Origin of the sequence: Methylobacterium sp. 1973, assembly GCF_040545035.1 — a bacterium.
Classification (GTDB): Bacteria; Pseudomonadota; Alphaproteobacteria; order Rhizobiales; family Beijerinckiaceae; genus Methylobacterium; species Methylobacterium fujisawaense.
Genome location: NZ_JBEPLA010000018.1, coordinates 1 through 56,591, shown reverse-complemented (window position 1 = coordinate 56,591; position 56,591 = coordinate 1). Strand labels below are relative to the sequence as shown.

Below are 56,591 nucleotides of genomic sequence, written 5' to 3'. Positions count from 1 at the left end.
CGGGACAGATCGGCCGCATCCAGGGCGTGACCGATCAGGCGGTCGCGGTGATCGCCGCGATCACCGCACGGATCCGCGAGATCGACGGGGTCGCCGCCAGCGTCGCGGCCTCGGTGACGCAGCAGGAGGCGGCCACCCGGGCGATCGCCCGCAACGTCGTGCAGGCCTCCACCGGCACCCGCGCGGTGACCACCACCATGGCGGCCGTTGCCGCGGCTGCCGGAGAGACCGGGACGGCCGCCGATCGGGTGCAGGCCTGCGCCGCCGCGCTGGCCCGCCAATCCGAGGACCTCGACGGTGAGGTTCGGCGCTTCCTCGCCACGATCCGCGCGGCGTGAAGCCCCGACCGCGACCGCCGGATGGCTGCCCTGCGCGGCCCCCCCTGACAGGGACTGGCCCGGCACGCTAAAGCCCGCCGACCCGGCCGCCCATCCGGGTCGACCGGGAGGACGCCGTGGGCCTCGTCTACGCGCTCGCCGCCTATCTGAGCTGGGGCCTCCTGGTTCCGGTGCATTTCCGGATGCTCGGGGCCTACACCCCGTATCATATCCTGGCGGAGCGCATCGTCTGGTCGAGCCTGTTCGCCGGCGCGTTGGCGCTGGTCCTCGCGGCGCGCCACCGCCTGAACCTGCCGTTCCCGCTGCGCAAGCGGCACGCGCTCCTGCTGCTCTCGGCGGCCATGATCGGCGTGAACTGGCTGCTCTACCTCTACGCGGTCAGCAGCGGGCACCTGCTCGACGCGAGCCTCGGCTACTACATCAATCCCCTGGTCAGCGTGGCGTTCGGGCGGGTGGTGCTGGGCGAACGGCTGCGGCCGGCGCAGGCGCTCGCCATCGGCATCGCCGCGACGGGCGTCGCCGTCGCGGTGGTCTGGGCCGGTGAGCTGCCCCTCATGTCGCTGTCGCTGGCGGTGAGCTTCGCGCTCTACGGGCTCGCCCGGAAGATCGTCGCCGTCGACGCGCTGGTCGGATTCCTGGCCGAGACCCTCCTGCTCCTGCCGGCCGCCATCGTCTGGCTCGTCCTCTCGCCCGAGCCGTTCCTGCCGTCCGCGCCGGGCGACCGCGCGCTCCTGATGCTCACGGGCCTGACCACCGCGCTGCCGCTGATCTGGTTCGCCGCCGCGGCGGTGCGCCTGCGGCTCACCACCCTCGGCCTGCTGCAATACGTGGCGCCCACCTGCCTGCTTCTCCTCAGCGTCCTCGTCTACGGCGAGCACGTCGAGCCGCACCGGGCGCTGATGCTGGCGCTGATCTGGGTGGCACTCGCGCTCTACACGGTGGACGCCCTGCGGTTTCGCCGCCTGCCGGCCGCGGCGTCGCCGCGGTCGGATCCGGACGCGATGCGTGTATAAGGAATACTGGTATAGGCCGCCGCTGGGGCGGATGACGGGACAGCGTCGGGTCGATGAGCGAGACTGAGAGCGGCCCAGGATCCGTCACGGATGCCGATTACCGCAACCTCGCCGAGACGCTGCCGCAGCTCGCCTGGATCGCCGAGGCCGACGGCACGATCATCTGGTACAATCAGCGCTGGTACGATTTCACCGGCACGTCCCTCGAGGACATGCGGGGATGGGGCTGGCGCACGGTCCATCACCCGGATCACGTCGAGGCGGTGACCGAGCGCTACCGGGCCGCGATCACCCTGGGCCGGTCCTGGGAGGACACGTTCCCCCTGCGCGGGCGGGACGGGACCTATCGCTGGTTCCTGTCGAAGGCGCTGCCGCACCGGGACGAATCCGGGCGGATCCTGCGCTGGTACGGGACCAACACCGACATCACCGGCCGCCGCGCCATCGAGGAGCGCCTGCGCCATTCCGAGCAGCGGTTCCGGGCGCTGGTCGACGCCTCGGCGGCGGTGATCTGGAACACCAACGCGGCGGGCGAGCTGATGCCGCCGCAGGTCCGCTGGAGCATCTATACCGGCCAGACCGAGGAGGCCTACCAGGGCTGGGGCTGGCTGGATGCCGTCCATCCCGAGGACCGGGGTCACGCGGCCGATGCCTGGGCCGCCTCCGTGGAGGCGCGGGCGCTCTACGAGGTCGAGTACCGGCTGCGCCGCCACGACGGGGCCTGGCGCACCATGGAGGTGCGCGGCGTGCCGGTCCTCGCCGAGGACGGTTCCCTCCGGGAATGGGTCGGCACCTGCGTCGACGTCACCGACCGGAAGGAGGCCGAGGAGGCGGTGGAGCGCGCCCGCCAGGCCGCCGAGGCGGCCAACCGGGCGAAAAGCCAGTTCATCGCCAACATGAGCCACGAGCTGCGCACGCCGCTCTCGGCGGTGATCGGCTATTCCGAGATGCTCGGCGAGGAGCTGGAGGATATCGGCCAGGCCGCCCTCCTGCCCGACCTGCGCAAGATCGAGGCGGCCGCGCGCCACCTGCTGTCGCTGATCAACGACGTCCTCGACATCTCGAAGATCGAGGCCGGCCGCATGACCGCCTCGGCCGAGACCTTCGCGGTGGCGGACCTGCTCCGCGATGTCGGCGATTCCACCGGTTCGCTGATGGAGAAGAAGGGCAACCGCTTCGTCCTCGATGCCGGCGAAGGGGCGGGCGCCGATCTCGGGTCCATGCACCAGGATCAGACCAAGATCCGCCAGTGCCTCGTGAACCTGCTCGGCAACGCCGCCAAGTTCACCGAGAAGGGGACGATCACCCTGACGGTGCGGCGGCACCGGGAAGAGGGGGCGGACTGGCTGTCCTTCGCGGTCGCCGATACCGGGATCGGCATGACCGAGACCCAGATCGGGCGGCTGTTCGAGCGCTTCGTCCAGGCCGACGACTCGACCACCCGCCAGTTCGGCGGCACGGGTCTCGGGCTCGCCATCACCCGCGCCTTCTGCGAGGCGATGGGCGGCGACATCGGCGTCACCAGCGTTCCGGGGGCGGGGGCGACCTTCACGGTCCGCCTGCCCGCGATCCTGAGCCCCGAAGATGCGCCGACGGCCGAGGCCGAGGCTCTCACGCCGGTGGAGCCGCACGAGGAGCACGAGACGGTGCTGCTGGTCGACGACGATCCGGCCGCCCGGGAGCTGCTCCAGCGCTTCCTGGAGCGCGAGGGCTTCCACGTCCGCAGCGCCAATGACGGCCGCGCCGGCCTGACGCTCGCCCGGGCGCTCCGGCCGCGGGCGATCCTGCTCGACGTCGAGATGCCCCGCATGGACGGCTGGGCGGTGCTTCACGCCGTGCGCAACGATCCCGAACTGGCCGGGACCCCGGTGATCATGACCTCGGTGGTGGCCGAGCAGGGGCTCGGCCAGGCGCTCGGCGCCACCGACTATTTCGTCAAGCCGATCGACTGGGACCGGCTCAAGGGCCTGATGGAGCGCTACCGGCCCGAGGCGCCGAACGAGGCACGGGTCCTCGTGGTGGATGACGATGCGGATGCCCGGGAGCGCCTGCGCCGCTCCCTCGGCCGGGAGGGCTGGACCGTCGACGAGGCGGAGAACGGCCGGATCGCCCTGGAACGCTTCAGCCAGGCCCGGCCGAGCCTGATCCTGCTCGACCTGATGATGCCCGAGATGGACGGGTTCGGCTTCCTGCGGGCGCTCCGCTCGCGGCCCGATGGCGACGTGCCCGTGGTGGTGCTGACCGCCAAGGAGATCACCACCGCCGAGAAGGAGAGCCTGAACCGGCAGGCCGACCGGGTGATCGCCAAGGGCTCCATGAGCCTCGCGGAGATCGGCCGGCAACTGCGCGTCCTCTACGCGCGTTCGGCGAACGAGCCGGTTCCGGGACAGCTTCAGGGCCTGCTCGCGCAGCTCGCGGAGCAGGAGGGCGGAGAGAGACCATGAGCGATTCCGGGATCGATGCGGACAAGGCGGTGGCCATCCGCCTGCGGGCACGGCTGGCGGTGGTGGAGCGGGCGGCGTGGTTCGGCCTCGTCCACGCCATGAAGACGCGGCCGGCCGAGACCGAAGCCTATTTCGCCTCCGAGCGGGCGCGCTGCACGGAGGGTTTCGGCAGCGGGGCCTGGGCCAAGGATCTCACCGACGCCGAGCGCCGGATGCTGGCCGCGGAGGTGGATGCCGGGCTGGCGCAGTTGCTGGAGGAGGCCCGCGCCGAGGTGTGAGACGCCGCCGCCCCCTCGCGGGCGCGGCGAAGTCCTCCGATTGCGCGACACCGGGAGGCCGCATTCGGTCGTGGTTCGCTTGGCCGCGCGCGAGGACGGCGCGGGCAGCATCGACCGGGATGCCGTGACACTGCCCGTGCGGGACGACCCGCAGGCGGAAGCAGCATCACGCCTGCGCCGGTCAGGCCCTTAGCAGGGTGGGGACGGCGATCTTTTGCAGATCCGGGCCAATCACACGCCATCGCGCACCGGCGCGACCGGCGTCCCGGCAAGGATCCGGCCCGCGTATCAACGACGCCGTTCCAGCCGCATGCGCGGCGATCACATCCATACGACGAATGCTTGACATTCAATACAACAACGAGGCTTGAATACTATAAGTTCGGCCAAGAAATGCGTTAGATAGCGACAGGCAAAAGAGCCAGGCCGTCGCGAGACTCCATGGTCCGGCCAAACCTGCCGGATCCGGCGCGGCATTCGCTATGTCACAGGCGGCGCGATAGGCCTTCTCACGAAAATTGAGACCGATCATTTCTTCGAGAACAACTCGAGACATCGCGAAGCGCGAAAACATTCTTCCGGCCTATTACCGACGGTATGGGCGGCTGGCTGTAGTCCTCAGTATTCCGGAACAGCGAATCGGCCGCGTTCGCGCCCGGAGCTTCGACGTCGTGGAGACTCGGAGCTCCGGCGGTCGAAACCGGCAGATTTTGACGCCGTTCGGCAAGACATCCGAGCTTGCCCGACACCTTCAATTTTTGGTTGTTACACCCGGCCGTCTATGGGGGCACGCCCAGAGAATTTTTCACGATGATGATTTAGTTTGCGCACATCTTTGTGGTGCATGATGATCCTATGGATCTCTTCGTCGCAGCCCTTCTGGACAGTCAGGCGGCCGGTTTCGCCCTGGCGGCGATGATCATCTGCTTTTTCAGTGCGTGGCTGCTCGTCCACTTCATCCGGCAAGCGGAGAGCGCTTCGGCGCGTATCAGGAGGCGCTGGCAACTCGGAACGGCCGTGGTTGCCGGGACCGGCGTTTGGACCACCCACTTCGTCGCGATGCTCGGGTACCGGACCGACCTCCTTCTGAATTACGAGGCAGCGACGACCCTGGGCTCCGCGGCCGTGGCCATTGTCGCGGTCGGCGGGCCGCTGGCCCTGTCGACGCAATGCGCGCGGACATGGACGCGCGCAGCAGCCGGCGCGGCGGCGGGCTTGGGGATCGGCGGCATGCACCTCATCGGCATGGCCGCGTTGAGGGGCTGCAGCCAAACGCAATCGCCCGACCTCGACATCCTGGCGAGCCTCATCGGCGGCATCTGTATGGCGTTGGCTCGGACCGTGGCGCGACATGCCCGTCCACCGCTTATCACCCTGTTTCTCATCGTGTCCGCGGTCTGCGGCACGCACTTCATCTCCATCGCCGGCACCACCCTGGTCGGAGCGCGGTCCGATCAGCTCCTGCCGATCATGCAGGTCCAACTCGCTGCCCTCGCCGCGGCGGGCGCCGCCATCCTCCTGCTCGGCACATTGCTCGCCCTGCTGGTTGCCAAGCGCTTCGAGGGGCAGGAGGCCACGCACGCGCGAATCCTGGCGACGACATTGCAGAACATGTCGAACGGGATCCTGAAGGTTTCCGGCGCCGAAGTCGTCGAGTTGTACAACGAGAAACTGTGCACGATGCTCAACCTGCCGCCGGGAAGCATGGCCCGAGGCATGAGCTTATCGACGTTTCTGGATGTGACCGGCCGCGCCAATGCCTGGGACGAAACCCGCATCGCGCGGGTGCTGGCGAATCATCGGACCTGGATGGCCCGGAGCGAGGAGACGCTCGTCGAGCATACGTTCGACGACGGCCGGATCCTGTCCATCGCCTGCCAGCCCATCGACGATGGCGCGGTGCTGACCTTCGACGATGTTTCGCGGGAGAAGCAGGCGCAGCGAGAGATCCTGCACCTCGCCTACCGTGATCCCCTCACGGGTCTGGCAAATCGCCGCTCGCTCATCGAACACATGGCGCTCGTTCATGAGACCGGACAGGCCTTCACGCTCCTGCTGATCGATCTCGATCGGTTCAAGGCGGTCAACGACACGTTCGGTCACGGCGTCGGCGATCGCCTGCTCGTCACCGTTGCCACGCGCCTGCGCGCCCTAGCGGGCGCGTCAGGGTTCGTGGCGCGCCTGGGCGGCGACGAGATGGCCGTGGTCACACAGGCGGATGCCGATGCAGCGAGCCGCCTGGCCGAAGACATCATCGTGGACGTCGAGAAGCCGTACGCCTTCAACGACCTCACCGTCATGGTCGGTTGCAGCATCGGCTTGAGCGACAACGCGGATCGGTCGAGTCCGGAAGAGCTGCTGCAGCGCGCCGACATCGCTCTGTACGAGGCGAAGCGTCACGGACGAGGACGCGCGGCGCATTACGCGTCGGGCATGATGGAGGCCGTCGCCGAGCGCCACACCCTGGAGAACGACATCCGGATCGCCTTGACGGAGGGGCAGTTTCATCTCGCCTACCAGCCCATCATGGCGCTCGCCGATGACGCTGTCGTCGGCTTCGAGGCGCTGATCCGGTGGCAGCATCCGACGCGGGGTCTCGTCGCGCCGGCAAGCTTCATCCCGGTGGCGGAGGAGACGGGGCTGATTGTGCCGATCGGGACCTGGGTGCTGGGCGAGGCGTGCCGCCAAGCCACCCGCTGGCAGCCGCATCAGCATGTCGCCGTGAACGTGTCGGCCGTCCAGTTCCGCTCGCCGATGCTTCTCGCCCACATCACCGCAGCTCTGGCCGAGAGCGGGTTGCCGCCGCACCGATTGGAGATCGAGTTGACGGAGACGGCGCTGGTCGAGGACGGGCGTCAGATCGCCCACACCCTCTCCGCCCTGCGCCAGCTCGGTCTCAAGATCGCGATGGATGATTTCGGGACCGGCTACTCGTCCCTCGCACACCTGCGCGATCTGCCTCTGGACCGGATCAAGATCGATCGCAGCTTCGTAGCGGCCGCGCTGACGGACAACCACTCGATGGCGGTGATCAAGGCGATCACCCAGATGGGCCGCGACATGAACATCCTCACCCTTGCCGAAGGGGTCGAGGATGCGGATCAGCTGGCGCTTCTCAGGCAACTGGGCTGTGATGCCGTCCAGGGTTACCTGATCGGGCGCCCGGAACGACCATCGTCATCGCCGCCGCCCGCAATGGCAAGCGGCGCTCGCTAAGGTCGGTGGGACCGTCGGTCACGCTCGGCTCCTCCGAAGGCGGGCCACCGATCCGCAGAAGACGCCCGAGCCGGCCTCCACGCAGACGCGCCGCCTCGAGACCGAAACGACCGGCTTGAGCGCGGGGACCGGCACCGCCGCGGACATGGCACGCGGGCCGCAAGACACCGGTCCCGCAGAAGCCCGGGGCTCGGGGCCGCGTCCGAGCCGCCACGCGGGTCCGAGCCTCCCGGCGTCTCGCCAGCGTGCGGTTCCGTTCCGCTCGCCCCGGGCGCACTCCAGTCGGACCCGACGCCGTCGTGCGTCGGCACCGCCCCGGCGGGCGGCACCGACGCCATCGCTCAGCGGTGGCAGAAGCCCCGCGGGCCGCGGTAGAGGCCGGGCGGGCAACCGCGGGGCGCGCCGGTCATGGCGCGGCGCATCGCACCACGCGGACCGCGGTTCAGGCGGCAGCCGCCATACGGCCCGCGATGCGCGCCGAACCCGCACCCGCCGCGCACGAGGGTGACCGAGGCGTCGCCGCCGGACAGCGGCGCCACGGGCATCGCCTGGGCGCCGCCGGCGAACAGTGCGACGGACGCGGCGATGATCAGGCCGGTCATTTTCATGAGGAATCCTCCCGTTTGGCACAGGTCGCGGCCCGGCGCGATCCGAGCCACGACACGGCCTTCGGCCGCGCCCTGTAACCCCGGTCCTGCCGCTTCGTTCCGGAGCGGGCGTGGCGGATCAGGCGCCGTAGAGGTCGCGCCAGGCCGGCGGAAGCCCCGCACCCGCCAGGGGCGGCGACGGCGCGAGCCCCGGCAGGCTCGTCGCGGCGAACACCCCGCGCGCCACGGTCCGGGCCAGGACCCGCGCGGCGACATCTCCGAGGCGAGCGAGGTCCACCACCGGGTCGGCGAGGGGCACGGCGCCGGTCGCCACGGCGAAGACCAGATCGCCATCGAGCGGCGTATGGGCCGGCACGAGGGCGCGGGCGAGGCCGTCCTGCGCCGCCACCGCGAGGCGCCGGCACTGCGCCTTGGTCAGCGCCGCGTCGGTCGCCACCACGGCGAGCGTCGTGGCGGCGCCGGGCAGCGCGCGCATCGGGAAGGCGTGGGCTTCGGCGGGAACATGGGCCGGCGCGCCCAGGCCGCCGAACTCGTCACCATCCTCGAAGGGCGCGGCCCAGAAATGCGGGCCGTCGCCGACGGTCGCGTTGCCGAAGGCGTTAACGGCGGCGAGGGCCCCGACCCGGAAGTCCGTGCCCGGTACCCGCGCCGAGGCGGATCCGATCCCGCCCTTGAGCCGACCCGTGCGCGCGCCGGTCCCGGCCCCGACGGAGCCGAGGGCGAAGTCCGCGGCCGCAGCCGCGGCGGCCGCGAAGCCCAGCTCGCGGTAGGGCGGGTAGCGCCCCCAGGCCTTGTCGCCGCCGTTGGGGAGATCGAACAGGATCGCGCCGGGAACGATCGGCACCCGCATGCCGCCGACCGGGAAGCCGCGCCCGGCCTCGGCGAGCCACGCCGTCACCCCGGCCGCCGCGTCGAGACCGAAGGCTGAGCCCCCGGACAGGACGAGGGCGTCGATCCGTTCCACGGTACGTTCGGGATCGAGCAGGTCGGTCTCGCGGGTGCCCGGCCCGCCGCCGCGCACGTCGACGGAAGCGACCACCGGATCGTCGAACAGGATCGCCGTGACGCCGCTCGCAAGCCGCAGATCGGTGGCGTGACCGACCCGCAGGCCGGGGATGTCGGTGATGCGATTCTGCAGCATGGGTCGAGCTTGCCACGGCCGGCGATCGGCGCAAATCCGGCCGGGCGCCGTTGACCGCCGCGCGGGGGCACCCAGGTTGGCAGGCGGCAGAGCGCGTCGAGGAGCAAGGCATGGACGTTGGATTCATCGGACTGGGGCGGATGGGTCGCGCCATGGCCGCCAACCTCGCGCGGGCGGGTCACACGGTCCGCGCCTGGAACCGCTCGCCCGAGGCCGCGCGCGGCATCGACGGCGTCACCCCGGTGGCGAGCGCCGCCGAGGCCTTCGCCGGCGACGCGGTCATCACCATGCTGGCCGACGACGCGGCGCTCGAAGCCGTGATCATGGCCGGCGGCCTGCTCGACCGGCCGGAGCGCCCGGGCCTGCACATCGGCATGAGCACGATCTCGGTGGCGCTCGCCCGGCAGCTCGCCGCCGTGCACGAGCGGGCGGGCGTCCCCTACATCGCGGCGCCGGTCTTCGGGCGGCCGGACGTGGCGGAGGCCGGCAAGCTCAACATCGTGACGGCGGGGGCGGCGGCCCTGATCGACCGCGCGGGCCCGCTCCTCGACGCCATGGGTGCCAGGACCTGGCGTTTCGGCGACGACCCGGCGCGGGCGAACGCCGTCAAGCTCGCCGGCAACTTCATGCTGATCTCGGCGATCGAGGCCATGGCGGAGGCCTGTGCCCTCACGGAGGGCCACGGCGTCCCGGGCGCCGACTTCCTCGACCTGATGACCAACACGCTGTTCGCCGCGCCGGTCTACAAGGGCTACGGCGCCTCGATCGCGCAGAACCGCTACGAGCCGCCGGGCTTCCTCCTCAAGCTCGGGGCCAAGGACATGCGGCTCGCCCTCCAGGCCGCCGAGGGCGCGGGGGTGCCGATGCCCTTCGCGAGCGTGCTGCGCGACGGCCTCATCGAGGCGATCAGCCACGGCGACGGCGAGAAGGATCTCGCGGCGCTCGCCCGCGTCTCCGCCCGGCGTGCCGGGCGGTAGCGGATCTCCGAAGGGCACCGAAGCGCGAAGCCCTCCGGCCCCGTCTCAGAGCCCGTAACGGGCGAAGGCTGCGCGCTCCGCGACGGCGGCCATCGCCCCCTCGGCGAGTTCGATCCCGCCCGGCGCGCCGCCCCGGCGCAGCAGGCGGGAGACGAGGCCGCCCCGGGCCTCGGCCACGAGGCGCAGGTCGACCGTCTCGCCGAAGCGGGCGCGCATCGCGGTGCGCAGGTCGCCGAGCGCATCGACGAGACCGAGGGGCAGCGCCTGCCGCCCGGTCCAGACCGCGCCGGTGAACAGGTTCTCGGTGCGGGCCAGGGTCGGGCGCCGGGCGGTGACGAGGCCGGTGAACAGGTCCTGCACGTCGGCCTGGATGCGCTTCAGGCGCTCCACGTCGGCGGGATCCTCCGGGCGGAACGGGTCGAGCATCGACTTCGCCTCGCCCTGCGTATGAACGCGACGCTCGACACCGAGCTTCTCCAGCAGGCCATGGAAGCCGAACCCCGACGAGACGACGCCGATGGAGCCGACGATCGAGGTCGGATCGGCGACGATCTCGTCGGCCGCGCAGGCGATCATGTAGCCGCCGGAGGCCGCGACATCCTCCACGAAGGCGATCACCGGCAGACGCTTCTCCTCGGCGAGGGCCCGGATGCGGCGGTGGATCAGGTGCGACTGCGCCGGTGAACCGCCCGGCGAGTTGATCAGCAGCGCCACCGCCTTGACCCCCGGCATCCCGAAGGCCCGCTCGAGGCTGCCCGCCACGCCGCCGATCGAGAGGCCCGGACGGATCGGAGACACCGCCCCGATGGTGCCGGAGAGCCGGACCACGGCGACCCGCGGACGGCGATCCCTGAAGCGGCGCGGCAGGAGGGCGCGGACGGAGTCGGGGAACGCGAACGCCATGGGAGTCTTACGCGGCTCGTCGAAGGACCGGGCGGGGGACGGCCCGGATGCGCCTGTCCGGAAACTGGGCGCTTTGCCGCCGCACGCAAGGGCGGCGCATCTGCGCAGTCAGAACGGATCGAACCGTTTGCCGACCTTGGCCGTTTCCGGCGACGGCGCGAGCCTCGTGCCGGCCCGGATCCGCTGGACTCGGACGGGTGCTCACACGGGAGAGAAACGATGCGACCCTGGCCAATCCTGGTCCTCCTCGCCGCCCTGCTCGGCGGGCTGGCGAGTGCGCCTGCGCGCGCGGCGCCCCTGCCGGTCCCGGCGAGCGCCGAGGCCGCAGCGCCCGCCCCCGCCGTGCAGCAGGCCCGCTGGCACTACCGGCGCCACTGGCACCGGCACCATCATTGGCGCCGCCACTGGCATCATCGCCGCCACCATTGGCACCGCCGTCACCATTGGCACCGGCACCACCATTTCCGCCGTCACTGGCACCGCCACCACGTCTGGCACGGCCGCCGTTTCGGTCCCCGGCACGTGACGTTCTACTGAGCGAAGCCCCCCGCGTCCCGGCCCGATCCGGCCGGGACGCGGCCTCGCGGGCGACCTTGCGGGCGGCCTCGGAAAACCTTATTTAACCGTCTGATATCACTGCTCTTCCGTAAGGCCGTTGCGGCGCATCGCGCGCCGCCTGGCCGCCGCGAGCACCGCCCGTCCGGGCCTCAGAACGGAAATCGACTTGGCCGAGAACGATCCGACTGGCGCCGCCCCGCCCGCCAGCGACATCCGCCCCGTCTCCATCACCGACGAGATGCGCCGCTCCTACCTCGATTACGCGATGAGCGTGATCGTGAGCCGGGCGCTTCCCGACGCCCGGGACGGTCTCAAGCCGGTCCACCGGCGCATCCTCTACTCCGCCTTCGAATCCGGGCACCTGCCCGAGCGGAAATACGTCAAGTCGGCGCGCATCGTCGGCGACGTGATCGGTCTCTACCACCCGCACGGCGACCAATCGATCTACGACGCCCTCGTGCGGATGGCGCAGGACTTCTCCATGCGCCTCATGCTCATCGACGGGCAGGGCAATTTCGGCTCGGTGGACGGCGATCCGCCGGCCGCCATGCGCTACACCGAATCGCGGCTGGCCAAGCCCGCCACCGCGCTGCTCACCGACATCGACAAGAACACCGTCGATTTCGGACCGAACTACGACGAGTCGCGCGAGGAGCCGACCGTCCTCCCGGCCCGCTTCCCGAATCTCCTCGTCAACGGCGCCGGCGGCATCGCGGTCGGCATGGCCACCAACATCCCGCCGCACAATCTCGGCGAGCTGATCGACGCCTGCGTGGCCCTGATCGACGATCCGGGCCTGACCATCGAGCAGCTCACCGAGATCGTGCCCGGCCCGGACTTCCCCACCGGCGGCATGATCCTCGGCCGCGCCGGCACGCGCCAGGCCTACGCGACGGGGCGCGGCTCGGTGATCATGCGCGCCAAGTCGCATGTCGAGGAGCTGCGCAAGGAGCGCGAGGCGCTGATCTTCACCGAGATCCCTTATCAGGTGAACAAGGCGACCCTCGTCGAGAAGATCGCCGAGCTGGTGAAGGAAAAGCGCGTCGAGGGCATCTCGGACCTGCGCGACGAATCCGACCGGACGGGCATGCGCATCGTCGTCGAGATCAAGCGCGACGCCATGGCCGACGTGGTGCTGAACCAGCTCTACCGGTTCACGCCGCTGCAATCCTCCTTCGGCTGCAACATGGTGGCGCTGAATGGCGGCCGCCCCGAGCTGATGAACCTGAAGGACCTGCTCGAGGCCTTCGTGGATTTCCGCGAGGAGGTCGTCTCCCGCCGGACCAAGTTCCTCCTCGGCAAGGCCCGCGAGCGGGCGCACGTCTTGTGCGGCCTCGCCATCGCGGTGGCCAACATCGACGAGGTGATCCGCCTGATCCGGACCTCGCCGGACCCGAACACGGCCCGCGAGTCCCTGATGGGCCGCGACTGGCCGGCCCACGACATCGCGCCGCTGATCGCCCTGGTGGACGATCCGCGCCACCGGGTCGCCGAGGACGGCACCTACCGCCTGTCCGAGACCCAGGCCCGCGCCATCCTCGACCTGCGCCTGCAGCGCCTCACGGCTCTGGGCCGCGACGAGGTGGGCGACGAGCTGAAGACGCTCGCCGACGAGATCGCCGACTATCTCGACATCCTGCGCTCGCGGGTGCGCATCCAGACCATCGTGAAGCAGGAGCTGATCGAGGTCCGCGAGCAGTTCGCCACCCCGCGCCGGACCGAGATCGTCGACTTCGACGGCAGCGTCGAGGACGAGGACCTGATCGCCCGCGAGGACATGGTGGTGACCGTGTCGCATGCCGGCTACGTGAAGCGCGTGCCGCTCTCGACCTACCGGGCCCAGCGCCGCGGCGGCAAGGGCCGCTCCGGCATGGCGACCCGCGACGAGGATTTCGTCACCCGCCTGTTCGTGGCCAACACCCACACGCCGGTGCTGTTCTTCTCCAGCCAGGGCCAGGCCTACAAGGAGAAGGTCTGGCGCCTGCCGATGGCCGCCCCGAACGCCCGCGGCAAGGCGCTGGTGAACATCCTGCAGCTGCAGGACACCTCCGAGCGCATCACGACGATCATGCCGCTGCCCGAGGACGAGGCGTCCTGGGAGACGCTGGACGTGATGTTCGCGACCGCGAGCGGAAACGTCCGGCGCAACAAGCTGTCGGACTTCACCACGGTGAACCGCAACGGCAAGATCGCCATGAAGCTCGATCCAGGCGACCACATCGTCCATGTCGAGATCTGCCGTCCGGACCAGAACGTGCTGCTGACCACGGCGCTCGGCCAGTGCATCCGCTTCCCCGTTGAGGACGTGCGCGTCTTCAAGGGCCGCGATTCGACCGGCGTGCGCGGCATCCAGCTCGCCAAGGACGACCGGGTCATCTCGATGACGATCCTGAACGCCTTCGACGCCACCGCGGAGGAGCGGGCCGGCTACCTGAAGATGCGTCGCGCCGTGACCGGCGAGGCGGAGGAGAACGGCGACGCGGAGGCCGAGGACGGCGCCGAGGCCGCGGCGATCTCGCTGGACCGCTACAACGAGATGGGGGCGGCCGAGCAATACGTGCTCACCCTGTCGGAGCGGGGCTACGGCAAGCGCTCCTCGTCGTTCGAGTACCGGACCTCGGGACGCGGCGGAAAGGGCATCACGGCGATGCGGGTCAACGCCCGCAACGGCAGCCTCGTGGCGTCCTTCCCCGTGGAGGCCTCGGACCAGATCATGCTGGTCACCGATGGCGGCCAGCTGATCCGCGTGCCGGTGGACGACATCCGCATCGTCGGCCGCGCCTCGCAGGGCGTGACGGTGTTCAACACCGCCAAGGACGAGAAGGTCGTCTCGGTGGAGCACATCGAGGGCGAGGACGAAACCAACGGCGAAGCCGGGCAGGAGCCCGGCATCGAGGGCAGCATCGAGGGCGGTCCCGAGGAGGCATGAGGCTCCGGCCGTCCCGCCCCGAGGTTCCGTCCCGCGCAAAAATGCTCTAGGTCGGGTCGCGATGACCCGCACTGCCCTCTATGCCGGCTCGTTCGACCCGGTCACGAACGGCCATCTCGACGTGGTCCGCCAAGCCTGCCGGCTGGTGGACCGCCTCGTGATCGCCATCGGCGTGCATCCCGGCAAGGCGCCGCTGTTCTCCGCCGAGGAGCGGGCGGCGCTCCTGACCGAGACCTGCGGGCCGGTGGCGCAGGAGGAGGGCGCGACGCTGGAGATCGTGACCTTCAACGATCTCGCCGTCTCGGCCGCCCGGCGCTGCGGTGCCGCGCTGTTCATCCGCGGCCTGCGCGACGGCACCGACCTCGACTACGAGATGCAGCTCGCCGGCATGAATGGCGCCATGGCGCCGGAGGTGCAGACCGTGTTCCTGCCGGCCTCGATCCAGGTGCGCCCGATCACCGCGACGCTGGTGCGCCAGATCGCCGGCATGGGGGGCGACGTCTCGCCCTTCGTGCCCGCCGCCGTGGCCGCGCGCCTCCGGCAGCGCTTCGCCGCCCATTCCTGAGACTGGAAGGACTTCGATGAACCGACGCCACGCCCTCCTCGCGCTCGCCCTCACGCTCGGCACGGCCCCGGCGGCCTGGGCTGCCGACGCCAACACCGTCTACCTCCAGACCAAGGACGGGCGGATCACCATCGAGCTGCGGCCGGACCTGGCGCCCAAGCACGTCAAGCAGATCAAGACGCTGGTCTCGCAGGGCTTCTACAACGGCCTCAAGTTCCACCGGGTGATCGACGGCTTCATGGCCCAGACCGGCGATCCGAAGGGCAACGGCACCGGCGGCTCCAGCCTGCCGAACATCCCGGCGGAATTCACGCAATCGGCCCAGTTCCGCCGCGGCACCGTGGGCATGGCCCGCTCGCAGGATCCGAACTCGGCGAACTCGCAGTTCTTCATCTGCCTCGGCGACGCGCCGTTCCTGAACGGCCAGTACACGATCGTCGGCAACGTCACGGACGGGCTCGACGTGCTCGACAAGATCAAGAAGGCCGCCCCCGGCGCGCCCGGCGGCGCCGTGCAGGACCCCGACAAGATCGTCAGCATGACCCTCGCCGAGAAGGCCAAGTAGCGGCCGCATGCCGGGTCGGCGCGCCGCCTCGCTCCTCCTGCTGAGCTTGATCCCGGCGGCCGCCGCGGCCTATGACGGCGCCCCCTTCTACGGCTACGCCGACGAGCCGGGGGGCGGCTATCCGCTGAGCCTGCCCCAGACCCTGCGCGCGACGATCGCGGTGCCGGTGTCGCGGATGGCGACGCGGCCCGCCGACACCCTGGCCGAGCTCTATCCGGCGCTCGCCGCCTGCTGGCAGGCGCCGGGCGGCCTCGCCCGCCCGGGCGACGGGGCCGGCGATATCGAGATCACCGTGCGGCTCGCGCTGCGGCGCGACGGGAGCCTGATCGGCCCGCCGCGCGTCACATACGCGGCGGGCACCGCGGGCGATCAGCGGACCGCTCTGGTGCGCGGCACCCTCGACGCCCTGGCGCGCTGCACCCCGGTCCACATCACGGCGGGCCTGGGCCGGGCCATCGCGGGCCGGCCGGTGGCGCTCCGCTTCGTCTACCGCCCGCCGGCCTGAGGGCCGGCGCACCCGTTACGGGCGCTGGCCGGATCCGGCGCGCGCCGATACAGTTCCCCCAACCGGAAGGAAAGACTATGGCCGACAACGAGACCATCGTACTGGAGACCACCAAGGGCCGCGTCGTCATCGCGCTGCGTCCCGACCTCGCCCCGGGCCATGTCGAGCGGATCAAGACGCTCGCCGCCCAGGGCTTCTACGACGGCGTGCCGTTCCACCGGGTGATCGACGGGTTCATGGCCCAGACGGGCGACCCGACGGGCACCGGCTCGGGCGGTTCGGACCTGCCGGACCTGAAGGCCGAGTTCAACGCCGAGCCGCACGTGCGCGGCACCTGCTCCATGGCGCGGACCAACTTCCCGCACTCGGCGAACTCGCAGTTCTTCATCTGCTTCGACGACGCCCGCTTCCTCGACAAGCAGTACACGGTGTGGGGCAAGGTCGTGGAAGGCATGGACGTCGTCGACACGATCAACAAGGGCGAGCCGCCGCGCTCGCCGGACAAGATCGTGAAGGCGACCGTCGGCGCCGCCTGATCGTCCCTCACCCGCGCGCCCCGCAAGGCGCGCGGGTGAGCCCCGCGCAAGACCCGGATGCCAGCCTCGCGCGGTGTCCGAGTCCGATACCGGAATGCGCACCTTCAAGCCGGCCTGGTTTGCCAAGGCGGCACGAAAGGCCGGCATTGCCGACCGGGAATTGTGCGCGGCAATCAGAGACGTCGCGAAGGGCCAAGCCGACGACCTGGGCGGCGGTGTCTTCAAGAAGCGCCTGAACCGGAACCGACACCGGAGCATCATCCTGACCAAGGTCGGCTCCTATTGGCTGTCTCAGTACATCTTCGCCAAGAAAGATCGTGCCAATATCGATGACGATGAGCTGAGAGCCTTCCGTCAGCTAGCCAAGGCACTTGAGAAGACTTCGGAGGTGGATATCGCCCGCCTCGTCTCGACCGGGCACATCACGGAGATCTGCGATGGTGGGGAAGCGGACATTTAAAGGTGACGCCTTCGAGTCGATTCATGCGACCGCCGCAGCCCTCCATGAGGCTGGTGTGACCGACATGGCGACGATGCGCTGGTTCGACGAAGCATGCCTCACCGCGCCGCCCGCGATCGAGCCAGCTCAGATCAAGCGGCTTCGCGAAAGCCTCAACGTGAGTCAGCCGGTCTTCGCCCGCTATCTCAACACGAGCGAGAGCACGGTCGAGAAGTGGGAGACGGCCGCCAAGAAGCCCAGCGGCATGGCGCTCAAGCTCCTGACGATCGTCCAGAAACATGGCCTTCAGATCCTGACCTGAGTCCGAGCGCTTCCGCCGCGGCCAGATCCTCTGGCGTGTTGATGTTGAGGAACGGGTCCACCGGCTCGACCGGCCAGGACGCCACCGCTGCGCCATGGCGGTCGATGAAGGCGCCGACGCGGCGCTCGCCGCGCCCCAGATAGTCCCGCAGGTCGTCGCGCAGAATCGTCGGCCAGAGGGCGATCGTGAAGTGCCGCCGCGCGCCCGAGGCAGCCAGGGCAATGCCCGATTCAGGGCCGGCCGCGCATAGCCGCGCCACCAGATCCTCCGGCAGGAAGGGCGCGTCGCCCGACACGCTCACCACCCGCGCCATCCCATGTCCTGCGGCGTGTTCCAGCCCGGCGAGGATGCCGGCGAGCGGGCCCGGCTGATCCGGCAGCGGATCCGGCAGGACCGGCCCGGGAAACCCGGAAAACCGGGCCGGGTCGCCGTTGGCGCTGAGGGCGAGCCCCGCCCCGCATTGCGGCCCGAGCCGTTCGACCACCCGCTCCAGCAGGGTCCGCCCGTCGAGGCGCAGCAGCGGCTTGTCGCCCCCGCCCATCCGCCGCGCCTGCCCGCCGGCCAGGATCAGGCCCAGGACCGGAGGGGCGGGCACGGTCTCACTCGAAGACGATCTTCGGCGCCGTCCGCCCGGCCGGCGCACCGGACAGGTTCGCCCAGAGCTGGGCGGCGATCTCCCGATAGACCTTCGCGTGCGGCCCGTCCGGGTCGGTTGCCACCACGGGCCGACCGGAATCCGAGGTCTCCCGGATGGTCATGTCGAGGGGCACCTCGCCGAGGAACGGCACGCCGAGACGCTGCGCCTCGATGCGCGCGCCGCCATGTCCGAAGATGTGCGAGGCGTGGCCGCAATTCGGGCAGACGAAGGTCGCCATGTTCTCGATCACGCCGAGGATCGGCACCGCGACCTTCTTGAACATGGTGACGCCGCGCCGGGCATCGATCAGAGCGAGGTCCTGGGGTGTGGAGACGATCACGGCGCCCGAGAGCGGCGTCGCCTGCGCCATGGTGAGCTGCGCGTCACCGGTACCGGGTGGCATGTCGACGAGGAGCACGTCGAGCTCGCCCCAGAGCACGTCCCGCAGCATCTGGGTGATGGCCGACTGGACCATCGGGCCGCGCCAGATCATGGCCGTCTCGGGCTCGATCAGGAAGCCGATCGACATGACCTTGAGCCCGTAGCCGACCATCGGCTCCATGGCCTTGTTGTCCACGACGGTGGGCTTGCCCGAGAGGCCGAACAGCTTGGGCACCGACGGGCCGTAGATGTCGGCGTCGAGGAGGCCGACCTTCAGCCCCTGGGCCTGGAGCGCCAGGGCGAGGTTGCAGGCGGTGGTGGACTTGCCGACGCCGCCCTTGCCGGAGGCCACCGCCACGATGTGGCGCACGCCCGCGATCTGCGGACCCTGGTTCGGCGGCGCGCCGGGCCGCGGCGGTGCGACCGGCGGCGGCGTCACGGGACGCGGGGCGGCGCTGCTCTGCGCCGGATGGCTCTGGCTCCGCTCGGAGGTGAGGCTCGCGAACACGCCCGAGACGCCCGGCATCTGCAGGACGCGCCCTTCCGCCTGCCGCCGCACCGGCTCGAACCGCTCGGCCTCGCTGGGATCGACCAGGATCGAGAACATCACCCGGTTGTTCGGATCGACCACGACCTGGGAGAGCCGGCCGGAGCCCGGCAGGGTGGTGCCGGCGGCATCGACGGTGACGCTGGCGAGCGCCTTCAGCACGTCGTCGCGGGTAATCGCCAAGATGTCCTCCAGCGGGCAAACAAGTATGCCCGTGCATGTAACCGAGCGGGCCGAGAACACCAGACCCCGCGTCCTCAATCGACGACCGGCCCGAACGCCTGCGTCCCGACGCCCGTCCCGGCCGGATCGGCCTCACGCCGCTCCGCGGTCGTCTTCGGTCATCGCGGTCGAGCGATGAGGTTACAGTCTTCCATGGGTCCGCGCACCACGGTCCCGTCGCCGCGCCGGTAGACGCCGTGACGCAGGCGGCGGCAGCCGAGGGGGCCACGCAGGCGCTTCACGCGCTCGATATGGACGCTGCCATAGCGCCGGTGCGAGAAGTCATGCCCGCCGATGCGCACGCCCGGGCCGAAGCGCACCTCGGCCGCGGCCGGCCGCAGGCTGAGGCCGAGCGTGACCAGCACCAGCGGCACCGCCGCACGGACGATCATCCGAACGCGTTTCATCCGAACCTCCGTCACCGCACGGGCAAGCTGAACCAACGGGAGATTGATCCGTTGTCGGGGCAGCCTTCGGCGGCCCCCCTCTCGGAGAGGCCCGCCGGGACCGACACGACGCGTAGGAGACCATTTTCATGCATCAGGGCAACCACCGCGACCACGAAGGCGCGAAGAAGCTGTTCGAGCTCATCAAGGACGTGAAGATCGCCATGATGACCACCGTCGATTCCGACGGCACGCTCAACAGCCGCCCGATGTGGAACAACGATGCCGACGAGAACGGCGACCTGTGGTTCTTCACCAAGCTGCACTCGCCCAAGACGACGGAGATCAGCCGCGACAACCAGATCAACCTCGCCTATTCCGACCCGTCGAGCCAGAACTACGTCTCGGTGGCCGGCAAGGCCGAGATCGTCCGCGATCAGGCGATCATCGACGCCAAGTGGAATGAGAGCCTGAAGACGTGGTTCCCCAACGGCAAGAATGATCCCGAGGTGGCGCTGATCCGCGTCCATCCGGAGAAGGGCGAGTATTGGGACAGCCCCAACAGCACGATGCTGCACCTCTACGGCTACGTGAAGGCCTCCCTCACCGGCGAGAGCCCCAAGACCGAGACCAAGAAGGTCGACCTCGCCTGAGGATCGGTCTTCAGGACAGGCGTTCGCACGGGCGGTTTCCGGGAGGAGGCCGCCCGTCTTCTTGACGGGCGCGGGCTCGGCATGCGCTCTGCGCCATCGAAGCGCGGCAGAGTGCGAAAAGAATGCTCGATCTGGCGAAGCGGGTCTACGATCACAGTTTCCGCATCGACCCGATCGTGCGGTCGCTGCTCGACACCGATTTCTACAAGCTGCTGATGGCGCAGACGATCCTGCGCCGGCACCCCGCGATCGAGACCACCTTCGGCATCACCAACCGCACGCGGCGCATCCGCATCGCCGACGAGGTCGATGCCGGCCTGCTGCGCGAACAGCTCGATCACGCCCGGACGTTGCGGCTGAGCAAGAGCGAGATCACCTGGCTGCGCGGCAACGTGTTCCGCGGCCAGGGGCGCATCCTCGGGCCGGAATTCGTGGCGTGGTTCGAGACCTTCCGGCTCCCCGACTACGAGCTCGCCGTCCATGACGGCCAGTACGAGCTGACCTTCCACGGTCCCTGGATCGAGACCACGATGTGGGAGGTCCCGGCGCTCGCGATCCTCAACGAGCTGCGGGCGCGCGCCGTGCTGCGGGGCCTCGGCAAGCTCGACCTTCAGGTGCTCTACGCCCGGGCCATGACCCGGGTCTGGGAGAAGATCGAGCGGCTTCAGAAGCTGCCGGACCTGTCGGTGGCGGATTTCGGCACGCGCCGCCGCCACGGCTTCCTCTGGCAGGACTGGTGCGTGCAGGCCATGGCCGAGGGCTTGGGCGGCGCGTTCCTCGGCACCTCGAACTGCCTGATCGCCGCGCGGCAGGAGGTCGAGCCGGTGGGCACCAACGCCCACGAGTTGCCGATGGTCTACGCCGCCCTCGCCGAGGACGACGGGGCGCTCGCCGCCGCGCCCTACGCGGTGCTGGCCGACTGGCAGGAGGATTACGGCGGCAACCTGCTGGTGATCCTGCCCGACACCTACGGGACCACCGGATTCCTGGCCAATGCTCCCGACTGGGTCAGCGACTGGACCGGCATCCGCATCGATTCGAAGGATCCGATCGAGGGCGGCGAGGAGGTGATCCGGTTCTGGCAGGCGCGCGGGCACGATCCGCGGGACAAGCTCGCGATCTTCTCCGACGGGCTCGACATCGACGAGATCGAGCGCATCCACGCCCGGTTCCACGGGCGCATGCGCATCGGCTACGGCTGGGGCACGCTGCTCACCAACGATTTCCGCGGCCTCCTGCCGGACGGCAAGCTCGATCCGGTCTCCATCGTCTGCAAGGTCACGGAGGCGAAGGGCCGACCCACCGTGAAACTCTCCGACAATCCCACCAAGGCGCAGGGCCCGGCCGACGAGGTCGCCCGCTACCGGCGGGTCTTCGGCGTGGGCGAGCAGGAGGCGCTGCCGGTCCTCGTCTGAGAGCGGTGTCAGACCGGGCGCGATGAAACGCCCCGGCTGACCGGACACAATCGAATTCATTATCATGTCGACCAACCGGAGCCGCCGGGAGCGGCCCTGCCTGGGAGAACGCCATGTCGATGAATCGCCGCTCGCTCATCGGGGCCGCGGGGCTCGCCCTCGCGACGCCCGCGCTGCAGGCCGGAGAGGCCGCCGAGGCGGCAAAGCCCGCCGCCAAAACGCCGCCGCCGCACGTCACGAAGATCCTCGCCCAATGGATCCTGGGGTCGTCCTACGACACGCTGCCCGATCCGGTCCGCCGCGAGAGCGTGCGCAGCGTCCTCAACTGGGTGGGGGTGGCGATCGGCGGCTCGCACCATGAGACCGTGGACGTGGCGGTCTCGGCGCTGCAGCCCTTCTCGGGTCCGCCCCAGGCCGGGCTGTTCGGCCGGACCGAGCGGTTCGACATCCTGAACGCCGCCTTCCTCAACGGCGTGTCGAGCCACATCTTCGACTTCGACGACACCCACCTGAAGACGATCATCCACCCCGCCGGCCCGGTCGCCTCGGCGATCCTGGCCTATGCGGAGATGAAGCCGGTCACCGGCAGGGCCTTCCTCGACGCCCTCGTGGTCGGGATCGAGACCGAGTGCCGGATCGGCAATGCCGTCTACCCGAACCATTACGATGCGGGCTGGCACATTACCGGCACCTGCGGGCCGTTCGGCGCCGCGGCGGCCGCCGGGAAACTGATGGGCCTCACCGAGCAGCAGATGGTCTACGCGCTGGGGCTCGCCGCCTCGCAGCCCGTGGGCCTGCGCGAATCGTTCGGCTCGATGAACAAGAGCTTCAACCCGGGCCGGGCAGCCTCCAACGGCCTGTTCGCCGCGATCCTGGCGGCGAAGGGCTTCACCTCGTCGGACGGGATGATCGAGGCGAAGCGCGGCTGGGCGAACACGATCTCCACCAAGCAGGACTGGTCGGAGATCACCGACGGCCTCGGCAGCCGCTACGAGGCGCAGCTGAACACCTACAAGCCCTTCGCCTGCGGCATCGTCATGCACCCGACGATCGACGCGGCGATCCAGATCCGCGACGCCGACCACGTCCGGCCGGACGACATCAAGCGCGTCGACCTGAAGGTCCATCCGCTGGTGCTGGAGCTGACCGGCAAGACCGCGCCGAAGACAGGCCTGGAGGGCAAGTTCAGCATCTACCACGCGGCGGCGGTGGCCTTCGTGGAGGGCGCGGGCGGCGAGAAGCAGTTCAGCGACCGGGCGGTGAACGATCCGCGCGTGGTGGCGCTGCGCCAGAAGGTGGTCCCGGTGATCACCCCCGGCATCGAGCCCGCGCAGGTCGACATGACCGTGACGCTGAACGACGGGCGGACCGTCCACCGGTACATCGAGCATGCCATCGGCAGCATCGAGAAGCCGATGTCCGATGCGCAGCTGGACGCGAAGTTCGCCGATCTCGCCGCCGGAATCCTCCCGGAGGCGCAGGCCAAGCGGGTGATGCAGCTGTGCCGGTCGCTGCCCGAACTGAAGGATGCGGGCGACGTGGCGCGGGCCGGCGTGTCGGGGGCGTAGACGGCCGGCGCAGCCCGCGGGATCATTTTCAGCCCCCGTGCCGTTCCCCGTGCGCGTGGCTTCCGTTGCTCCCGGCGGAGGCCCGCACGTCGCGTACGGGATGCGGATCAGCGTATGGGTACCAAAACCCCGGTCGGGGTCGAACCGGCAGCCCGGTCCAGGGCGCCTCTGCTTCCGCCGCGGCCGACCCGCGTCGCCGCGGCCGAGACGCCGCGGGCCGCCATGGCGTCGCCCGTGGTGGTCGGGGCGACCATTATCGCGGCCCTGTATTTCGGTCGCGAGATCTTCATCCCCATCGCGATCGCGTTGCTCCTGTCGTTCGTGCTCACCCCGCTGGTGAACCGCCTGCGGCGGCTGCGGCTGCCCCGGCTGGTGGCGGTCGGCGTCAGCGTCGGTCTGACCCTGGGCATCGTGGCCGCCCTGGCGACCCTGATCGGCATCCAGGCGGCGGATCTCGCGGGCGACGTCCCGCGCTACCGGGCCACCATCGAGCGCAAGATCAACGGGCTGCGCGACTCGCCCGTCGGACACGCCACGGAATACGTCGCCAATATCGGGCGGGCGCTTCATGGCGGCGCCAAGGAGGTGAACAACCCGGAGGGCCAGCCGCCCGCGCCGCCGACACCGCCGCCGACGCCGCCGGGTCCCGAGCAGCCCCAGGCCGCGCCGAAACCCGTTCTGGTCGAGGTCGCCGCGAGCCCGCCGGGCCCGATCGAGATGCTGTCCACCGTGCTCTCGCCGGTGATGCATCCGCTGGCGACGGTCGGCATCGTCTTCGTGGTGCTGCTGTTCGTGCTGATGCAGCGCGAGGATCTGCGCGACCGCATGATCCGGCTGGCGGGATCGAGCGACCTGCACCGGACCACCGTGGCGATCGACGACGCCGCCAAGCGGCTCAGCCGCTACTTCGTAGTGCAGCTCGCTCTCAACGCCGCCTTCGGGATCGTGATCGGCATCGGCCTCTACGTGATCGGCGTGCCGAATCCGGTGCTCTGGGCGATCTTCGCGGCCCTGATGCGCTTCGTGCCGTATCTGGGGGCCGTCCTGTCGGCCCTCCTGCCGATGGCGCTCGCCGCCGCGGTCGATCCCGGCTGGAACATGATGATCGCCGTGGCGATCCTGTTCGTCGTGCTGGAGCCGCTCACCGGCCAGGTCTTCGAGCCGATCGTCTACGGGCAATCCACCGGGCTCTCACCCTTCGCGGTCCTGGTCTCGGCGCTGTTCTGGACCTGGCTGTGGGGACCGGTCGGCCTGCTGCTCTCGACGCCGCTCACCGTCTGCCTCGTCGTGCTCGGCCGCTACGTGGAGCGTCTGGAATTCCTGGACGTGCTGTTCGGCGACCGGCCGGCCCTGACCCCCGTCCAGAATTTCTATCAGCGGGTCCTGGCGGGCGATGCCGAGGAGGTGCTGGGCCATGCCGAGCTGATCCTGCAGCAATGCTCGCTCTCGTCCTATTACGACGACGTGGTGCTCAAGGCCCTCGAACTCGCCGCCCAGGACGCGGCCCGGGGGGTGCTGACCGCCCAGCAGAAGGCGGCGATGCGCGCGGCCCTCGCCGAGCTGATCGCCGACCTCTCCGACCGGAGCGACGCCGTTGCGGCCGCGTCCGGCGACGGGGAGGAGGGCGCCTGCAGCGCGCTGCCGATGGGTCCGACCCCGGAGGCGCTCTCCGAGGACTGGACCCGCGCGGGCGCGGTCCTGTGCGTCGCGGGCCGCGGCTTCCTGGACGAGGCCGCGGCTGCGATCCTCGCACAGATCCTGGAGAAGCGCGGCCTCGGCGTCCGCACGATCCCCTTCGCCGAGACGGCTTCCGCGCGGATCGGGCGATTCGATCCGGGGACGGCGCGCATGGTCTGCGTGGTCTCCCTCGCCCTCGACGGCGAGCCGACCCATCTGCGCCGGCTGATCCGCCGGCTGAAGGGTCGGTTGCCCGGGGTGCCGATCCTGCTCGGCCTGTGGCTCGCCCAGGATGACGGGGCGAGCCGCCTCGCCGGCGGACCGGGGGGCGCCGCGGAGGCCGATGGGCAGGTGGGGTCGCTGCGCGAGGCCGTCGAGGCGGTCCTGGCGCAGGCGGACGCCACCGTCGCAGCCGGACCCGGCGCGGCGCCGGACGGCGCCCCGGACCCGGAGCGCGGGGCGCCGCGTCTGCCGGCTTCGGCCGGCGCATGAGCCCGGGGGGCTTGACGGGCGGGGGGGCACCCCGGTTTCGTCGGGATCGGGCGGTCGGTCTGGCAGTCGGTCGGGCAGTCGGTCGGGCGGCCTTCGGGCACAGCAGGGAACGGAACGGATGAGCGTCGTCGAACTCGGACGGTTCATGGACGACCTCGCGGACGCGTCCGGCAAGGCGATCCTTCCGTTCTTCCGCGCCCAGTTCGGCCTCGACGACAAGGCCCGCGGCGGGGCCCCCTTCGACCCGGTCACCGAGGCCGACCGGGCCGCCGAGGTCGTGCTCCGGGCGATGATCGGCCAGACCTTTCCGGGCCACGGCATCCTCGGCGAGGAATTCGGCTCGGAGCGCACCGACGCCGAATGCGTCTGGGTCCTCGACCCGATCGACGGCACCCGGGCCTTCATCGGAGGCCTGCCGACCTGGGGCACGCTGATCGGGCTGAGCCGCAACGGCGTCCCGGTGCGCGGAATGATGCACCAACCCTATCTGGCGGAGCGCTTCACCGGGGACGGGCGCAGCGCGCGCCTGCGTGCGCCGTCGGGCGAGCGGACGCTGCGGACACGGCGCTGCGCGGACCTCGCCCAGGCGATCCTGGCCACCACGGATCCGCGCCTGTTCGCGGCGGGCGCGGAGGCCGAGCGCTTCCGGTCGCTGGAGGGGCAGGTGCGGATGTCCCGCTACGGCGCCGATTGCTACGCCTACTGCATGCTGGCCGCCGGCCAGATCGACCTCGTCGTCGAGGCCGGGCTGAAGCCCTACGACATCGTCGCCCTCATCCCGATCGTCGAGGGGGCCGGGGGGCGTGTCACGGCCTGGGACGGCGGTCCCGCCGCGGGCGGCGGGCGCGTGATCGCGGCGGGCGACCCGCGGCTGCACGAGGCGGCGCTCAAGGTGCTGAACCCGTGAGGCGGCGGCGGCGCACGGCCATGTCTTTGAGCGGGGGAACGGTCGGTCGCGCCGCGGTCGGAGGCACGCGCTCTCCCGCGCTCCTGTGCAGGGGGCGGGAGCGCGTCGGGACTCCGATCCGCCGACAGGATCCATCCGCGTGCTGCTGAACGCGCTGATCCTGTTCACGACCCTGGTCCCCCGAGCCGAGGCCGGCGCGGCAGCCCTCGCGCACGCCCTGCCGCCCCTCGCCGCGGCCTCCGCCCCGGCTGAAAGCCCGCCCCCGCGCTTCGATCCCGCCACCCGCTCGGTCTCCAACTGGCACGCCCAGACCGGCGCGCAGCTGATGCCGCGGGCGCTGGCGGTCACGGCCTCGCTGGCGGAGGATCCGCCCTACGTCGCCCGCTGCGTGCGGCTCAACAACGGCTGGTGCATCAAGTCCGCCCGCTGGTCCGGCGAGATCGGCGCCGACGGGGAGGGCCACACCGCCTTCGCCACCCTCGAGGACGGCGCCGATGCCGCCGCGAGCCTGCTGCGGCGCTACTACCGCGATTACGGCCGGCGTACGGCGCTGGCCATCGTGCGCCGCTGGGCGCCGGCGGAGTGCCGCGTCGCGTCCGCACCCGCGCGGCCGGGGCGCTCGGCCGTGACCCCCGCTGTCTCGGCGGCCCTCGCGCCGCGGGGCCTCGGGCGGACCCTCCGGGCCCGCTATCTCGCCGCGCACCGCCCCGGCGGGGCGCCACGGGGCCGGGCGGCCCTGCGGGTGCAGCCCTGGTCACCCCTCGCTCGGATGGCCGGCCGTCCCGCCCGCCGCCCGGCTGCCGTGCCGCGCGTGGCGATGCTTCAGCCGGTGCCCGACATCGCGGCCGGGATCGCCCCGTCGGCCGAGCCGGCGCGGCCGGCCCGGAGCGTCGCCGATCCGGCGGCGCTCCTCGAGCGGAAGACGGCGAGCCGGGTTCCGAGTGCCGAGCGGATGGTGGCCGAATCCGCGCTGCTGCCGGCGATCGCCGCCGGCCTGCCGGTCCTCGACCTGCGCCTGCCGGCCCCGCTCTGCACCGGCGACGAGGTCCGGATCCAGGCCTATGCCGGTCGGATCAGCGCCAGCGTCGGCCTGAAGCCCAGCGACGACCTCGACCTGTTCGGGCCGGACGGCACGCCGCGCGCCAATCTGGCCCCGGTGATGCTGGCGATGTCGGCGGTGGAACTCGGCACGCTCCGGGCCGGCCCGGACCTCGTCGCCGGGGCGATCGCACGGCTGAGGCCGCTCACGCCCGCCGCCATCGGTGCAACGCCTTAGCGTCAAGCCTTGCGGTTCGGCCCCCGCCGCGCCACCTCTGCCCGGCCTGTTCCCCTCACGACGAGCCCGCCCGTGCCCCTGATCGACCTTGCCGCGCGCGCCGGCTCGGCCGTCAAAGCCTTCGCCGAAGCCTCGCACGACCTGCTGGTCCAGCCGACCCTGCGGCTGGGCGTGACCGGGCTCGCGCGCTCGGGCAAGACCGTCTTCACCACGGCCCTGATCCACCACCTCGTGGAGACGCACGCGCTCCCGGCCTTCGCCCCTGCGCAGGAGGGCCGCCTGCGCCGCGCCAAGCTGGTGCCCCAACCCGACGACGACGTGCCGCGCTTCCCCTTCGAGGAGCATTTCGCCACGCTCACCGAGGCGCGGTGCTGGCCGCGCTCCACCGACCGGATCAGCCAGTTCCGCCTGGAGATCGCCTACGAGCGCGCCGCCGGCTGGCGCACCGGCCCGGCCACCCTGATGCTCGACGTGGTCGACTACCCGGGCGAATGGCTCCTCGACCTCGCCCTGATCGAGACCAGCTACACGGCGTGGTCCCGGGCCACGATCGGCGGCACCCGCCGCCCCGGCCGTGCCGCCGTGGCGGCGCCCTGGCTCGCGGCGCTGAAGGGCTTCGATCCGAACGGGCCCCTCGACGAGGTCGCGGCCGAGCGGGCGAGCGACGCCTTCAAGACCTACCTCGCGGGCCTGCGCGCCGGCCCGGAAGCGGTGGCGACGACGCCGCCCGGCCGCTTCCTGATGCCCGGCGACCTCGCGGGCTCCCCGGCGCTGACCTTCGCGCCCCTCGACCGGCTCCCCGAGGCGATCGCGCCCGACAGCCTCGCGGGGCTGATGGAGCGGCGCTTCGAGGCCTACAAGACCAAGGTCGTGACGCCGTTCTTCCGCGACCATTTCCAGCGGGTCGACCGGCAGATCGTGCTGGTGGACGTGCTCTCGGCGGTCGATGCCGGCCCCACCGCCCTGGCCGAGCTGGAGGAGGCGCTGGACGCGGTGCTGCTCAGCCTCAACATCGGCCGCAACACGGTGCTGTCGCGGCTGTTCGCGCCGCGGGCCGACCGCGTGCTGTTCGCCGCCACCAAGGCCGACCACCTCCACCAGACGAGCCACGACCGGCTCGACGCCCTCCTGCGGCTTCTGGTGTCCCGGGCGATGCGGCGGACCGAGGCGGCGGGCGCCCGGGTGGGCACGGTGGCGCTGGCCTCCGTACGCGCCACCCGCGAGACCACCGTCCATGACGGGTCGGACACGCTGCGGGCGGTGGCCGGCACCCCGGAAGCCGGCGAGGTGGTGGGCGACGAGGTCTTCGACGGCAACAGCGAGGCCGCGATCTTCCCGGGCGAGCTGCCGGCCCGCGCCGAGGCGGTGCTGGAGGGCGCGGTGGAGCCGGGCTCGCTGCGCTTTCCGCGCTTCCGGCCGCCGCTGGTCAGGCCCGACGGGCTCGGCCGCCCCGGCCACCTGCCGCAGATCCGCCTGGACCGGGCGATGCAGTTCCTGATCGGCGACCGTCTGGCGTGACGATGTGTGCGACTCCGCGGAGCCTTCGAGCATGACCTCCGGCCAGAAACCCCGCGCCTTCCGGATCACGCCCGAGCCGGCCGCCGAGCCGAGCGTCATCACGACGCCGCTCGCCGCCCGGCCGCCCCAGGCCCGGATCGTGGACGAGCCCTTCGAGATCGTCGATGCCGCCGACGGCGTCGCCGTGCCGGTGGCGCCGCGGTCGCGCTCGCCCTGGGGCACCCTGTTCCTCTCGGCGGTGGGCGGCCTCGTCTCCCTCGGCGTCGGCCTGTCGGTCGAGCGGATGATCGCCGACCTGTTCCAGGCCGCTCCCTGGCTCGGCTGGGTGGCCCTCGCGCTTCTGGGACTTGCCGCGCTGGCGCTGCTCGCGATCGTGGTCCGGGAACTCGCCGGCCTGCGGCGCGAACGGAAGATCGAGCGCCTGCGCCAGTCGGCGCTGGACGCCCTCGCCACCCGCGACCACACCGGCGCGCAGGCGGTGGTGCAGGCGCTCTCGACCTTCTACGCCGACCGCGACACGCTGTCGGCGGGCCGCGCCCGGATCGACGCCGCCGCCGACGCGATCCTCGACGTGGACGACCGGATCGGGCTCGCCGAGCACGAGCTGCTGGCCGGTCTGGACCGGCAGGCGCGCAACGCCATCGCGACGACGGCCAAGCAGGTCTCGGCGGTGACCGCGCTCAGCCCGCGGGCGATCGTCGACGTGGCCTTCGTGGTGTTCGCGGCGGTGCGGCTGCTGCGCCGGATCGCGGCGATCTACGGCGGCCGGCCGGGCTTCCTGGGCTTCCTGCGGCTGGGGCGCGCGGCGCTCGCGCATCTCACCGTCACCGGCGGGATGGCGGTGGGCGAGAGCGTCATGCAGCAGGTTCTGGGGCTCGGGATCGCCGCCCGGGTCTCGGCCAAGCTGGGCGAGGGCGTGCTCAACGGGCTGATGACCGCCCGGTTCGGGCTCGCGGCCCTGAATGTCTGCCGTCCGCTGCCCTTCGTGCGGGAGGCCCCGCCGCGGCTCGCCGACGTCGCCGGCGAGCTGCTGCGCTCGGCCGAGGCCGAGCCGAAATCGTAGCGGGCTACTTGGCGCCCGCGGCGGCGCGGCGGTTGGCGATGCGGGAGAACATGTTGCCGGTATAGTCGGCGGTCTTCGGCTTCTCGGGCTCGCCGAGCTTGGCCTCGAAGGCCTCGATCCGCTTGAGCAGCGTCACGTCGTTGAACAGCGAGCTGTTGAAGTTGCTCTGGGCCCGGGGGCCGAGGGCGGTCTGCACCGCTTCGAGTCGTTCCAGAAGCTCTTTGCGCGTCACGGTGCTCTCCAGGGGCGGCTTCGGGACGAAGGACCGCCCGTACCGCCACTGAAGGGGCCGGTGGTAAACAGCGCGTTAATGCGGTGACCGCGTCGGGGATCGGAGCCTGGCCGACGGCGGGTTCCGTGCAGCCCTGCCATTCAGGTCCGTCACACGGACAGACCCTTCAGGAACCCGGCGAGCCGCATCAACCCTTCGGGCCACGGCCCGTGCCCGCTCGCCACGTTGATATGGCCGGATTCGCCGGCATCGACCGTCAGCGAGCCCCAGGCATGGGCGAAGTCGTCGGCCCGGTCGTAGCGGCAATAGGGATCCGTCCGGCTGGCGACCAGAAGCGACGGGAAGGGCAGGGGGTCCCGCGGCACCGGCGCGAAGACGCGCGCCGCCGCGGGCACGTCGGGGTTCTCCTCCACGTCCGGGACGGAGACCAGCAGGGCGCCGCGCACCACCCCCGCGGGAAAGTGCGGCACCGCCTCGACGCAGGCCACGACGCCGAGGCTGTGGGCGATCAGGATGACCGGCCGGGTCGCCGCCGCGACCGCCTCGGCGATGCGCCCGCACCACGCCTCCGGCGTCGGGGCGTGCCACTGGTCCTGCTCCACCACCCGCGCCGTGGCCAGGCGGCCCGCCCAGCGGGCCTGCCAATGGTCTTCCTCAGAACCTCCGAGCCCCGGGACGATGAGGATGTCGCAATCGGCGGTCTTCATGTCGGATTGCCTAGAGCGGACCGGCGGAGACGTCGAGACCGCCCCGTCATTCGGCCGCGATCGGCGCGGCCTGCTCCAGCGCCTGGATGTGACGGGCGATCTGCATGGAGGCGCGGTTCTTCGCCTTGGCCTCGATCTCGAAATCCGCCCAGGCGAGATGGCGGGCGACGAGATCGTTCACCGCCCGGTTCCACATCATGTCGGAATGGGCCGCGAGATCCCGGACCGCGTGACCGGCCCCGCGCAGGGCGGGGAAGTCGGGCAGGGCGTCCGGATCGCAGTCGGACGAGACCGCCTCGCGCGACACGCTGATATGGGCCACGGGCCGCACGCCGCGCCAGGACTCCGTCACCCGGGCGATCCGGGGGTCGTCCGGTTCGAGGTATGCGCCGCCGCTCTCGACCCAGTGGTGGTGCAGGTCGAGCACCACCGGCACGATGTCGGCGAGTTGCAGCACCGCGTCGAGGCCGAAGACGTTCTCGTCGTTCTCCACGGTGACGAGGTCGCGCGCCACCCGGCTCGCCCGGGGCAGGGTCTCGCGGAAGCCCGCGACCCCGGGGTCGCCGGCGCCGACATGGATGTTGATGTGGGCGCCGTGCGGGTGCCAGCCGCCGCCGTAGCCCATCCGGTCGAAGATCTCGGCGTGGTAGTCGAGTTCCGACAGGCCGTTCGCGATGGCCGCCGGGTTGCGGCTCGCCAGCAGGCAGAACGGCCCCGGATGGAAGCTCAGGCGCACGCCGAGCCGGCGTGCGAGGGCTCCGGCCTCCGCGAGGCCGCGCTCGACCAGCGCCGCCATCTCGGGCTCGGCGTAGATCGCCTGCGCGATGGGGTGGGTGTAGCCCGGCAGGACGTTGCTCGCCATGCGCAGGAGGCGCTCCAGGGGCGGCCGGGCCCCGACCCAGGCGATCTGGCGGGCCAGCGCGGCGAGGTTGTGGGCGACGAGGCCGGCGAGCTTGGCCCGCCGGGCGGCGGGCTCCAGCTTGGTGAGATGGGCCATGGTCACGCTGGTGAGGTTCATGTGCAGCGTGGCCTCCCGCTCCGCCTTGAGGGTGGCGTGGGTGCCGGGAGGCTCGTCCAGGACAAACTTGCAGCAGAATCCGAGGCGGGGCTGAGCGTGCATAACGGGCACAACGCGCGGAGGGCCGCAGCGTCCCCGCCAAATGCGCGGAACGGCCACGGCACGACGACGTTGGGAGTCCCGAGCGCGGCAGTTCCGCGCACTGGCCCCGATATATGCCTCCGTCACCGTCGCGTTCGACCGGACCATCCGAGACCGGCTCGATCCTCTGGATCCTGATGCTCGGTTCGGCTTTGGTCGCCCTCGCGGCGGCGCCGGCGCGGCGCGGCGTGTCGGCGGCTCCCCCCGCGAGCGAACCGCCCAGCGACCGCGAGCCACCCGCCGACGATCGGGGTTTGCAGAAGGGCGTGGCCGCGGGCGCGCGCTCGATCTCGGGGCGCGCCGCGCAGCTCACCGCCGCGACGCAGGCCGAGCGGGGCCGCGCCGCCGACAGCCCCACCGAGATGACGCGGTCCGGCTGGAAGGACATCGCCGTCCGGGTCTATCTGGAGTTCAACAAGGACCGTGTGCTGGCGGTCGCCGCCGGGGTGACCTTCTACTCGCTGCTGTCGCTGTTTCCCGCCATCGCCGCGCTGGTCTCCTGCTACGGCCTGTTCGCCGACGTGACCGTCATCAACGATCACCTCGCGCAGCTTCACGCGGTCCTGCCGTCCGGCGCGGTCGAACTCATCGGCGATCAGGTCAAGCGCATCGCCGCCAAGGGCAGCGGATCCCTCAGCATCACGTTCTTCTCCAGCCTGCTGCTGTCGCTCTGGAGCGCCAACGCGGCCATGAAGGCGATGTTCGATGCGTTGAACGTGGTCTACGAGGAGGAGGAGAAGCGCAATTTCTTCTGGCTGAACCTCCGGTCCCTCACCTTCACGGTGGGGGCTCTGCTGTTCATCATCATCGCGCTCAACGTGATCGTGGTCGTGCCGGTGGTGCTGAACTTCCTGGGCCTCGGCTCGACCGCGTGGCTGCTCGCGGCCCTGCGCTGGCCGGCGATCCTGATCGTCCTGCTCGGCGGCCTGTCGGTGCTCTACCGCTTCGGGCCGAGCCGGGAACATGCCCGCTGGCGCTGGGTCGGGGTCGGCAGCGTGGTCGCGGGCCTGCTCTGGCTCATCGCCTCGCTCCTGTTCTCCTGGTACGTCGCCAGCTTCGGCACCTACAACGAGACCTACGGCTCGCTGGGCGCGGTGATCGGCTTCATGACCTGGATCTGGATCTCCTCGACGATCGTGCTGCTCGGCGGCGAGATCAACGCCGAGCTGGAGCACCAGACCGCCCGCGACACCACCACGGGCGCGCCGCTGCCGATGGGCTTGCGCCGGGCGCGGATGGCCGACACCGTCGGCGCGGCCGCCTGACCGCGGCCTCGCCGGTGCCGGACGCGGCATTGCGATACGCTCCGGGACTGCCGAAAACCGTGCGCAATCCCTATATAGCCTCGCGAAAAGGGAGATCGCCATGGCCGACACGCCGACCACCAGCCCGGACACCCGCAGCGACGCGGAATGGCGCTCGACGCTGACGCCGGAGCAGTACCGGGTCCTGCGCGAGCACGGCACCGAGCGGGCCGGCACGAGCTGCCTGCTCGCCGAGAAGCGCGCCGGCACCTTCACCTGCGCCGGCTGCGGGCAGCCGCTGTTCGAGCAGGGCACCAAGTTCGAATCCGGGACCGGCTGGCCGAGCTTCTTCGAGCCCCTGCCGGGCGCCGTCGAGACCACGGTGGACCGCAGCCACTGGATGGTCCGCACCGAGGTCCACTGCGCCCGCTGCCAGGGCCATCTCGGCCACGTCTTCGACGACGGCCCGGCTCCGACCGGCCTGCGCTACTGCATGAACGGCGCGGCGATGAATTTCGAGCCCGCGGAATGAGGCGCGTTCCGGCCTAACCTGGGTTCGGAATTCGGGCTCAAAAGCCGGGATATCGGGGATAGAAGGCGCCGCGGCCGGAGCCTCGACCCGATCCGGTCTTGATTTCGTCGCGTTTTTGCTTAGCGCTCTATAGTCTCAGGTTGTCGCTGTCCGGTGATTGGCGACGGAAGCGGTCAGGCTCTGACGAATACGGTGTGGCAGTCCAGCTTATACGCCGTGCGGGTCGGTTCCACTTGCACCCTTCCGTGCGGCCCGGCGGCGCTGAGGGCTGTCCGCCGGATCGGCGCACTGCCGACCAAGCGGGAGGGGTTTTGAGTTCATGAGCACCGTTCGCCGATTTCTGGTCGCACCGTCCCTGGTCCGCCTGATCCGCAAGGAGCGGGGCGGCGCCCGGATCACCGAGGGGCACTTCGCCCCGCAGGGTGGCCGCGCGTCCTATGTGCGTGTCGACGGCCAAGTCTGCCAGCTGGTCCTGGTGAACAAGGGGGCGGACGGCATCCCGGTCGAGGAGCGCACCGACGTGCCGCGCGCCCACGGCGACGCCCTGCTGGACGTCTGCCCCGGGAAGGCCGCCTACGACCGCACCACCCTGAATGCCGGCGGCCGCGAGATCGCCATCGACCGCTACGTCACACCCGGCAGCCTGGACCTGATCAGCATCACCTTCGACAATGACGGCGATGCCGCGGCCTTCCATGCCCCGAGCTGGTTCGGCCGGGAGGTCAGCAACGAGCCGGCCTTCGAGCGGCAGGCCCTCGCGATCCAGGGCGTGCCGGCCGCCGAGGAGGTGGCGCTGAGCAACGCCGCGCTCGACGCGGTGCTGGACCTGATCGAGCCCCGGTTCGGCTTCGGCCGCTACGGCAGCAGCAGCCGGAACGCCGAGTCCGACGAGGGTGCGACGAGCGCCATGCGCCGGGCCGTGACGCCGGCCGCCGCGGCTGCCCCGGCCGCCGCGCCGGTCGTTCCGGCGCCTCCGGCCCCGGAGCCGGCTGCGGCCGCGCGCCCGCCCGAACCGGCCCCCGAGCATCACCCCGAGCCGGAGCCTCAGCCGGAGCCCGCGCCGGAGGCGGCCGCGCCCGCCGAGACGCCCGCCGCCCCGACCGGCCCGGGGGACCCCTTGCACGGGGATGCCCGCATCGACGACGTTATCGAGAGCCTGTCCCAGGCGCTCGGTGCTGCGATCCACCAGCAGCCCGATCACGCGGCGGAGAACAAGGACGCGAAGAGCGAGGATCCCGCCTCGATGTTCGAGCGCTGGACCGTCCGGCCCCGCCGGACCCAGCAGCAGACCTGAGCCCACGATAAGGCGTCAAGCAAACGGGCCGCAGCGCAGATCGCGCTGCGGCCCGTCCGCGTTTCGGGACCCGGCCCTCCTCGGGCGGTCCCGGGGGATCCGGGCCTCTGTGCCGGGTGCCGACGGCTTGCGACGCAAGCCGCATCTCCGCTCAGGCCTGGGGCAGGGGTGAGGCGGCCCGGTCGCTCAATCGCGGATCACCACCGTCGCTCCGCCGCGGCTGCGGGCGAGGCCGAACAGGGCGGCGGCATGGCCGGGCGACAGGCGGATGCAGCCGTGGCTCGCCCGGCGCCCGAGGGCCCCGGTGGCATAGGTGCCGTGGATCGCGTAGCCGCCGCGGAAGAACATCGCGTGCGGCATCGGAGAGCCGTGATACTTGCGGGAGCGCCACATCGGCGCCATCAGCCCGACGCGGAACCGTCCGCTGGGCGTGACGTAGCCGCGACGGGCCGTGGACACGGGCCATTCATAGGCCGGATAACCGTCGACATAGACGCGCATGCGCTGCCGCGACTGGTCGATCCGCGCGACGACGCCGGCCGAGGCGGGCTCGATCAGGATGCCGGAGAGCAGCACGCCCAGGAGCGCCGTTCGGGCCCGGTGGAATCCAACCACGGACACTCTCCAGAGATCACCGGATGCCGTCGATTGGCCGGCTCAGTCCGCCGGAGACCAGAAACAGCCGCGCTGCTCAGCCTGCGCGCACTTGTCAGACGAGAGAAGTGACTTCGGCCGGGATCGACAGATTTTTGTCACGGATGGTTCCCGGCCCATAACCGTGCAGGCGTTGAGGCGCCGGATGATAATCGCTAGCGTGCCGGCACAATGGGAGGGTGCGCGGTCGTCGCACGGGATGGACATGGCACAGGCAATCCACGCGCCGGCTCCCGCCGCAGCGCCCCGCGAGCCTTGGTACAAGGTGCTCTACATCCAGGTCCTGATCGCCATCGCGCTCGGCGTGCTGCTCGGCTGGTACGACCCGGCCACCGGCAAATCGATGAAGTGGCTCGGCGACGCCTTCATCGGCCTGATCAAGATGATGATCGCGCCGATCATCTTCTGCACGATCGTGCACGGCATCGCGTCGATCGGCGACCTGAAGAAGGTCGGCCGGGTCGGGCTGAAGGCGCTGGTCTATTTCGAGGTGGTCTCCACCATCGCGCTCCTGATCGGCGTCATCGTCGGCGAGGTGATCCGGCCCGGCGCCGGGTTCAACGCCGACCCGTCGAAGCTCGACGCCAGCAAGGTCGCGACCTACGCCAGCAAGGCGGCCGCCGATTCCACCGTCGCCCACATCCTGGCGATCATCCCCAAGAGCTTCCTCGATCCCTTCGCCACCGGCGACCTGCTTCAGGTGCTGCTGATCTCGATCCTCACCGGCGTCGTGGTGACGAACCTCGGAGAGCGGGCGGCCGGCGTAAACCGGGCGATCGACACCGCCGGCCAGATCTTCTTCCGGATCATCGGCATCATCGTGAAGCTCGCCCCCGTCGGCGCCTTCGGCGCCATGGCCTTCACGATCGGCGAGTACGGCATCCAGAAGGTCTACGACCTTGCGTGGCTGGTCGGCACCTTCTACATCACGGCGCTGCTGTTCGTGCTCGTGGTGCTCGGGACGATCGCCCGGATCGCGGGCTTCTCGATCCTGCGCTTCCTCGCCTACATCAAGGACGAGTTGCTGATCGTGGTCGGCACCTCCTCCTCCGAGACGGTGCTGCCGCAGCTCATGACCAAGATGCGCCGGCTCGGCGCCTCGGACTCGGTGGTCGGCCTCGTCGTTCCGACCGGCTACTCGTTCAACCTCGACGGCACCAACATCTACATGACGCTGGCCACGCTGTTCCTGGCGCAGGCCGTGGGTGTGGACCTGTCGATCAGCCAGTACGCGACCATCATCCTGGTGGCGATGCTGACCTCGAAGGGCGCGTCGGGCGTCACCGGCGCGGGCTTCATCACCCTGGCGGCGACCCTCTCGGCGATCCCCAACAGCCCGGTCCCGGTGGCCGCCATGACCCTCGTGCTCGGGATCGACAAGTTCATGTCCGAGTGCCGCGCGCTCACCAACCTCGTGGGCAACGGCGTCGCCTGCGTGGTGGTCAGCCGCTGGGAAGGCGAGCTCGACGTGGCCAAGCTCAATGAGGTGATGGCCCATCCGCTCGCCATCGGCACCCACATCGCCGACGAGGCGCCGCAGCCGATGGGAACCGACAGCAAGGTCGCTGCCGCCGAGTGATGGGGTCGCCCGCGGCAGGATCCGGAGGGCGCCCGCGCCTCGGCATCGATCTCGGCGGCACGAAGATCGCCGGGATCGTCCTGGGCCGGGACGGCTCGACCCTGGCCGAAGCCCGGGTGGCCGCCCCGCGCGGCGCCTATGGGGAAACCGTCGAGGCCGTGGCCGATCTGGTCCTGCGTCTCGAAGCCGAAGCCGGTATGCCCTGCAGCGTCGGAATCGGCATGCCGGGGAGCCTGTCCCCGGCGACGGGCCTCGTGCGCAACGCCAACTCGCACTGGCTCAACGGACACCCGTTCGCCGCCGATCTCGAGCAGCGGCTGCAGCGGCCTCTGCGGATCGAGAACGACGCCAATTGCCTGGCTGTGTCGGAGGCGATCGACGGTGCCGGCGCCGGGGCCCGTGTGGTCTGGGCCGTGATCCTGGGCACCGGCGTCGGCTCCGGCATCGCCCTCGACGGGCGAGTCCTCACGGGCCGCAACGGCATCGCGGGCGAATGGGGCCACGGTCCCCTGCCGGCCCCCCGCGACGACGAGCGACCGGGTCCCGCCTGCTATTGCGGCCGCCGGGGCTGCGTCGAGACCTGGCTGTCCGGGCCCGGGCTGGCGGCGGACCACGCCCGGCGGCACGGCGGGAACCTCACCGCGGAGGCCGTCGTCGCCGAGGGCCGGACCGGCAGTCCGGCGGCGCAGGAGACGCTGGCCGCGCATCTCGAGCGGCTCGGGCGCGCGGCCGCCCAGGTGGTGAACCTGCTGGACCCGGACGTGATCGTGATCGGCGGCGGCCTGTCGCGGATCCCGGAGCTGATCGCCGGCCTGCCGGCCGCGATCGCCCCCCATGTCTTCTCGGACACCTTCGACACCCCCGTGCGGGCAAGCCTACACGGGGACGCATCGGGCGTGCGCGGCGCGGCGTGGCTGTGGGAGGCAGAGGGCGCCTGATCCCGGCCAGGGCCCCGTTGCATGATCGGCCGCCCCTTGCACGATCGGCCGCCCGCGGCCCGCGCGACGGGTCCCGGATGCGCCGTCAGCCGGGCCAGCTCGCACGGTCCGCCCCGCCGGGCTGGGCGGCCGGCGCCCCTTTTCACCAACACGTTCCTTGCCGGCGCGCGGGGGGCAGGGCAGGGCTAAGAAGCCCCCCAGACCCGAAGCCCCGATGATCGTCCGCACCCGGCCCAACCTGCTGACCCTGCTGTTCACCCTGCGCGGCTCGATCCTGCCGCGGGTGGCGCCGAAGCTCGCCGGGATCGTCGCGGTGTCCTGCGCGGTGGTCTGGGCGGAATCGCGATGGCCCGAACTGTTCCCGGTCACCGCGGGGGTCACCCCGTTCACGGTGGTCGGCCTCGCCCTCTCGATCTTCCTGAGCTTCCGCAACAACGCCTGCTACGAGCGTTGGTGGGAAGCCCGGAAGCACTGGGGCAACCTGATCGGCGAGGTGCGCAACCTCGCCCGCATCCTCCCCGCCCTGCTGCCGGAGCGGGAGGCGGCGCGCCAGCTCCGACGCCTCTCGGCCTTCGCCCACGGGCTTCATGCCCGCCTGCGCGCCCTCGACGAGGCCGCCGCGGTGGGCCGGATGAGCCCCGGATCGGACCTGTCGGGCCCGAATCCCACCGACTCGATTCTGGGCGCCATCACCCGGGACCTGGCCGCGCTGATGCGCGCGGGCGGGCTCAGCGACATCCAGTTCGGCATCCTCGAAGCCCGGATCGAGGCGCTGTCGGGCGTGCACACCGCCTGCGAGCGCCTCGCCAACACGCCGCTGCCCTTCGCCTACACCCTCTTGGTGTACCGGACCGCGTGGCTCTACTGCCTGCTCCTGCCGGTGGGCCTCACGGGCTCCCTGGGCTGGGCGACGCCCGTCGTGGTGGCGCTCGTGGCCTACACGTTCTTCGGCCTCGACGCCCTCGGGGACGAGCTCGAGGAACCGTTCGGCACCGAGCCGAACGACCTGCCCCTCGACGCCATGGTCCGCGCCGTCGACCGGATCGTGCACCACGCCCTCGGCGAGCCGATGCCGGACGCTCTCGCGCCGGATGGGTATTGGCTGCGCTAGCGTCGGCGCCTAGCCGTTCCAGGCGCGCAGCACCGGCTCGGTGCGGTCGTGTTCGTAGCCGAGCACCGAGACGCTCGCTGTGCCGAGGACGAGAAGCGCCCCTCCCTGCGGCGGCAGCCCGATCCAGCGCGCGGCGAGCACCCGCAGGACATGCGCGCTGGAGAACACGACGAGGTCGGCATCACGGGCGCGGGCCCGGGCGATGATCCGGTCCGCCCGAACGCCGACCGCCTCCGCCGTCTCGCCGCCGGGGCAGCCGTCGCGGAACAGGCGCCAATCCGGCCGCTCGGCCAGGATCGCCTGCGTGGTCCGGCCCTCGTAGGCGCCGTAATCCCACTCCGCGAGATCCGGATCGATCACGCGCCGGTCACCGAAGCCCGCCAGCGCGCAGGTCGTGGCCGCCCGGCTCGACGGGCTCGACCAGACCTCCGCGTAGGAGCGGGCCGCGAGGCGCGGGGCGAGGGCGCGCGCCGCTTCCTCGCCCTCCGGGGTCAGGGGGATGTCGCTGCGCCCGGTATGCTGGCCGGATCGGCTCCACGCGGTCTCACCGTGGCGGACCAGCGTGATCTGCGGGAACGGGCTCTCGGACATGCACGCCTCCCCGGGCGCGCCCTCGGCGGACCTGCCATCAACGCGGCCGCCGCGCTTCGGTCTCATCCACCCGCCCCCCCCCCGCAAGTTCGTGCTTGCGCCCACCGCGAAACGCACATAAACATATCTTTATGTCTATTGAACGCAGGCAAGAGGCGGGATCGATCCCCTTTCCGGAAGCCCTGGGCGTCCTGCGTGCGGCCGCCGAGGAGACGCGCCTGCGCATCCTGGCGCTGCTCGCCGAGGGGGAACTGTCGGTGTCCGACCTGACCGACATCCTCGGCCAGTCGCAGCCGCGGATCTCGCGGCATCTCAAGCTTCTGGTGGAAGCCGGGCTTGTCGAGCGTCACCGCGAAGGGGCCTGGGCGTTCTTCCGGCTGTCCGACGCCCGCGCCGGCCTGGCGGATCCGCTGCTGTCCGGTCTCGACCGGACCGCACCGCCCCTGTCGGAGGACCGCGCCCGTCTCGATGCCGTGCGGGTGCAGCGGGCCGAGGCGGCCGAGACCTTCTTCGCCCGGCTGGCGCCCAAATGGGACGAGCTGCGCTCCCTCCACGTTCCGGAGGCGATCGTGGAGGCGGCGGTGCTGGACGCCCTGGGCGACCGGCCGATCGGCAGCCTGATCGATCTCGGCACCGGGACGGGCCGCATGCTTGGCCTGCTGGCTCCCCGGGCCAGCCGCGCCACCGGGCTCGATTCGAGCCATGCCATGCTGTCCGTCGCCCGGGCCAACCTGGAGCGCCAGGGCCTGTCGCGGGTGGATCTGCGGCAAGGCGACATCCACGCGCCGCCCTTCGCCCGGTCGAGCTTCGACCTCGTGGTGGTCCATCAGGTGCTGCATTATCTCGACGACCCGGCCCGGGCGCTCCGCGGCGCCGCGCGGCTGGTGGCGCCGGGCGGCCGTCTGCTGGTGGTGGATTTCGCGCCGCACGAGCTGGAATTCCTGCGCACGGGCCAAGCCCACCGACGCCTCGGCTTCTCCGCCGAGCAGGTCTCCGGCTGGCTCGCGGAGGCCGGTCTCGCCACGGTCGGCACGCGCGATCTGGCGCCGCGCGAGTCGGGTCAGCTCACCGTCACCCTCTGGCTGGCCCAGGACGGTCTGGCCGACGAGACTGAACAGCCCCGGCGCGCCGTCGCCTGACATCCAGAACCTTCGCAGACTTCGTCTGAACCGATCGACATAGAGGACGAGACCCCGATGCGCCGCTCCACCCACCGCGCCAGCCGCGACGGCTACCACCCGATCCGCGTCTCGATCGAGTTCTTCCCGCCGAAGACCGAGGAGATGGAGAAGATCCTCTGGGGCTCGATCGAGCGTCTGGCGCCGCTTCAGCCGAGCTTCGTCTCGGTGACCTACGGGGCCGGCGGCTCCACCCGGGAGCGCACCCACAACACGGTGGCCCGGATGGTCCGCGAGACCGGCCTGAAGCCGGCCGCGCACCTCACCTGCGTGGACGCCACCCGGGAGGAGATCGACGCGGTGGTCCAGTCCTACTGGGATGCGGGCGTGCGCCACATCGTGGCGCTCCGCGGCGACCCGGCGGAGGGCGTCGGCCACGCCTACCGGCCGCATCCGGGCGGCTACGCGTCGACCGCCGAGCTGGTCGAGGGGATCAAGCGGATCGGCGACTTCAAGGTCTCGGTCTCGGCCTATCCCGAGAAGCACCCGGAGGCGGCCTCGCTCGACGCGGACATCGAGGCCCTGAAGGCCAAGGTCGATGCCGGCGCCGATCAGGCGATCACCCAGTTCTTCTTCGAGAACGAGGTCTTCCTGCGCTACTTGGAGAAGGTCCGGGCCGCGGGGATCACGATCCCGATCATCCCGGGCATCCTGCCGGTGCAGAACTTCAAGCAGGCGGCGAACTTCGCCCGCCGCACCGGCGCCTCGGTGCCCTACTGGCTGGCCGCCCGGTTCGAGGGCCTGGAAGACGACGTGGAGACCCGCCGCCTCGTCGCCGCCGCGGTCGCGGCCGAGCAGGTGCTCGACCTCGTGGACGAGGGCGTCAACGACTTCCATTTCTACTCGATGAACCGCTCGGATCTGGTCTACGCGATCTGCCACCTGCTCGGCCTGCGCGCCCAGGCGCCGAAGCTGGCGGCCGCCAAGGCGGCGGCTTAATTCCCGAGGCCGCGCTCGACACCCCCGATCCGTCCTCGCGAGCGCAGCGAAGCGACCCAGGACAGCGCGACATCCGTGAGCGTGGCGCTGCTGGACGGCTTCGCTCCGCTCGCAGAGACGGGGACGCCTCCGCGCCCGTGGCACGGAAGCGTCTGGTAGAATGAAGGTTTTCACCCTCCTGAGGTGCCGCGCGAGCGGCCTCGAAGGCGGGCTCCAGGGAACACCGAGATATCTGGAGGCCTCCTGCGAGGCCTCCGCTTCGCTCCGGCACCTCGGGACGAGGTGATCTGACAGGACGCATGATGACCGATTTTGCCCCCGTCGACGGTACCGCGATCGCACAGGCGCTGCGCCAGCGCGCGGCGGAGAAGATCCTCGTCCTCGACGGTGCGATGGGCACCGTGATCCAGCGGCTGAAGTTCTCGGAAGAGGATTTTCGCGGCGACCGGTTCAAGGATCACGGCCACGATCAGAAGGGCAACAACGACCTCCTGATCCTGACCCAGCCCGACGCGATCCGGCAGATCCACCTCGACTACTTCCTGGCCGGCGCCGACGTCTGCGAGACCAACACCTTCTCGGGCACCACCATCGCCCAGGCCGATTACGGCATGGAGTCGATCATCCACGAGTTGAACCGGGAGGGCGCGCGTCTCGCCCGTGAGGCCGCCAGGCTCGCCGAGGAGACGGACGGCCGCCGCCGCTTCGTGGCCGGCGCCATCGGCCCGACGAACCGCACCCTGTCGATCTCGCCGGACGTGAACAACCCGGGCTTCCGGGCCGTCACCTTCGATCAGGTCAAGCAGGCCTACGTGGAGCAGGTCCGCGGCCTGATCGACGGCGGCGCCGAGCTGATCCTGATCGAGACGATCTTCGACACGCTCAACGCCAAGGCGGCGGTGGCGGCGGCGTGGCAGGTCTTCGACGAGACCGGCATCCGCCTGCCGATCCAGATCTCCGGCACGATCACCGACCTCTCGGGCCGCACCCTGTCGGGCCAGACCCCGGCGGCCTTCTGGCACGCCCTGCGCCACTCCGATCCGCTGACCTTCGGCCTCAACTGCGCGCTGGGCGCCCGCGAGATGCGCGGCCACATCGCCGAGCTGTCGCGGATCTGCGACACGCTGGTCTGCGCCTACCCGAATGCCGGCCTGCCCAACGAGTTCGGCCTCTACGACGAGAGCCCGGAGGCGATGGGCAAGCTGGTCGGCGAGTTCGCCGAATCCGGCCTCGTCAACATGGTCGGCGGCTGCTGCGGCACCACCCCAGACCATATCCGCGCCATCGCGGAGGCCGTCGCCGGCAAGGCGCCGCGGCCGATCCCCGAGATCCCCCGCCTGATGCGGCTGTCGGGCCTCGAGCCCTTCGTGCTCACGCCGGAAATTCCCTTCGTGAACGTCGGCGAGCGCACGAACGTCACCGGCTCGGCCAAGTTCCGCAAGCTCATCACCAACGGCGACTACGCGGCGGCACTGGACGTCGCCCGCGATCAGGTCGCGGCCGGCGCCCAGGTGATCGACGTCAACATGGACGAGGGCCTGCTCGACTCCCAGAAGGCGATGGTCGAGTTCCTCAACCTCGTCGCCGCCGAGCCCGACATCGCCCGGGTGCCCGTCATGGTCGATTCCTCGAAGTTCGAGGTGATCGAGGCGGGGCTCAAGTGCATCCAGGGCAAGCCGATCGTGAACTCGATCTCCATGAAGGAGGGCGAGGAGAAGTTCATCGAGGCCGCCAAGGTCTGCCGCTCCTACGGCGCCGCCGTGGTGGTGATGGCCTTCGACGAGCAGGGGCAGGCGGATTCCTACGAGCGCAAGGTCGAGATCTGCACCAAGGCCTACCGGATCCTGACCGAGCGGGTCGGCTTCCCGCCCGAAGACATCATCTTCGACCCGAACATCTTCGCGGTCGCCACCGGCATCGAGGAGCATAACGGCTACGGCGTCGCCTTCATCGAGGCGACCCGCACGATCCGCGAGACCCTGCCGCACGCCCACATCTCGGGCGGCGTCTCGAACCTGTCCTTCGCGTTCCGCGGCAACGAGCCGGTGCGCGAGGCGATGCACGCGGTGTTCCTGTTCCACTGCATCCAGGCGGGCATGGACATGGGCATCGTCAATGCCGGCCAGCTCGCCGTCTACGACGAGATCCCGGCGGAGCTCCGCGAGCTCTGCGAGGACGTGGTCCTCAACCGGCGCGACGATTCCACCGAGCGCCTGCTGGAGGCCGCCGAGCGGTTCAAGACCGGCGCTTCGGCCCAGGCCAAGACCGCCGACCTGACCTGGCGCGAGGCGCCGGTCGGGAAGCGCATCGAGCACGCCCTGGTCAACGGCATCACCGAGTACATCCTGGCCGACACCGAGGAGGCCCGCCAGGGCGTGGAGCGGCCGCTCCACGTCATCGAGGGCCCGCTGATGGCCGGCATGAACGTGGTCGGCGACCTGTTCGGCGCCGGTAAGATGTTCCTGCCGCAGGTGGTGAAGTCCGCCCGCGTGATGAAGCAGGCGGTGGCCTATCTCGAGCCCTACATGGAGGCCGAGAAGCTCGCCAATGGCGGCGACGGCAAGCGCCAGGCCGCCGGCAAGGTGCTGATGGCCACCGTGAAGGGCGACGTCCACGACATCGGCAAGAACATCGTCGGCGTCGTGCTGGCCTGCAACAACTACGAGATCATCGATCTCGGCGTGATGGTGCCGGCCGCCAAGATCCTGGAGACCGCCAAGCGCGAGCAGGTCGACATCGTCGGCCTGTCCGGCCTGATCACCCCGTCGCTCGACGAGATGGTCCACGTGGCGGGCGAGATGGAGCGCGAGGGCCTGGACGTGCCGCTCCTGATCGGCGGCGCCACCACGAGCCGCGTCCACACGGCGGTGAAGATCCACCCGGCCTACGCCAAGGGGCAGGCGGTCTACGTCACCGACGCGAGCCGGGCGGTCGGCGTGGTGTCGAGCCTGATCTCCAAGGAGACCCGTGGGCCCACGATCGAGAAGGTCCGGGCCGAGTACGCCAAGGTCGCCGACGCCCATAAGCGCTCGGAGGTCGACAAGCAGCGGCTGCCGCTGGCCAAGGCGCGGGCCAACGCCTTCAAGGTCGACTGGTCGGGCTACAAGCCGGCCAAGCCGACCTTCACCGGCACCCGGGTCTACGGCTCCTACGAGGTCGCCGACCTCGTGCCCTACATCGACTGGACGCCGTTCCTGCAGACCTACGAGTTCAAGGGCCGCTTTCCGGCGATCCTGGACGATCCCGAGCAGGGACCGGCCGCCCGCGCTCTCTACGAGGACGCGCAGGCGATGCTGAAGCAGATCGTTGAGGAGCGCTGGTTCAACCCGAAGGCGGTGATCGGCTTCTGGCCGGCCAACAGCGTCGGCGACGACATCGCGCTCTATACCGGCGAGAGCCGGTCGGAGCGGCTCGCCACCTTCCACGGCCTGCGCCAGCAGCTCTCGAAGCGCGACGGGCGCGCCAACACCTGCCTGTCGGACTTCGTGGCGCCTTCCGAGACCGGCATCGCCGACTATGTCGGCGGCTTCGTGGTCACGGCCGGCCTGGAGGAGGTGCGGATCGCCGAGCGGTTCGAGCGGGCGAACGACGATTACCGGGCGATCCTGGTCAAGGCGCTCGCCGACCGCATCGCCGAGGCCTTCGCCGAGCGCATGCACGAACGGGTGCGCAAGGAGTTCTGGGGCTACGCGACGGAGGAGGCCTACGCCCCCGAGGAGCTGGTACTGGAGAAATACGACGGCATCCGCCCGGCTCCCGGCTACCCGGCCCAGCCCGACCACACCGAGAAGACGACCCTGTTCGACCTGCTTCGGGCCGAGAGCCGGATCGGCGTGAAGCTCACCGAATCCTACGCCATGTGGCCGGGCTCGTCGGTGTCGGGGATCTACATCGCCCACCCGGAGGCGCATTATTTCGGCGTCGCCAAGGTGGAGCGGGATCAGGTCGAGGATTACGCCGTCCGCAAGGGCATGGATGTCCGCGAGGTCGAGCGCTGGCTCGGGCCGATCCTGAACTACGATCCGGCGCGGTATCTGGCGGAAGCCGCGGAGTAGGGGCGGGGGCAGACGCTCCCGTCATCGCGAGCGCAGCGAAGCGACCCAGGGCAACGCGACATCGGTCGGCGTGGCGCAACCCGGGATTGCTTCGCTGCGCTCGCAAAGACGGTACGGCGGCTCGCATCGCCCATACGACCTCAGCAGATCCCCGCACCCCGCGTGTTCACATACAGCGCGTAGACCGAGTGCGTCGCCGTCATCAGCAGCAGGTTACGGTTCAGGCCGCCGAAGCACAGGTTGGCGCAGCGCTCGGGCAGGCGAATCCGGCCGATCAGCTTGCCCTGCGGTGAGAGCACGATGACGCCGTCCTCGGCCTCGCTCATCCCCCAGCCGCACCAGAGATTGCCGTCGACATCGGCGCGGAAGCCGTCCGGCGTGCCGGTGCCGGCGTCGTAGAACACGCGGCCGTTGGCGGTCTTCGTGCCGTTCTCGACCACGTCGTAAACGCGGATCAGGCGGTTGGGCTTGGCCCGGGCCTCGATCAGGTACAGCTTCGTCCCGTCCGGCGCGAAGCACAGGCCGTTCGGCCCGGCCACGCCCTCGACCACGACGCTGGCCTGCCCGGTCCCCGGGTCGATCCGGTAGACGTTGCCCGGCAGTTCCGGGGCCGCCATCGCCTCGTGGGGGTTCGGCCCGAAGGCGGGATCGGTGAACCAGACCGCGCCGTCGGCATGGCAGACCACGTCGTTGGGCGAATTCAGCGGCTTGCCGTCGAACCGGTCCATCAGCGTGGTGATGGTCCCGTCATGCTCGGTCCGGGTGACGCTGCGGGTCCAGTGCTGGCAGGTGATCAGCCGCCCCTGCCGGTCGCGGGTGTTGCCGTTGGCGTAGTTCGACGGCCTGCGGAATTCCGAGAGCGAACCCGACGCCTCCTCCCACTTCATGATCCGGTCGTTGACCACGTCGCTGAACAGCAGCGCGCCCCTGTCGCCGAACCAGACCGGCCCCTCGGCCCAGCGGAAGCCCGTGGCGACCCGCTCCACCGTCGCCGAGGCGAGGCGGTACTTGGCGAAGGCCGGATCGAGGATCTCGACGGCCGGGTCCGGCACCCGCTGCGACGGCTCCCAGCCGGCCCCGGCCGCCCGCGCGGCGCCGAGCAGGGCCGCTCCGGCGAGCAGGCCCCTGCGTGCGATCATCACCATGTGTCCTCCCTGTGATCGGGCCCGCCGCCTGTTGCCGACGGCTCGGGCCGGTCAGTGAATCTCGGGTTCCGGGATCCCCCCGGCGCCCTCCAGAAAGTCGAAGTCGCAGCCCTCGTGGGCCTGCCGCACGTGCTGGGCGAACAGGCGGTTGTAGCCCCGGGGATAGGCCCGGTCGGGCGGCACGAAAGCCTTCACCCGCGCGGCAATCTCGGCATCGTCCAGGTGCAGGTGGATCCGGCGCGCGGCCACGTCCACGCTGATCAGGTCGCCGTCGCGCACGGCGGCGAGCGGGCCGCCCGCGGCCGATTCCGGCGCCACGTGCAGGATGCAGGCGCCGTAGCTCGTTCCGCTCATCCGCGCGTCCGAGATGCGGACCATGTCGCGCACGCCCTGGCGGAGCAGGACCTTGGGGATCGGCAGCATGCCCCATTCCGGCATGCCGGGCCCGCCGATCGGGCCGGCATTGCGCAGGATCATGACGTGGTCGGGGGTGACGCCGAGGTCGAGGTCGTTCACCGCCGCGCTCATCGCGTCGTAGCTGTCGAAGACCAGGGCGGGGCCGGTATGCTGCAGGAGCCGCGGGTCGGCGGCGGGCGGCTTGATCACGCAGCCGTCCGGCGCGAGGTTGCCGTAGAGGATCGCGGTCCCGCCCATCGACACGATGGGCTTGTCGAGGGGGCGGATCACGTCGTCGTTGTAGACCTTCGCGCCGGCGAGCCCGTCGCCGATCGTGCCGCCGGTGACCGAGCGGGCGTCGAGGTGGAGGAGGGAGGAGAGCCGCGCCATCAGCGCCCGGATTCCGCCCGCGATGTGGAAATCCTCCATCAGCCACTGCCCCGAGGGCCGGAGGTTGGCGATCACCGGGACTTTCTGGGCGACCTCGTCGAACGCGGTGAGCTTGACCGGGATGCCGGCCCGGCCCGCCATGGCGACGAGGTGGATCATCGCGTTGGTGGAGCCGGCCAGCGCGTTGTGGACGACGAGCGCGTTGTCGATGGAGCGCCGGTCGAGGATGTCGGAGGGCTTCAGGTCCTCCCAGATCATGTCCACGATGCGCCGGCCGCAGGCGCTCGCCATGCGGGGATGGTCGGCGTCGGCCGCCGGGATCGAGGCCGCGCCCGGCAGGGACAGGCCCAGCGCCTCGGTGATCGCCGTCATGGTCGAGGCGGTGCCCATGGTCATGCAGGTGCCGGCGGAGCGGGCGATGCCCGCCTCCATGTCGTTCCACTCCTGCGTGGTGATGGTGCCGGCCTCCTTCTCGGCCCAGTACTTCCAGACATCCGAGCCGGAACCGAGGATCTTGCCCCCGAAATGCCCGCGCATCATCGGCCCCGCCGGGAGGAAGATCATCGGCAGGTTCATGGAGATGCCGCCCATCACGGTGCCGGGCGTGGTCTTGTCGCAGCCGCCCATCAGCACCGCCCCGTCCACCGGGTGCTGGCGCAGCAGCTCCTCCACCTCCATGGCCAGGAGGTTGCGGTAGAGCATCGTGGTCGGCTTGACGAAATTCTCGGACAGCGACAGCGCCGGCAATTCGATCGGGAAGCCCCCCGCCTGCCAGACGCCGCGCTTCACCTGCTCCACGCGCTCGCGGAAATGCAGGTGGCAGGGATTGATGTCGCTCCAGGTGTTGATGATGCCGACGATGGGCTTGTTGCTGAAATCCGCCCGCTCATAGCCCATCTGTAGCATGCGCGAGCGATGGCCGAAGCTGCGCAGGTCGGTGGCGCCGAACCAGCGCTGGCTGCGCAGGTCGCCCAGGTCCTTCTTGCGCGCGGTCATCGCTCTGTCTCCGGTCTCACGGGCTCGGGCCGGCGGGGCGGAACGCGCCGCCGGTCCCATCGCGCGGGTCCGCCTCCGCCCGGCCTGACCGGACAGAGACAACCGTGATCGCCGCCGAGGCGAGCGCGCAAGCGGCCAGGAAATAAAGTCCCGCCTCGTAGCTGCCGGTGTAATCCTTGAGCCAGCCCAGGACGTAGGGACCGACGAAGCCGCCGAGATTGCCGATCGCGTTGATCAGGGCGATCCCCCCGGCCGCCGCGGGCCCGGACAGGAACTCCCCCGGCATCGCCCAGAAGGCGGGCTTGCTGCCGTAGAGCCCGATCGTCGCCACCGACATCGCCGTCAGCGCCCAGAGGCTGCCGAGCAGGGGGCCGGAGGCGACGAGGCCGAGGGCGGCGACCAGCGCGGCGATCACGAAGTGCCATCGCCGCTCGTTGCGCCGGTCCGACGACCAGCTCCAGGCGACCATGCCCAGGGTCCCCACGACGTAGGGTACCGCCGTGGCGACCCCCGTCTCCCAGTCGGTGAGATGCAGGCTCTTCAGGATCGGCGGCATGAAGAAGGTGATGCCGTAGGTGGCGGTGCCGATGGTGAAGTAGATCGCCCCGAGGGCGAGCACCCGCCGGTCGGTGAGGGCCTGTTTGAGGGTGAGATGCCCGTGAGCCCTGAGCGTGCCCGCACGCTCCGCCGCGAGTTCGTCCCTCAGCCAGCGCCGCTCCTCGGCCGCGAGCCACGCTGCCTGTTCGGGCCGGTCCGTCATCAGCGCCAGAACCGCGACGGCCAGCAGGATCGAGGGCGCGGCCTCCAGGAGGAACAGCCACTGCCAGCCGTGCAGGCCCAGCACGCCGTCGAGCTGGAGCAGCGCCCCCGAGATCACCGCCGTGAGGGCATTCGAGCCCGGTACCGCCAGGAACAGGGCGGCGACCACGCGGGCCCGGTACCGCTTCGGGAACCAGAAGGTGAAGTAGAGGATCACGCCGGGGAAGAAGCCGGCCTCGGCCACGCCCAGCAGGAAACGCAGGGCCAGAAAGCTCACCGGGCCGGTGATGAGGACCATGCTGCCCGCCACCAGTCCCCAGGTGACCATGATCCGGGCGATCCAGAGCCGCGCCCCGGCGCGCTCCAGAAGGACGTTGCTCGGAATCTCGAAGAGGACGTAACCGAGGAAGAAGATGCCGGCAGCCCAGCCGTAGAGCGTGGCGGAGAACCCGAAGTCCCGCTTCAGGCCGAACGCGGCGAAGCCCACATTCGTCCGGTCCATGTAGGCGACGAAGTAGATCAGGACGATCAGCGGCAGGAGTCGCCACGACACCTTGGCGACCGTCCGCCGCTCGATCTCCGGCGCCGCAGCGCCCCCGCGCAACCCCGCCGCCATGGCGTCCCCCCGAGTCGAATCCGACGCGTTCCGGCCCGTTGCCGATCGCGGGCCGGGCTGGAGCGGGCCGGTCCGGCACGCTCAGCGGCCGGTCCGCTTCCGCCAGGCGGCGAAATCGGCGAGGCTCTGTTCGTCGGTGGCAGGGTAGAGGCCGAGGATTGTGCGGCCCTTGCGAACCTCCTCGGTGACGAAGTCCTCGTAGGCGGTCATCTCGACGGCCTCGTCGGCGACGGCGTCGGCGAGATGGGCCGGGATCACCGCCACCCCGTCGCCGTCGCCGACGATCACGTCCCCGGGGAAGACGGGCGCGTCGCCGCAGCCGATCGGCACGTTGATGTCGATCGCCTGATGGAGGGTGAGGTTCGTCGGCGCCGACGGGCGCGCGTGATAGCTCGGCATCTCCAGCCGGGCGATCTCGTCGGCATCGCGAAATCCGCCGTCGGTGACGAGCCCGGCGCAGCCGCGCACCATCAGCCGGGTGGCCAGGATCGAGCCGGCGGAGGCCGCCCGGGCGTCCTTGCGGCTGTCGATCACCATCACGGCGCCGGGCGGGCACTCCTCCACGGCCTTGCGCTGCGGATGCGCGCGGTCCCGGAACACCGTGATGGGGTTCAGGTCCTCCCGGGCCGGGATGTAGCGCAGGGTGTAGGCCTCGCCGACCATCGTCGGGCCGCCGGCCTTCAGGGGCAGCACGCCCTGGATCATCTGGTTGCGGAAGCCGCGCTTGTAGAGGGCGGTCATCAGCGTCGCCGTGCTGACGGTCTTCAGCTTGGCGCGCGTCTCAGGGGACATCCCGGACATCCGCTCCTCCTCCCTGGGCCTCGGTCTCGGCACCCGCGAACGGTGACAATCACATGTCGCTTGCGCCGGCCTTGGCTCCCGCCCGCGCTGAACGCGGACTGATATCCCAAGCCTTGAGTAGCACGGTGCGCGGCGCCATTGTCAACCGGCGCGGGTTGCGACAGACAGGATCCGACATCGACGGGGAAGCCCTTGGCCGGATTGGGATTTGCGGGCGGCGGACAGGCGCCGCCGGAGGATGGGCGCAGGCCGCGCTCCCTCGCCGAGACCGCCTATGACGCCATCGAGCAGATGATCATCAGCCGCCGTCTCGCTCCGGGCGCCATGGTCTCGGAGGGTGAACTCGGCGCGGAGCTGGGCCTCGGCCGGACGCCGGTCCGCGAGGCTCTGGCGCGGCTCAAGGCGATCGGGTTCGTGGAGGTCCATCCGCGGCGCGGCGTTCTCGTCACCCAGGTGGACGTCATCAAGCATCTCGAATTGCTGGAGGTGCGGCGGCCCCTCGACGAGACCGTGGCCCGCTGCGTCATCGCGCGCGGCACGGCGGAGGACATGGCACACTTGCTGGACCGGGCAGCCGGATTGCGCAGCGCCGCCGAGGCCCGCGATCGGGAGGCCTATTTCCGGACCAAGCGCGGCCTGCACGAGGCCCTCGTCGGCGCGGCCTACAACGCGACGCTCACCGGCACCATGGCGGCGCTCCACGCCCAGTCCCGTCGGTTCTGGTACACCTACGAGCCCACCGCCAGCTTCCTGGATTGCGCCAAGATCCACGGGGCGATCCTGTCCGGCATCGCGGCGCGGGACGAAGCGGCGGCCCTGGCCGGGATCGGAACGCTGTTCGACTTTCTCGACCGGATGACCCGCCGGGCCCTCGACCGGCGGCCCCTGGTCTGACAGGTTGACCGCCCCGAACCCGCCCCTATCCTGAAACTGGGATATCAGAAGCATCCCAGCGGCGGGCGGAACGGTGGCCGATCCCGGCGGAACGCCCCGGATGCGGCCCGAGGGCCAGGGAGGAACGGCTTGAGCGGATTGCCCCCACGCACCGGCGCGCAGGTGCTCGTCGACCAGCTCCGCGCCCAGAGCGTCGAGCGCGTGACCTGCGTCCCCGGGGAGAGCTACCTCGCGGTGCTCGACGCCCTGCGCGACAGCGGCATCGACGTGCTGGTCTGCCGGCAGGAGGGCGGCGCGGCGATCATGGCCGAGGCCGCGGGCAAGCTCACCGGCCGCCCCGGCATCTGCTTCGTCACCCGGGGGCCGGGCGCCACCAACGCCTCCGCGGGCGTGCACATCGCCCGCCAGGATTCGACGCCGATGATCCTGTTCGTCGGCCAGATCGCCCGGCGGATGCGGGACCGCGAGGCCTTCCAGGAGGTCGATTACCGGCAGATGTTCGGCGGGCTCGCCAAATGGACGGTGGAGATCGACGACGCGGCGCGCATTCCGGAGATCCTCGCCCGGGCGTTCCGGGTGGCGATGCAGGGCCGTCCCGGTCCCGTCGTGGTGGCCCTGCCGGAAGACATGCTCGACGACGTCGTGGCGGTGTCCGACGCGCCGCGCGTCGTCCCGGCCGCCCCGGCCCCGTCCGGGGACGATGTGGAGCGTCTGCGGGCGATGCTGGCGGAGGCGCAGCGGCCGATGGTGCTGCTCGGCGGCTCCCGCTGGACGCAGGGCGCCGTCGCCACCCTGGCCGCATGGGCCGCGCGCCACGAGCTGCCGGTGGCGGTCTCGTTCCGGCGGGCGCAGCTCTTTCCCGCCGACCATCCGAACTTCGCGGGCGAGCTCGGGATCGGGCCGAACCCGGCGCTGCTGACCCGGATCCGGAAGGCCGACCTGCTGCTGATGGTGGGCGGACGCCTGTCCGAGATGCCGGCGCAATCCTACGGCCTCCTCGGCATCCCCAATCCCGGGTTGCCCCTGGTCCACGTCCATGCCGACGCGGCGGAGCTCGGGCGGGTCTATCAGCCGGTGCTGGCGATCGAGGCGGCGCCAGAGACCTTCTGCGCCGCCCTGCCGGATTTCACGCCGACCGGGAGCGGTCGCGCCGCCGAGGCCCATGCCGCCTACCGCGCGTGGTCCGAGACGCCGGAGCCGAAGCCCGGCGCGTTCCAGTACGGGGAAGCGATCACGTGGCTGCGGGAGCGGCTGCCGCGGGACGCGGTGATCTGCAACGGCGCCGGCAATTTCGCCACCTGGGTCCACCGCTACTACCGGTTCCGCGCCTTCGGCACGCAGCTCGCGCCGACCTCGGGTTCCATGGGCTACGGCCTGCCCGCCGCCGTGATGGCGAAGCGCAGCCACCCGGAGCGGATCGTCGTGGCGCTCGCGGGCGACGGCGACGTGATGATGACCGTGCAGGAATTCGCCACCGCCGTGCAGTACGGGATCGCCGTCGTGGTGGTCGTGCTCGACAACGGCATGTACGGCACGATCCGGATGCACCAGGAACGCGAATATCCCGGCCGCGTCTCGGCGACCGAGCTGCGCAACCCCGACTTCGCGGCGCTCGCCCGCGCCTGCGGCGGCCATGGCGAGCGCGTGGAATGCACCGCGGACTTCGCGCCCGCCTTCGAGCGCAGCCTCGCCTCCGGCCTGCCGGCGATGATCCATTGCCGCGTCGATCCCGAGGCGCTCACCCCGACCATGACCCTCGCGGCCATCCGCGAGAAGGCCCTGGCGGCGCAGCGGGGCTGACCGCCCGTCGCGCGTCCGTCCCGGTGCGGCCCGCCCGCACCCCTACGAAGAGGAGCAGCTCATGACCCTGCGCGGCGAGAACCTGATCGGCGCCGAGGCACGGCGCGGCACCGAGGCGGCCGTCCGGGCCGTCGCGGCGGCCACCGGCGAATCCCTGGAGCCGGATTTCCCCGGCGCGAGCCTTGGCGATCTCGACCGGGCCTGCGCCCTGGCGGAGGCCGCCTTCGACACCTACCGGGAGACCGATCCGGAGACGCGGGCCGGCTTCCTGGAGGCGATCGCCGCCAACATCCTGGAGACCGGCGACGACCTCGTCACCCGCTGCATGGAAGAGACGGGGTTGCCCCGGCCGCGGATCGAGGGCGAGCGCGCCCGGACGGTGGGCCAGCTGCGCCTGTTCGCCGACGTGGTCCGCGAGGGTAGTTCCGTCGCAGTGCGGATCGATCCGGCCCTGCCGGACCGCAAGCCGCTGCCCCGGCCGGACCTGCGCCTGCGCCGGATCGCCGTCGGCCCGGTGGCGGTGTTCGGCGCCTCGAACTTCCCGCTCGCCTTCTCGGTGGCGGGCGGCGACACCGCCTCGGCCCTGGCGGCGGGCTGCCCGGTGGTGGTCAAGGCGCACCCGGCCCATCCCGGCACCTCGGAACTGGTCGGCCGCGCCATCCAGAAGGCGGTGGCGTCCTGCGGCCTGCCCGAGGGGACCTTCTCACTGCTGTTCGATGCCGGCCAGTCGATCGGGCAGGGGCTGGTGGCCGATCCCCGGATCGCCGCCGTGGGCTTCACGGGCTCCCGTCGGGGCGGCACGGCCCTGATGGCGATCGCGGCCGCACGCCCGGTGCCGATCCCAGTCTATGCCGAGATGAGCAGCATCAATCCGGTGTTGCTGTTCCCGGGCGCGCTGGCCGCGCGGGGCGCCGAGATCGGCCAAGCCTTCGCGGCGTCGCTGACGCTGGGTGCCGGACAGTTCTGCACCAATCCGGGCCTGATCCTGGCGCTGCCCGGCCCGGGCCTCGACGCCTTCCTGGAAGCGGCCGGCGCGGCCCTGCGCGACAGCCCCGCCGCGACCATGCTGACGCCCGGCATCCAGCGCGCCTACCGGGAGGCCGTCGCGCGGGTGGCCGGGCACGCCGCCGTCACCCGCATCGCCGAGGGTGCGGAGGGCGGGGTGACACAAGGCCGGGCCAGCCTGTTCGCCACGGACTCGGACGTGTTCCTGGCGGATCCCGCGCTGCAGGAGGAGATGTTCGGGGCCTCGGGCCTCGTGGTGCGCTGCGCAGATCTCGCAGCGATGCGGGCGGTGCTGGAGCATCTGGAAGGCCAGCTCACGGCGGCGCTGCACCTCGCGCCGGAGGATCACGCGGCGGCGCGGGACCTGCTGCCGCTCCTGGAGCGCCGCGTCGGCCGCATCCTGGTCAACGGCTTCGGGACCGGGGTCGAGGTGGCGCACGCGATGGTGCATGGCGGCCCCTATCCGGCGACCTCGGACGGGCGCACGACTTCGGTGGGCAGCCTCGCCATCGACCGGTTCCTGAGGCCGGTGAGCTATCAGGACGTTCCCGACGCCCTGTTGCCGGCAGCGCTTCAGGCCGCCAATCCGCTGGGCCTGCCCCGCCGGATCGACGGTGTCCCCGAGCGCCGGTAAGCCGCTGCGGGCGGGGGCTAGACGGCCGCGATCCACCGCTTGCCAGGGGCGGGCGCGGCGTCTAGACAGCCTCCGCTCACCTTGGGGCGTCGCCAAGTGGTAAGGCAGCGGTTTTTGGTACCGCCATTCCCAGGTTCGAATCCTGGCGCCCCAGCCAATTTTTCCAAGCAAAACAGCACCTTCGGGACCGGGACATAACCGCCCCCCGAAACAGAAGGTGTTTTTCCGGCGCACAAGGGTCGGCACAAACCCGAATGGCCGAGCGATTCCCGGCGCCGGTGACCTGTGCCGTAAGTCCGAGGTGACGGACGAGGAGATCAAGCAGGCCACCGAAGCCGACCTTAAGGACGAGACCGCGAAGCCCTCGCCTTCAAGTCAGGTCACACCGTCGATATGGCCAAGGCAATCGAGACTCACCCGCAGGCAAAGACACTGCTCGCGGACAAGGCAACCATCCCCGGCTTGCGCCGCACGATGGTGATGACCGCCCTGATCAGGGGCTTCCCGGACTAGGGATGATTCACAACGACGGCGGCCCGATCAGGGAGGCGGTCGATGCGCTCCGGGCCGCCGGCGCGGTCCTCGCGCCGATCGGCGAGGAACTGGAACGCCGGCAGATTGGCGACCTCACCTTGTCGGATTCGGAGTTGTGGCGCTCCGCCGCCAGCCGCGGACGGGTCGAGGACAGCACTTCGCTACAGCCAGGCCCATCCAGAAGGCCCCTGCACCTCGAGGCGCCAGGCCACGTCAGAACATCCACCCGCACGTTCTAGGGTGTGGACTCGATCAGCACCAGAAGGCGATGACGGCGGCCAGAGCGAGGGCCGAGGCGTAGTTGCGGGCGAGTTTGTCGTAGCGGGTGG

At 70.9% G+C, this 56,591-nt stretch carries 50 protein-coding genes and 1 tRNA gene (1 of these 51 running past the window's edge); 36 read left to right on the top strand and 15 right to left on the bottom strand.

Translation table 11 applies throughout. The features are described from left to right. The 5 genes from ABIC70_RS25505 to ABIC70_RS25485 form a co-directional block, all read left to right on the top strand. Positions 1–338, top strand: the end of a protein-coding gene (locus ABIC70_RS25505) for a methyl-accepting chemotaxis protein (protein ID WP_354441798.1). Its footprint begins 1,354 nt before the window's first position; the window shows 338 of its 1,692 coding nt (coding positions 1,355–1,692); its start codon lies off the left edge, out of view; its stop codon occupies positions 336–338. A gap of 116 nt (positions 339–454) precedes the next feature. Next, positions 455–1,351 carry an EamA family transporter RarD gene (gene rarD / locus ABIC70_RS25500; RefSeq protein WP_043352599.1) on the top strand — a complete coding sequence of 299 codons (897 nt, stop codon included), beginning with the start codon at positions 455–457 and terminating at the stop codon, positions 1,349–1,351. Positions 1,352–1,404: 53 nt separating this feature from the next. Beyond that, complete coding sequence (locus ABIC70_RS25495) at positions 1,405–3,795, top strand: PAS domain-containing hybrid sensor histidine kinase/response regulator (RefSeq protein ID WP_043757393.1); 2,391 nt, start codon at positions 1,405–1,407, stop codon at positions 3,793–3,795. Next, complete coding sequence (locus ABIC70_RS25490; RefSeq protein ID WP_043384418.1) at positions 3,792–4,073, top strand: hypothetical protein; 282 nt, start codon at positions 3,792–3,794, stop codon at positions 4,071–4,073. The genes ABIC70_RS25495 and ABIC70_RS25490 overlap by 4 nt, the downstream gene beginning before the upstream one ends. A gap of 855 nt (positions 4,074–4,928) precedes the next feature. Continuing rightward, positions 4,929–7,289, top strand: a complete 2,361-nt coding sequence (locus ABIC70_RS25485) for a bifunctional diguanylate cyclase/phosphodiesterase (protein ID WP_354441795.1) — start codon at positions 4,929–4,931, stop codon at positions 7,287–7,289. Between the two features lie 341 nt (positions 7,290–7,630). Here the strand turns inward: ABIC70_RS25485 and ABIC70_RS25480 are convergent, their stop codons facing one another. Together ABIC70_RS25480 and ABIC70_RS25475 are read right to left on the bottom strand one after the other, a co-directional pair. Then, positions 7,631–7,897: a GCG_CRPN prefix-to-repeats domain-containing protein gene (locus ABIC70_RS25480; protein ID WP_051044832.1), complete on the bottom strand. Its 267-nt coding sequence runs from the start codon at positions 7,895–7,897 to the stop codon at positions 7,631–7,633. A gap of 118 nt (positions 7,898–8,015) precedes the next feature. Further along, positions 8,016–9,038, bottom strand: coding sequence for a P1 family peptidase (locus ABIC70_RS25475; RefSeq protein WP_075380220.1), 1,023 nt, complete (start codon positions 9,036–9,038; stop codon positions 8,016–8,018). Positions 9,039–9,088: 50 nt separating this feature from the next. Here ABIC70_RS25475 and ABIC70_RS25470 point away from each other — a divergent pair, with 50 nt between their 5' ends. Then, positions 9,089–10,015, top strand: a complete 927-nt coding sequence (locus ABIC70_RS25470; RefSeq protein WP_342462542.1) for an NAD(P)-dependent oxidoreductase — start codon at positions 9,089–9,091, stop codon at positions 10,013–10,015. 45 nt (positions 10,016–10,060) lie between these two features. Here ABIC70_RS25470 and ABIC70_RS25465 read toward each other — a convergent pair whose 3' ends face one another. After that, positions 10,061–10,918, bottom strand: coding sequence for a S49 family peptidase (locus ABIC70_RS25465; RefSeq protein ID WP_043757384.1), 858 nt, complete (start codon positions 10,916–10,918; stop codon positions 10,061–10,063). A 219-nt stretch (positions 10,919–11,137) separates the two neighbouring features. Here ABIC70_RS25465 and ABIC70_RS25460 point away from each other — a divergent pair, with 219 nt between their 5' ends. The 8 genes from ABIC70_RS25460 to ABIC70_RS25425 all read left to right on the top strand — a co-directional run bounded on the left by ABIC70_RS25460 (position 11,138) and on the right by ABIC70_RS25425 (position 17,337). Beyond that, positions 11,138–11,455 carry a hypothetical protein gene (locus tag ABIC70_RS25460; RefSeq protein WP_078947154.1) on the top strand — a complete coding sequence of 106 codons (318 nt, stop codon included), beginning with the start codon at positions 11,138–11,140 and terminating at the stop codon, positions 11,453–11,455. Positions 11,456–11,642: 187 nt separating this feature from the next. Beyond that, positions 11,643–14,405, top strand: a complete 2,763-nt coding sequence (gene gyrA / locus ABIC70_RS25455; protein ID WP_354441791.1) for a DNA gyrase subunit A — start codon at positions 11,643–11,645, stop codon at positions 14,403–14,405. Between the two features lie 61 nt (positions 14,406–14,466). Then, positions 14,467–14,970: a pantetheine-phosphate adenylyltransferase gene (gene coaD, locus ABIC70_RS25450; RefSeq protein WP_043352282.1), complete on the top strand. Its 504-nt coding sequence runs from the start codon at positions 14,467–14,469 to the stop codon at positions 14,968–14,970. Positions 14,971–14,986: 16 nt separating this feature from the next. Then, positions 14,987–15,535, top strand: coding sequence for a peptidylprolyl isomerase (locus ABIC70_RS25445; protein ID WP_043352284.1), 549 nt, complete (start codon positions 14,987–14,989; stop codon positions 15,533–15,535). Between the two features lie 7 nt (positions 15,536–15,542). Then, complete coding sequence (locus ABIC70_RS25440) at positions 15,543–16,040, top strand: UCP034077 family protein (RefSeq protein ID WP_354441788.1); 498 nt, start codon at positions 15,543–15,545, stop codon at positions 16,038–16,040. Positions 16,041–16,117: 77 nt separating this feature from the next. Further along, positions 16,118–16,576, top strand: a complete 459-nt coding sequence (locus ABIC70_RS25435; protein ID WP_043352288.1) for a peptidylprolyl isomerase — start codon at positions 16,118–16,120, stop codon at positions 16,574–16,576. Positions 16,577–16,670: 94 nt separating this feature from the next. Beyond that, positions 16,671–17,036, top strand: coding sequence for a type II toxin-antitoxin system RelE/ParE family toxin (locus tag ABIC70_RS25430; RefSeq protein WP_354441786.1), 366 nt, complete (start codon positions 16,671–16,673; stop codon positions 17,034–17,036). Beyond that, a complete protein-coding gene (locus ABIC70_RS25425; protein WP_043384402.1) occupies positions 17,014–17,337 on the top strand; it encodes a helix-turn-helix domain-containing protein in 324 nt (107 codons plus the stop codon). Before ABIC70_RS25430 ends, ABIC70_RS25425 begins: the two co-directional genes overlap by 23 nt. Here the strand turns inward: ABIC70_RS25425 and mobA are convergent. The 3 genes from mobA to ABIC70_RS25410 all read right to left on the bottom strand — a co-directional run bounded on the left by mobA (position 17,288) and on the right by ABIC70_RS25410 (position 19,516). Beyond that, complete coding sequence (mobA, locus tag ABIC70_RS25420; protein ID WP_354441784.1) at positions 17,288–17,932, bottom strand: molybdenum cofactor guanylyltransferase MobA; 645 nt, start codon at positions 17,930–17,932, stop codon at positions 17,288–17,290. The two genes, ABIC70_RS25425 and mobA, sit on opposite strands and share 50 nt — an antisense overlap. Before the next feature lie 4 nt (positions 17,933–17,936). Beyond that, positions 17,937–19,085: an iron-sulfur cluster carrier protein ApbC gene (gene apbC / locus ABIC70_RS25415; protein WP_043352298.1), complete on the bottom strand. Its 1,149-nt coding sequence runs from the start codon at positions 19,083–19,085 to the stop codon at positions 17,937–17,939. A 158-nt stretch (positions 19,086–19,243) separates the two neighbouring features. Continuing rightward, positions 19,244–19,516, bottom strand: coding sequence for a hypothetical protein (locus ABIC70_RS25410; RefSeq protein ID WP_043352300.1), 273 nt, complete (start codon positions 19,514–19,516; stop codon positions 19,244–19,246). A 143-nt stretch (positions 19,517–19,659) separates the two neighbouring features. Between ABIC70_RS25410 and ABIC70_RS25405 the strand changes: the two genes are divergently transcribed. From ABIC70_RS25405 to ABIC70_RS25370, 8 genes are all read left to right on the top strand, one after another. Beyond that, positions 19,660–20,163, top strand: coding sequence for a pyridoxamine 5'-phosphate oxidase family protein (locus ABIC70_RS25405; protein WP_043352302.1), 504 nt, complete (start codon positions 19,660–19,662; stop codon positions 20,161–20,163). Positions 20,164–20,285: 122 nt separating this feature from the next. Beyond that, on the top strand, positions 20,286–21,578 hold the full coding sequence (gene pncB, locus ABIC70_RS25400; RefSeq protein WP_043352305.1) for a nicotinate phosphoribosyltransferase: 1,293 nt from the start codon (positions 20,286–20,288) through the stop codon (positions 21,576–21,578). A gap of 113 nt (positions 21,579–21,691) precedes the next feature. Continuing rightward, entirely contained in the window at positions 21,692–23,146 is a 1,455-nt protein-coding gene (locus ABIC70_RS25395; RefSeq protein ID WP_354441781.1) for an MmgE/PrpD family protein, read from the top strand. Between the two features lie 114 nt (positions 23,147–23,260). After that, complete coding sequence (locus tag ABIC70_RS25390; RefSeq protein ID WP_354441779.1) at positions 23,261–25,315, top strand: AI-2E family transporter; 2,055 nt, start codon at positions 23,261–23,263, stop codon at positions 25,313–25,315. Positions 25,316–25,433: 118 nt separating this feature from the next. Beyond that, positions 25,434–26,222 carry a histidinol-phosphatase gene (hisN, locus tag ABIC70_RS25385; protein ID WP_043384389.1) on the top strand — a complete coding sequence of 263 codons (789 nt, stop codon included), beginning with the start codon at positions 25,434–25,436 and terminating at the stop codon, positions 26,220–26,222. Between the two features lie 139 nt (positions 26,223–26,361). Beyond that, the gene (locus ABIC70_RS25380) at positions 26,362–27,498 is read left to right on the top strand and encodes a hypothetical protein (protein WP_354441777.1); all 1,137 of its coding nucleotides are present in this window, start codon (positions 26,362–26,364) and stop codon (positions 27,496–27,498) included. A gap of 72 nt (positions 27,499–27,570) precedes the next feature. Then, positions 27,571–29,016: a YcjX family GTP-binding protein gene (locus tag ABIC70_RS25375; protein ID WP_043354447.1), complete on the top strand. Its 1,446-nt coding sequence runs from the start codon at positions 27,571–27,573 to the stop codon at positions 29,014–29,016. Between the two features lie 31 nt (positions 29,017–29,047). Continuing rightward, a complete protein-coding gene (locus ABIC70_RS25370; RefSeq protein WP_043384384.1) occupies positions 29,048–30,079 on the top strand; it encodes a YcjF family protein in 1,032 nt (343 codons plus the stop codon). 4 nt (positions 30,080–30,083) lie between these two features. Here ABIC70_RS25370 and ABIC70_RS25365 read toward each other — a convergent pair whose 3' ends face one another. From ABIC70_RS25365 to ABIC70_RS25355, 3 genes are all read right to left on the bottom strand, one after another. After that, positions 30,084–30,311 carry a hypothetical protein gene (locus tag ABIC70_RS25365; RefSeq protein WP_012319110.1) on the bottom strand — a complete coding sequence of 76 codons (228 nt, stop codon included), beginning with the start codon at positions 30,309–30,311 and terminating at the stop codon, positions 30,084–30,086. Between the two features lie 149 nt (positions 30,312–30,460). Next, the gene (locus ABIC70_RS25360; RefSeq protein ID WP_043384382.1) at positions 30,461–31,018 is read right to left on the bottom strand and encodes an RBBP9/YdeN family alpha/beta hydrolase; all 558 of its coding nucleotides are present in this window, start codon (positions 31,016–31,018) and stop codon (positions 30,461–30,463) included. 46 nt (positions 31,019–31,064) lie between these two features. Continuing rightward, positions 31,065–32,138: a UV damage endonuclease UvsE gene (locus ABIC70_RS25355; RefSeq protein ID WP_043354434.1), complete on the bottom strand. Its 1,074-nt coding sequence runs from the start codon at positions 32,136–32,138 to the stop codon at positions 31,065–31,067. Between the two features lie 113 nt (positions 32,139–32,251). Between ABIC70_RS25355 and ABIC70_RS25350 the strand changes: the two genes are divergently transcribed. From ABIC70_RS25350 to ABIC70_RS25340, 3 genes are all read left to right on the top strand, one after another. Further along, on the top strand, positions 32,252–33,442 hold the full coding sequence (locus tag ABIC70_RS25350; RefSeq protein ID WP_287091314.1) for a YihY/virulence factor BrkB family protein: 1,191 nt from the start codon (positions 32,252–32,254) through the stop codon (positions 33,440–33,442). 100 nt (positions 33,443–33,542) lie between these two features. Continuing rightward, positions 33,543–33,953, top strand: coding sequence for a peptide-methionine (R)-S-oxide reductase MsrB (msrB, locus tag ABIC70_RS25345; RefSeq protein ID WP_043354431.1), 411 nt, complete (start codon positions 33,543–33,545; stop codon positions 33,951–33,953). A 319-nt stretch (positions 33,954–34,272) separates the two neighbouring features. Beyond that, on the top strand, positions 34,273–35,247 hold the full coding sequence (locus tag ABIC70_RS25340) for a CYTH domain-containing protein (RefSeq protein WP_075380212.1): 975 nt from the start codon (positions 34,273–34,275) through the stop codon (positions 35,245–35,247). A gap of 186 nt (positions 35,248–35,433) precedes the next feature. On the opposite strand, the gene ABIC70_RS25335 is transcribed toward ABIC70_RS25340, so the two are convergent. Next, entirely contained in the window at positions 35,434–35,862 is a 429-nt protein-coding gene (locus ABIC70_RS25335) for a L,D-transpeptidase (protein WP_236952937.1), read from the bottom strand. Between the two features lie 244 nt (positions 35,863–36,106). Between ABIC70_RS25335 and ABIC70_RS25330 the strand changes: the two genes are divergently transcribed. The 3 genes from ABIC70_RS25330 (at position 36,107) to ABIC70_RS25320 (ending at position 39,529) form a co-directional block, all read left to right on the top strand. Beyond that, positions 36,107–37,480 (top strand): dicarboxylate/amino acid:cation symporter, encoded by a 1,374-nt coding sequence (locus ABIC70_RS25330; RefSeq protein WP_043354440.1) that lies wholly within the window; start codon positions 36,107–36,109, stop codon positions 37,478–37,480. Further along, the gene (locus ABIC70_RS25325) at positions 37,480–38,418 is read left to right on the top strand and encodes an ROK family protein (protein WP_075380211.1); all 939 of its coding nucleotides are present in this window, start codon (positions 37,480–37,482) and stop codon (positions 38,416–38,418) included. Before ABIC70_RS25330 ends, ABIC70_RS25325 begins: the two co-directional genes overlap by 1 nt. A 214-nt stretch (positions 38,419–38,632) precedes the next feature. Then, a complete protein-coding gene (locus ABIC70_RS25320; protein WP_043384367.1) occupies positions 38,633–39,529 on the top strand; it encodes a bestrophin family protein in 897 nt (298 codons plus the stop codon). Between the two features lie 9 nt (positions 39,530–39,538). Here ABIC70_RS25320 and ABIC70_RS25315 read toward each other — a convergent pair whose 3' ends face one another. Further along, positions 39,539–40,120, bottom strand: a complete 582-nt coding sequence (locus ABIC70_RS25315; RefSeq protein ID WP_278307127.1) for a histidine phosphatase family protein — start codon at positions 40,118–40,120, stop codon at positions 39,539–39,541. Positions 40,121–40,251: 131 nt separating this feature from the next. Between ABIC70_RS25315 and ABIC70_RS25310 the strand changes: the two genes are divergently transcribed. The 3 genes from ABIC70_RS25310 (at position 40,252) to metH (ending at position 46,292) form a co-directional block, all read left to right on the top strand. Next, positions 40,252–41,259: an ArsR/SmtB family transcription factor gene (locus ABIC70_RS25310; protein WP_043384360.1), complete on the top strand. Its 1,008-nt coding sequence runs from the start codon at positions 40,252–40,254 to the stop codon at positions 41,257–41,259. A gap of 57 nt (positions 41,260–41,316) precedes the next feature. Beyond that, the gene (gene metF / locus ABIC70_RS25305) at positions 41,317–42,237 is read left to right on the top strand and encodes a methylenetetrahydrofolate reductase [NAD(P)H] (protein WP_043384357.1); all 921 of its coding nucleotides are present in this window, start codon (positions 41,317–41,319) and stop codon (positions 42,235–42,237) included. 302 nt (positions 42,238–42,539) lie between these two features. Then, positions 42,540–46,292 carry a methionine synthase gene (gene metH, locus ABIC70_RS25300; protein ID WP_354441817.1) on the top strand — a complete coding sequence of 1,251 codons (3,753 nt, stop codon included), beginning with the start codon at positions 42,540–42,542 and terminating at the stop codon, positions 46,290–46,292. A 140-nt stretch (positions 46,293–46,432) separates the two neighbouring features. Here the strand turns inward: metH and ABIC70_RS25295 are convergent, their stop codons facing one another. The 4 genes from ABIC70_RS25295 to ABIC70_RS25280 all read right to left on the bottom strand — a co-directional run bounded on the left by ABIC70_RS25295 (position 46,433) and on the right by ABIC70_RS25280 (position 51,395). Next, positions 46,433–47,437, bottom strand: a complete 1,005-nt coding sequence (locus tag ABIC70_RS25295; protein WP_354441771.1) for an SMP-30/gluconolactonase/LRE family protein — start codon at positions 47,435–47,437, stop codon at positions 46,433–46,435. A gap of 51 nt (positions 47,438–47,488) precedes the next feature. After that, positions 47,489–49,219: an L-arabinonate dehydratase gene (gene araD, locus ABIC70_RS25290; protein ID WP_354441769.1), complete on the bottom strand. Its 1,731-nt coding sequence runs from the start codon at positions 49,217–49,219 to the stop codon at positions 47,489–47,491. Between the two features lie 16 nt (positions 49,220–49,235). Continuing rightward, on the bottom strand, positions 49,236–50,594 hold the full coding sequence (locus tag ABIC70_RS25285) for an MFS transporter (RefSeq protein WP_111473928.1): 1,359 nt from the start codon (positions 50,592–50,594) through the stop codon (positions 49,236–49,238). Positions 50,595–50,675: 81 nt separating this feature from the next. After that, positions 50,676–51,395 carry a ribonuclease activity regulator RraA gene (locus ABIC70_RS25280; RefSeq protein ID WP_043384349.1) on the bottom strand — a complete coding sequence of 240 codons (720 nt, stop codon included), beginning with the start codon at positions 51,393–51,395 and terminating at the stop codon, positions 50,676–50,678. A gap of 192 nt (positions 51,396–51,587) precedes the next feature. Here ABIC70_RS25280 and ABIC70_RS25275 point away from each other — a divergent pair, with 192 nt between their 5' ends. From ABIC70_RS25275 to ABIC70_RS25255, 5 genes are all read left to right on the top strand, one after another. Next, positions 51,588–52,289: a GntR family transcriptional regulator gene (locus ABIC70_RS25275; protein ID WP_274927320.1), complete on the top strand. Its 702-nt coding sequence runs from the start codon at positions 51,588–51,590 to the stop codon at positions 52,287–52,289. A 129-nt stretch (positions 52,290–52,418) separates the two neighbouring features. Next, a complete protein-coding gene (locus tag ABIC70_RS25270; protein ID WP_354441762.1) occupies positions 52,419–54,089 on the top strand; it encodes a thiamine pyrophosphate-binding protein in 1,671 nt (556 codons plus the stop codon). A 61-nt stretch (positions 54,090–54,150) separates the two neighbouring features. Further along, the gene (locus tag ABIC70_RS25265) at positions 54,151–55,728 is read left to right on the top strand and encodes an aldehyde dehydrogenase (NADP(+)) (RefSeq protein ID WP_354441760.1); all 1,578 of its coding nucleotides are present in this window, start codon (positions 54,151–54,153) and stop codon (positions 55,726–55,728) included. Between the two features lie 82 nt (positions 55,729–55,810). After that, positions 55,811–55,885 (top strand) — tRNA-Gln (locus tag ABIC70_RS25260). Positions 55,886–56,243: 358 nt separating this feature from the next. Beyond that, a complete protein-coding gene (locus tag ABIC70_RS25255; protein ID WP_075380204.1) occupies positions 56,244–56,501 on the top strand; it encodes a hypothetical protein in 258 nt (85 codons plus the stop codon). Positions 56,502–56,591 lie beyond the last annotated feature (90 nt).

What these genes read in the sequence shown, in the direction of transcription:
- ABIC70_RS25495 (WP_043757393.1), top strand. Translation starts at nt 1,405, where the DNA reads ATGAGCGAGACTGAGAGCGGCCCAGGATCCGTCACGGATGCCGATTAC.
- ABIC70_RS25490 (WP_043384418.1), top strand. Translation starts at nt 3,792, where the DNA reads ATGAGCGATTCCGGGATCGATGCGGACAAGGCGGTGGCCATCCGCCTG.
- ABIC70_RS25485 (WP_354441795.1), top strand. Translation starts at nt 4,929, where the DNA reads ATGGATCTCTTCGTCGCAGCCCTTCTGGACAGTCAGGCGGCCGGTTTC.
- ABIC70_RS25480 (WP_051044832.1), bottom strand. Translation starts at nt 7,897, where the DNA reads ATGAAAATGACCGGCCTGATCATCGCCGCGTCCGTCGCACTGTTCGCC.
- ABIC70_RS25475 (WP_075380220.1), bottom strand. Translation starts at nt 9,038, where the DNA reads ATGCTGCAGAATCGCATCACCGACATCCCCGGCCTGCGGGTCGGTCAC.
- ABIC70_RS25465 (WP_043757384.1), bottom strand. Translation starts at nt 10,918, where the DNA reads ATGGCGTTCGCGTTCCCCGACTCCGTCCGCGCCCTCCTGCCGCGCCGC.
- ABIC70_RS25460 (WP_078947154.1), top strand. Translation starts at nt 11,138, where the DNA reads ATGCGACCCTGGCCAATCCTGGTCCTCCTCGCCGCCCTGCTCGGCGGG.
- coaD (WP_043352282.1), top strand. Translation starts at nt 14,467, where the DNA reads ATGACCCGCACTGCCCTCTATGCCGGCTCGTTCGACCCGGTCACGAAC.
- ABIC70_RS25445 (WP_043352284.1), top strand. Translation starts at nt 14,987, where the DNA reads ATGAACCGACGCCACGCCCTCCTCGCGCTCGCCCTCACGCTCGGCACG.
- ABIC70_RS25440 (WP_354441788.1), top strand. Translation starts at nt 15,543, where the DNA reads ATGCCGGGTCGGCGCGCCGCCTCGCTCCTCCTGCTGAGCTTGATCCCG.
- ABIC70_RS25435 (WP_043352288.1), top strand. Translation starts at nt 16,118, where the DNA reads ATGGCCGACAACGAGACCATCGTACTGGAGACCACCAAGGGCCGCGTC.
- ABIC70_RS25430 (WP_354441786.1), top strand. Translation starts at nt 16,671, where the DNA reads ATGCGCACCTTCAAGCCGGCCTGGTTTGCCAAGGCGGCACGAAAGGCC.
- ABIC70_RS25425 (WP_043384402.1), top strand. Translation starts at nt 17,014, where the DNA reads ATGGTGGGGAAGCGGACATTTAAAGGTGACGCCTTCGAGTCGATTCAT.
- ABIC70_RS25410 (WP_043352300.1), bottom strand. Translation starts at nt 19,516, where the DNA reads ATGATCGTCCGTGCGGCGGTGCCGCTGGTGCTGGTCACGCTCGGCCTC.
- ABIC70_RS25405 (WP_043352302.1), top strand. Translation starts at nt 19,660, where the DNA reads ATGCATCAGGGCAACCACCGCGACCACGAAGGCGCGAAGAAGCTGTTC.
- pncB (WP_043352305.1), top strand. Translation starts at nt 20,286, where the DNA reads ATGCTCGATCTGGCGAAGCGGGTCTACGATCACAGTTTCCGCATCGAC.
- ABIC70_RS25395 (WP_354441781.1), top strand. Translation starts at nt 21,692, where the DNA reads ATGTCGATGAATCGCCGCTCGCTCATCGGGGCCGCGGGGCTCGCCCTC.
- ABIC70_RS25390 (WP_354441779.1), top strand. Translation starts at nt 23,261, where the DNA reads ATGGGTACCAAAACCCCGGTCGGGGTCGAACCGGCAGCCCGGTCCAGG.
- hisN (WP_043384389.1), top strand. Translation starts at nt 25,434, where the DNA reads ATGAGCGTCGTCGAACTCGGACGGTTCATGGACGACCTCGCGGACGCG.
- ABIC70_RS25370 (WP_043384384.1), top strand. Translation starts at nt 29,048, where the DNA reads ATGACCTCCGGCCAGAAACCCCGCGCCTTCCGGATCACGCCCGAGCCG.
- ABIC70_RS25360 (WP_043384382.1), bottom strand. Translation starts at nt 31,018, where the DNA reads ATGAAGACCGCCGATTGCGACATCCTCATCGTCCCGGGGCTCGGAGGT.
- ABIC70_RS25355 (WP_043354434.1), bottom strand. Translation starts at nt 32,138, where the DNA reads ATGCACGCTCAGCCCCGCCTCGGATTCTGCTGCAAGTTTGTCCTGGAC.
- ABIC70_RS25350 (WP_287091314.1), top strand. Translation starts at nt 32,252, where the DNA reads ATGCCTCCGTCACCGTCGCGTTCGACCGGACCATCCGAGACCGGCTCG.
- msrB (WP_043354431.1), top strand. Translation starts at nt 33,543, where the DNA reads ATGGCCGACACGCCGACCACCAGCCCGGACACCCGCAGCGACGCGGAA.
- ABIC70_RS25340 (WP_075380212.1), top strand. Translation starts at nt 34,273, where the DNA reads ATGAGCACCGTTCGCCGATTTCTGGTCGCACCGTCCCTGGTCCGCCTG.
- ABIC70_RS25330 (WP_043354440.1), top strand. Translation starts at nt 36,107, where the DNA reads ATGGCACAGGCAATCCACGCGCCGGCTCCCGCCGCAGCGCCCCGCGAG.
- ABIC70_RS25325 (WP_075380211.1), top strand. Translation starts at nt 37,480, where the DNA reads ATGGGGTCGCCCGCGGCAGGATCCGGAGGGCGCCCGCGCCTCGGCATC.
- ABIC70_RS25320 (WP_043384367.1), top strand. Translation starts at nt 38,633, where the DNA reads ATGATCGTCCGCACCCGGCCCAACCTGCTGACCCTGCTGTTCACCCTG.
- ABIC70_RS25315 (WP_278307127.1), bottom strand. Translation starts at nt 40,120, where the DNA reads ATGTCCGAGAGCCCGTTCCCGCAGATCACGCTGGTCCGCCACGGTGAG.
- ABIC70_RS25310 (WP_043384360.1), top strand. Translation starts at nt 40,252, where the DNA reads ATGTCTATTGAACGCAGGCAAGAGGCGGGATCGATCCCCTTTCCGGAA.
- metF (WP_043384357.1), top strand. Translation starts at nt 41,317, where the DNA reads ATGCGCCGCTCCACCCACCGCGCCAGCCGCGACGGCTACCACCCGATC.
- metH (WP_354441817.1), top strand. Translation starts at nt 42,540, where the DNA reads ATGACCGATTTTGCCCCCGTCGACGGTACCGCGATCGCACAGGCGCTG.
- ABIC70_RS25295 (WP_354441771.1), bottom strand. Translation starts at nt 47,437, where the DNA reads ATGGTGATGATCGCACGCAGGGGCCTGCTCGCCGGAGCGGCCCTGCTC.
- araD (WP_354441769.1), bottom strand. Translation starts at nt 49,219, where the DNA reads ATGACCGCGCGCAAGAAGGACCTGGGCGACCTGCGCAGCCAGCGCTGG.
- ABIC70_RS25285 (WP_111473928.1), bottom strand. Translation starts at nt 50,594, where the DNA reads ATGGCGGCGGGGTTGCGCGGGGGCGCTGCGGCGCCGGAGATCGAGCGG.
- ABIC70_RS25280 (WP_043384349.1), bottom strand. Translation starts at nt 51,395, where the DNA reads ATGTCCGGGATGTCCCCTGAGACGCGCGCCAAGCTGAAGACCGTCAGC.
- ABIC70_RS25265 (WP_354441760.1), top strand. Translation starts at nt 54,151, where the DNA reads ATGACCCTGCGCGGCGAGAACCTGATCGGCGCCGAGGCACGGCGCGGC.
- ABIC70_RS25255 (WP_075380204.1), top strand. Translation starts at nt 56,244, where the DNA reads ATGATTCACAACGACGGCGGCCCGATCAGGGAGGCGGTCGATGCGCTC.